Here is a 57,671-nt window from a genome sequence, read left to right on the forward strand (position 1 = left end):
GGGCTCCGGCCGGAACGCGCGTGGCCAGACGACGGCCGACGGCCGCGAACGGCGGCACCATCAGCGGGCCCGGTGCGATCGCCAGGCCGGCGACCAGGGTGGAGTAGCCGGCGGGACCCTGCAGCCACAGCACCACGGACGGGAAGACCGCGCCGAAGGCGGTGCAGAACAGCAATACCGTGATGTTGGCCCAGACGAAGGCCGGTGTCCGGAACAGGGCCGGATCCACGACCGGTGCCGGGTGACGCAGGATGCGCACCACGAACACCGCGATGGCGACGGCGGCGAGCGCGAAGGTGCCGACGGTGGCCGCTCCGGTCCACGCCCACTCCTGGCCCTTGACCAGGGCCAGTGAGACCGCGCCGAAGGCGACGATCAGCGCCGCCGTGCCGAGCGGGTCCGGCATGCGTACGGCCGAGGTGTCACGCAGGTCGGGGAGCACACGGTGGGCCGCCAGGAAGGCCGCCACGCCGACCGGGATGTTGATCAGGAACACCCAGCGCCAGGACAGTTCCACCAGGCCGCCGCCGACCACCGGGCCGACCGCGGCCGCGAACGAGCTGGTGGTGGCCCAGATCCGGACCGCTCCGGTCCGGCGCGCCGCCGGCAACACGGTGAGCAGCAGCCCGAGACCGGCCGGGGTGAGCACGGCCGCGCCGACCGCCTGCACCCCGCGGAAGAACACCAGCGACCACAACTCGGGTGCCAAGGCGCAGGCGGCGCTCGCCGCGGTGAACAACGCCAGTCCGGCGAGGAACGCCGGTTTGCGTCCGTACCGGTCGGCGAGGCGCCCGGCGGGGACCAGCAGCGCCGCGTAGACGATGGCATAGGCGTTGAGGACCCAGCTCAGGTCCGCGAGCGGGGCGCCGAACTCCTTCCCTATGTCGGTGAAGGCGACGTTGACCACGAACACGTCGAGCATCGCCATGAACGCCGCGGAGCACACGACGAATGTGATCGCCGACGGCCTCCCGGGGTCCTGTCGCACGCCCTCGGCGGGTGGTGCGGTCTGCGTGGTCATGGATTCCCCTCGCGATTCGTGCCGGATGTCCTGGCCGACCCGGTGTCCCGGCCGTCTCGGGTGTCCCGGCTGTGCCGGCCATCCCGGCCATCCCGGATGTCCGGTCAAGGGCAGCGCTCTTCCACCCATTGCGGGAGTGGGAGGCAGGACTCTAACTATCCTGGAGTATAGGTAGGGAGGTCTGGCTATACAAGGATCAAGTCGGAGCGGATATCATGGGGCCATGCCGGTTGTCATGGAGGGCGCGCTTGCCGACCTCGGCGCGTGGAAGACGGATCACTGCTCACTGGTCAAGGCGCTGGAGGTGGTCGGAACCCGCTCCGCGCTGCTGATCCTGCGCGAGGCCTGCTACGGCACGACGCGGTTCAGCGGCTTCGCCGGCCGAATCGGCATCACCGACCGCGCCGCCGCCCAGCAACTGCGGCGCCTGACCGAGGCCGGCCTGCTCGCCAAGCGCCCCTACCGGGAGGACGGCGGCCGCACCCGCGACGAATACGTGCTCACCGAGATGGGCCGCGACCTGTTCCCGGTGATCATGGCCCTGATGCAATGGGGCGACAAGCACCTGCAGGACGGCACGGCACCGCTGCACTACATCGACCACGAGACCGGCGTCCCGGTCCACGTCGAACTCCGCAGCGAAACCGGCGACATCCTCGAACTGGAACAGGTCGGCATCCGAAGGAACCCCGCCTGGCGGGCACCGCAGCCACCGCAGCAAACGCAGCAACCGGAACCCGCTTCCTGACCTCCCGCGATCGCGGCCGGTGTTCGCCGTCGCCCCGGGGTGTTTTCGTCGACCTGACGATCGGTTTCGACCCGGGGAACTACGACTCGGTCATGGTGGCGTCGCGCGGCGATCCGTCGCCTCGGCTTGCCGACCTTGTTGCGGCAGGGACCGGGCGGTACAAGGGCGCGTCCTCGTGATCGGTGGCTGCCGGTCCGCTCGAACGACGGGGCAACCCTTCCCGCTCACAGTGCTGTTGGGCTCCTGAGTCTCGCGCATGCCGACCGGGGGATCGACATCAGGCGCCAACGGGCTTTCGACGACGGCCACAGCCGGCGTCGCCGCGACGCGCCGAGCCCGTCGAGATACCGGTCCATCGAGCGCGGGCGGTTCGACCCGCCCAGGTCCGTCAGCACCCTCATGTCTCTCGCGTGCCCCGAACCGTGAACTCCACGCGCGCCGCACGCAGGCGGGCCGGGCAGGAGGGGCGGTCGATAGCGAAGGACACTAGCTCGGACGGATCGTGGCCTCGATGTGGGCGAGTTGAGCGGCGAGGATTTCTTCGAATGCGGCGCGGCGGTCCTCCCCGAGGGGACGGACGTCGCGGGCGAAGTGGGTCAGGGCCGGGAAGCGTTCGGGATCGGCGCCCAGTACCGCTACGCGGAACAGCTCCATGCCCTGTTCGTACTCTTCGGGGGTGACCGTGTCGATCCCGGCTTCGGCGGTGATCAACGCGGCGATGAGGACCGCGATCCGGTGGTAGCGCACCGGGATTTCCGCGTCGGGCAGTCCCGACGCGCGCAGGGCCTGGAGCACCTCTTCCATGACCAGCCGGGAACCAGTGCCGCTCGACGCGTAGCGTCGGCCTTCTACCGGGTGGCCATGGGCGGCGCCGGTGGGGAGTCCTCGCCGCAGGAGCGATGACCACCGGGGGCATGCAGCGCCGAACATGCGGGCTGCCGACGGGGCCGGTGTCCGCCCCGGTGGCCGCCCGGTGGTGCGCGCTTATCGACCGGCGGAATAGCGCACTTGGCGGTCTTGGCCGGCGCAGTATCCGGCGCCTGCCATGGCGACACCGAGGACGACAAGGGCCACGAGCGGGAGTGTCCAGCTGCCCGTGGTGTCGTGCAGGATGCCGAGGAGCAGGGGGCCCGCCGCCGCGACGAGGTAGCCGATCGACTGCGCCATGCCGGCCAGCGCGGCGGCTTCGCCGGAGCTGCCGGCGCGTTGGCTCTGGAACGTCAACGCGAGGACGAGGCACACGCCGCCGCCGAGGCCGAGCAGGGTGCATGCCAACACGGACAACGCGGGGGCGGACACCAGCACGGCGAAGCCGCCGGCCACGACGACCGAGGCCCCGGCCGCGGTCCATCGTTGGTCGTGACGGCCCCGGGTGAGCAGGGGCAGGAGACTGCCGGCTGCCAGGGCGATCAGCTGGTAGTAGAAAAGCATCCAACCGGCCGCGGTGCTGGTCGAGCCATGGTGGATCAGAATGCTGGGCAGCCACGCGACGGCGGTGTAGAAGGCCAGGGACTGTAGGCCCATGAACATGCTGACCTGCCACGCCAGTCGCGATCGCCAGGGGACGGGACTGCGGGTCACGCCGGTGGAGGCATGAGGCCTGTCGCCCCGCATCCGGGGCAGCCAGGCGAGGAACGCCGCGATGACGAAGGCGAGGCCCCAGGCGAGAGCGGTGTGCCAGGAACCCGGAAGGGTGTGGGAAAGCGGCGCGGAGATCCCGGAGGAGACCGCGGCGGTGGCACCCATGACGGTGACGTAGAGAGCGCTGATGCCCTGAATGCGGTGTGCGGGGACACTCCGCCTGATCAGAGCGGGCAGCAGCACATTGCCGAACGCGATGGCGGCGGAAAGGATCACGGTCCCGGTGAACAGGCAGATCACCGAAGGAATCGACCGGACCACGGTTCCGACGGCCAGCGCGCCGAGGGCCGCCACCAGCAGGCGTGCGCTGCCGAAGCGGTGAGAGGCCCGGGCCACCAGGGGCGACGTCGCGGCGAACGTCAGCAGCGGAAGGGTGGTCAGGAGGCCGCCCCAACTCGACGACAGGCCGCTGCCGTGCTCGATCTCCGGCAGGAGCGTACCGACGCCGGTGAGACCGGTACGCAGGTTCACCGCCACGAGGCAGATCGCGATGACGAGCCCGATCGACACGGCAGGTCGGGTGTTGTCCGCGGCCGGCACCTCGGGGGTGGGGTGCCGACGGGGTATCGAAGACGTCTGCGGATTCACTGTTCCTCCGCCGCTCGTGGTGCCAGGGCCTCCAGGTCGCGGGTGAGCCGGACGATCGCAGCCGCCGCGTCGCGGGCGCCGCTCTCGTCCCGGGCCTCGATCGCGTCGACGAGTCGCCTGTGCAGGTCGGCATGTTCCTCGGCGCCGTCGGAGTCCGGAGGCAGGCCGCCCAGGGCGGAGGTGAGAGCCGTACCGAGGTAGTCGTACACCTCGATCAGGAGGTCGTTTCCGCTCGCCCGGACGACGGCCCGGTGGAACAGTGCGTCGATACCCCTGGCCGCGGACAGGTCCCCACCGGCGCAGGCCGCGTCGGCATCGGCCAGCAGCTCTCTCAGTTGGTGCAGTTGGTCCTCGCTGCGACGCAGGGCGGCGGCGCCCGAGGCGTACTCCTCCAGGACGGTGCGCAGTTCGAGAACGTTGTCCCGCTGCGCGGAACTCGCCCGCCGCACCATGACCGACTGGAGCTCACTCGACGCGCGGACGTAGGTGCCGTCCCCGACCCGGGCCTCCAGCAGGCCCAGGTGCACGAGCGCGCCGAGTGCCTCCCGCAGCGTGCTGCGTCCGACCCCGAGTTCCTCGATCAGGACCTGCTCCGGCGGGATTCGCGTTCCCACCGGCCATCCACCTGTCTCGATGTGCGTGCGGAGGCTGTCCACGAGCTGCGCGGACAGGCTTGCCGTCCTGCGCGGTGTACTGATGCGCTTCATGGAGGCAGTCTATACAAACATCAGACATTTGAACATCACATGAGGGGGGCGTCGGTGACGGCATGGGGTGGGGCGGGCTGGGCCGGGGTGGGCGAGCGAGCGACGAGGTGGGCCGGCCGGGGTGCCGAACGGCGTCCCGGCCGGCCTGCCGAACCTGTCGCATGGCGAGGGCCGTGCGATCGGCCGGTTGTTTCAGGCGCGTTGTCCCCGACGTGCGTACGCCGTCGTCGTGACGACCCGGAATCCGGGCGGAGCGGCCGCACCCGCCGACCGCGTCGGTTCGGTCGGCGCCGCGCGGCGCGGTTGCCCGGGCGTAGGCGAGGTTCGCCACGATGGCCGGAGGCCCGGTCGGCGTTCCGGCGGCAGCCGACTCGTCTGCTCGATCCGCCGACCGGGCGCTCGGTCACGCCGGCGTGGCTTCGATGTCACGAGTTCACCGGGTCGGCAAGGTGAGGATCTCGGCTCCGTCGTCGGTGATGGCGATCGTGTGCTCGCTGTGGGCCGTGCGGCAGCCTGTTGCGCTTCGGAGCGTCCAGCCGTCGGCATCGGTGACGAGCTCGGCGGTGTCCGCCATGACCCACGGCTCCAGTGCCAGCAGAAGCCCGGGGCGCAGCTTGTACCCACGGCCGGGTCGCCCGGTGTTCGAGATGTGCGGGTCCTGGTGCATCGTCGATCCGATGCCGTGACCCCCGAACTCGGTGTTGATCGGGTAGCCCGCCGCACCGAGGACCGAGCCGATGGCATGGGAGATGTCGCCGACGCGGGCCCCGGGTCCGGCAGCGGCTATCCCTGCGCTCAACGCGCGTTCGGTCGCGCTGATCATCGCGACGCTCTCCGGGGGCTTCGAGTCGCCCACGATGAAGCTGATGGCGGAGTCCGCGGCGACTCCGCGCTTGGAGACGGCGAGGTCGAGGGTCAGCAGATCGCCGTCGGCGAGGGCGTAGTCGTACGGCAGTCCGTGCAGCACGGCGTCGTTGACGGCCGTGCAGATGTAGTGGCCGAACGGTCCGCGTCCGAAGGACGGTGCGTAGTCGACATAGCAGGACTCCGCTCCGGCCTCGACGATCATCGCCGCGGCCCACCGATCGATGTCCAGGAGGTTCGTGCCGACCGTGCTACGGCTCTTCAGGGTCTGCAGGATGCCGGCGACCAGGGCGCCCGTGTCCCTTGCTCGGGCCAGTTCGCTGGGGTTCAGGATCTCGATCATGGGGCGCCCTTCTCATGCATCCAATAACTATACCGGCCAAACTATACCGGTATTAGAATTGGGGTCATGGTCGGACTGCCGCTCACACCCCCGGCTTACGCGGGGCGGGGCGGAGTTCGAAACGGGCGCTCGACCCGGCGGGCCGGCCTCGGTCTCCTCCCTCGGGTCCGGGGACCACTTGGGTGTCGATGTGGTACCCGACGCCGGGTACCGTGGCGATGATCCAGGGTTCGCCGAGCCGTTTGCGCAGCGCCGAGACCGTGATGCGCACGGCGTTGGTGAACGGGTCTGCGTTCTCGTCCCATGCCTGCCCCAGGAGTTCTTCGGCGCTGACCACACCGCCTTCGGCGGCGACGAGGACTTCGAGCACCGCGAACTGCTTCCTGGTCAGCGCGACGTAGCGCCCGTCGCGGTAGACCTCCCGGCGGAACGGATCCAGCCGCAGACCTGCGATCTCCCGCACGGGCGGCCTGTTGTGCGCACGCCTGCGGTCGAGTGCCCTGAGCCTGAGCACGAGTTCTCGGAGCTCGAACGGTTTCGTGAGGTAGTCGTCCGCGCCGAGCTCGAACCCGGTGGCCTTGTCGTCGAGACGGTCGGCGGCGGTGAGCATGAGGATCGGCATGCCGCAGCCGGAGGCGATGATGCGCTTGGCGATCTCGTCACCGGAGGGTCCGGGAATGTCCCGGTCGAGGATGGCGATGTGGTAGGCGTTGATGCTCAGCAGTTCCAGAGCGGTGTCGCCGTCACCTGCGATGTCGGCCGCGATCGCTTCCAGGCGTAGGCCATCGCGGATGGCTTCCGCCATATAGGGTTCATCCTCCACGATCAACACACGCATGTGCCGATGCTACGAGCCGGCGCCTATCGTCGGCGTATCGAAAACCACATCCGCGCCCGGCATTACGACACCCCGCGGCCTTGACCGGTCGGCGGAACGAACCATGGGGGGCATGGCGTTCCGGCGGATACCCGGCGTCCACGCCGTCGTCGTCGGCCGCCGGGCCGGGACGTCCTGCGGTGCCTCCCGTGCCCACCGACCACCGGCAACCCGCGTCGAAGCTCCGGTGGTCGAGGGCGACTTGGCAAGGTCGCCCCGGACTGCCGGAGCCTCGACGCGCTCGCCGCCGCCTACCTCGATCGGCTCTCGGGCAGGACGCCTGCACCATCACGACGACTTCGATTCATCTCCGGCTCGACTACGCGATGGGAAAATCGAAGTAGGTGTCCGGATAAGGTTCGTCCTTCAGTGTGTAGTGCCACCACTCGCAATCGTAGGAGCTGAAACCGCAGTCCTCCATGATGGAACGAAGGTATTCGCGGTTCCTCGCTTCGATGTGCGTGATCCCTTCGGCCCCGTGATGTGAGATCGAATCCATCAGGTCGTGGTCGCCCCCCATGGGAGCAAGTTCACCGGTGGCCGAGTGATAGAGCGTCAGGTCGACGGTGCCGCCTCGACTGTGACCGGATTTGGCGGCCACGTATCCTTGTTCGAACATCTCGGCCCTGTCGATATTCGGATAATGCCGTGCCTTCGTCCGGCCGTCCTCCGGCTGTTCGGACCAGCGCAGAAAGCAATCCACGGCGCGTTGAGGACGATAGCCGTCCCAGAGCAGCAGGCCGAACCCACGGGAGGCGGCTTCTTCTCGCGCTCTTTCCAGGGCCGCGCACAATGCCCGCGTACCGACGATTCGATTTGCCAGATATCCGTCCACCGGTTTGCCGGTGAAATTGTCCCAGGTGGCGTACTTGGCATCCCAGAGTACTCCGGACACGAACTCGTCCACGAAGACGAAGTCGTCCTTCATCGGCTTTTCCTGCCCATGGCCGAGGACACCAGCCGGTCGATCACTTCGGAAAGCGGCAGCCCGGCGGCCGCCATCATTCTCGGATAGCGGCTGTACGAGGTCATGCCGGGCAGGGTGTTGACCTCGTTGAGGACCACCTCTCCATTTTCCTTGAGGAACATGTCCACTCGCGCCAGTCCACTGCATCCGAAGGCTCGATATACGGCCTTTGCCGTCTCCTGGACGAGCGAGCGCGCCTCCGTCGAAATATCGGCAGGGACGATGGGTGTCGAGTTGTCGGAACCGCCCTCGGGATCCCGCTCCTGATGGATTTTGAAGAAACCGTGGGAGAGGGCGATTCGGTCCACCTCGCCGGTGATCACATCCGGGTGGTTCCCCAATATGGCGCACCCGACCTCGCTCCCGACGACCGCCTCTTCGATCAACACCTTCGAGTCGTACCTTCTTGCGGCTTCCAACGCACTCGGGAGTTCTTCTTTCCGAGACACCTTGCCGACCCCGAAGGACGACCCCGAACGGGCCGGCTTCACAAAGACGGGGTAGTCGAGCCCGTCGGCATCGATGTCCTCGTTCGCCATGACGGTCCGGAAATTCGGCGTGGCAATTCCCGCGCTTCCGGCGACGGCGTAGGCGAGGGATTTGTCCATGCACAGAGCGGAGCTTTGGACATCGCAGCCGACGTACGGGATTCCGGAGAGCTCCAGCAGGCCCTGTATCGCACCATCCTCGCCGAGGGTGCCGTGCAGAACGGGCAACACGACGTCCAAGCCGATGGTGTCGTATCGTCCCTGCCCGCCCTGCTCCAGGACGAGCAATCCCTGGACGCCTCTGTCCGGTGACAGCACGACCGGACGGCAATTGCCTGCTTCCCAATCTTCGCCGGGGCCGTCGCAGAGCTTCCACATGCCGCTCTTCGTGATTCCGATGTAGAACGGCACGTACTTTTCGGTATCGAGGCTTCCGGCGACCCGCTGTGCGGATTTGATGGAGATGGGATGTTCTTCGGAACAGCCTCCGAATATGATTCCGACCCTCAGCTTATCCATGCTGATTCCTGCTTTCGAAGTCCAGGCAGTTGGTGATGGAATTCTCGACGGTGTCACGCAGGGCGTGGTCCGTGTAATACGCGGTGTGCGGACTGACGATTGCATTCGGTAGTCTTTGCAGTCGCATCAACGACTTGCTTTTGACGGGTTTGTTTCCGTGGTCGGCGTAGAATATTCCTTCCTCTCCTTCGAGGACATCCAAAGCCGCGCCGCCCAACCTGCCGCTTTCCAACGCGAAAACCAGGGCCTCGGTGTCGAGAAGCGAACCGCGTCCGGTATTGACAATGAGTGCGCCGTGCTTCATCTGCTCGATGCGTCGACGGTTCAGGAGATGATGTGTGTTCGCATCGAGCGGTGTATGGAGCGTTACGATGTCGCTCAGCCCCAGCAATTCGTCGAGGGAAACGTAGTCGACAGCGGGCGCGGCGGGACGATTGTCATGGGCCAGTATTCGACAGCCGAAACCCCGCAGCCTGTCCATGACGGCCGATCCGATGCGTCCCGTTCCGATCACCCCGACGGTCAGGTCGCGCAGCTCTTTCCCGCGCACGTCGTCCAACGTGTAGTCGTGGATATCTGTGCGGCGGATGATGGCTTTTGCATTCCGCACCGCCATCAGCATCAGCATGAGGGTGTAGTCGGCCACGCTGTCGGGTGAATAGGCGACGTTTTCGACGCGGATGCCGACGCTCTCCGCGTAATTCACATCGATGTGGTTGTATCCGATGCTTCTCGTGGAGAGGTAAGTTACCCCGACTCGGCGGAGTGCATGAAGAGTGGAATCCGTGACCCGATTTTTGTGACCGACGCTGATGCATCGATTGCCGGAGGCCAGATCGATATTGGCTTCGGATACCGCTGCCTCCGTGATGGTGGGCACCACGCCGAAGCGAGGCGTCATCTCTCGGAACAGCACGGCCTCGTCCGGCTCGCAGCCGTAAATCGTGATTCCCATCGATGCCGGCACCGTCGAGGAGGGCGAGGATTCCTGCGATCGGGTGCGGCGGGCGGCCGTTCGTGCCGGTTCGCTGTGCGTCATGCCCCCAGTCAAGAGAGCGTGGTGTTGCCGGCGCGTATGTGGTTTTCGATATGCCGACGCTATGTTACCGGCTGGTATTTTAGGCGGTGCGTTGTTTTGATCATCGTGGGCGGGCGATTGGTCCTCGCCGGCGACGAATACGCCGACCGGGCGGGCCCGGCCGACGTGGTGGCCGGGCCCGCCCGGCCGGCGAGGCCGCTCGGTCGATCGCCGACGCGGCGGGGGAGTGGCGGTGGCACCGGTCGACGACGACGCGGCTGTCGACCGGCTGCGCGGCCACCTCGCCGCCGGCGATGTGGTGCTCGTCAAGGTCTCCCGCGGGGCACGCTTCGACGAGGTCGCCGCGGCGTTCGCCGGCGGTCGCCGACCATGGCATTCGGGCTCAGCGGCCGCGACGCCTCATGTAGAGGTCGAAGGCCCGATAGACCACCGGTCGCAGCGGCAGGTCCCACTCGCCGACGTACCGCACCGCCTGCCCGCCGGTGCCGACCTTGAACTGGACCAACCCGACGTGCGGATCGTCCGCGTCGAGGGTGGGGGTGATGCCGCGCAGGTCGTAGACGTCGCAGCCGGCCGCCAGCGCGTCGCGGATCATCGCCCACTGGCAGGCGTTGGAGCCGCGCACCTCGCGCTTCTCGGTGGAGGAGGCGCCGTAGCAGTACCAGGCGTGGCCGCCGACGCGGACCAGGATGGTGGCGGCGACCGGATCGCCCCGATGGCGGGCCAGATAGAGCCTGATCCGCTCGGGGTCCTCGGCGCCCATCGCCGCGAACATGGTCTCGAAGTAGCGCAGCGGCCGGGGCGTGAAGCGGTCGCGCGCGGCGGTGTGGACGTAGAGGTCGTGGAACGCCTTCAGATCCGCACCGACCGTGACCTCGACGCCCTCCTTGGCCGCCTTCTTGATGTTGCGGCGCCAGAGCTGATTCATGCCTCCCAGCAGGTCTTCCTCGGTCCTGCCGGCCAGCGGAATCTCATAGGTGAACTGCGGTTGGCCGACCCCGAAGCCGTCCTCCGGGCTCTGCGGCAGCCAGCCGGCGTCCCCGAGTCGGCGGGCCACGCGGGTCCCGACCGGGTCGGACCGCGGGTCGGACATCTCGGTGAGCCGCCTGATGGCCGGGTCGGCGATACCCTCCTTGACCCGGGCCGCGCTCCAGGTGTTCGTGCGCACCGGCGGGCCGAGTCGGATCGCAAACGCGCCATGTGCCCTGAGGTAGGCCGCGAGCGGATCGAGCCACGCGTCGATTTCGCCGGTCCAGTCGATGGCCGGGCCCTGGGGCAGGTAGGCCAGCGTGAAGCGCTCGAGCCGCGGGACCGGCCGGTGCAGGACGAGCCCGGCGCCGACCAGTTGCCGGCCGTCGTACCAGCCGAGGGACTCGCTGCGCCACTCGGTCTTGACGCGACCCCATGCCGGGGTCTGCAGGAAGCTGACCGACCGCCGTGCCTGCACGAATGCCGAGTGCTCGGCGGGGCCGATCGGCCCGACGGTCAGACCCATGCCCACGACCCCGTTCCCTCGGCGGTGCGCGGTCGGGCGCACTGGTCCCCATCCGCACGACGGCGTTCTCGGCCAGGGCGCCGATGCGCCCCGAGTGCCGGTGGCATCGGGTCACTGCCCTGTTCGCGACCGACACCACGAGTACAGCGGTGCACATCGCCCTGCCCGAGGGCGCGCCCGGCGGACGAGGGGGACGAGGACGTCGGAGGCCGGACTGCTGTTCTTGCCGGTTCGCTGCGGGACATGCCCCCAGTCAAGGCAGCGTGCTGTTGCCGGCACGTATGTGGTTTTCGATATGCCGGCGATATGCTCCGGGCCGGCACGGCCGAGGTCTTGCGGTGGCCCCTCGGTGTGATGTCGGGCTGTGGCTACCGCTGTTCGCGGGGATTCTCGGGCCGGACGAGGCGGTTGCCGGACCATGCCCCGAGGTTGACGGCAGCGACGGATGCCAGGCCGGCCGCGTTCGCTTCCTCGGCGATCTCGCTCGGATCGACGTGGCCGGGCTTGCCGGTTCCCGGAGTGAGGACCCAGATCACACCCGTGTCGGACAGGGGCGCCACCACATCCGTGAGGTCGTTCGCCAGGTCGCCGTCGCCCAGCCGCCACCACAACTGGACGACGTCCACGACGTGGTCGGTTTCGTCGTCCACCATCCCGGTGCCGATCGTTTCCTCGACGTCGGCGCGGATTTCGTCATCGGTGTCGTTGTCCCAGCCCAGCTCCTGAACCACCATGGATCGAACGATGCCCATCCTCCGCGCGTAGTTCCGCGCATCCGCGGCAGCCACCATCACATCCTTCCTGCTCGAAACGTATGCCTGGGCTTGCAACGGCGGCCGGTCGGCAACTCGCAGTGCCCGTCGAGGATTCCGGCCCTTCGTCGACGCGGCGGCTTCGGTGTCGGCCCGGACGGCTCCCGAACAAGGACCGACTCCACGACGGCCACCCGAAACCGCCCGGCACCAGCGCCCTCCCTCACCAAGTCAACGCCCTTCGCGCGACCTTACGCGCGCACGCCGCCGGGGGCGCGTCGTCACCCATACCCCGACGCGCGGTCCCGGTCAGGCCGCTGCAAGCCGCGGCCTCGTACGTGACCGACGTCACATATTCGACCGGCTGTGTGCGGCCGGCCATCTTCGGGCTTCTTCGGTGTCCGATTGATGGTTGCATGACGACCAATCAGATGGTTCGCCATTGTCACTCGGCGTGTCGAAAATGTACATTCACCATTCCGCTTCAAATCGGACACTGTTGCTTCTCGTTTGACCGACTTAGGCTCGCCTGCGACGCGAAACGGCCTCGAGCCATGGGCTACGGGGATTTTTGCGAAATCGGGAACCTCCCATGCAGAGGGGAATATTCGCATGTCCATTGCCAAGTTCGCCGCACGATCCTTTCTCGCCACCGCGACCATCGCCGCGGTAGGTATCGCCGTACCGCAGGCCCAGGCCGCCCCCACGCCCGCAGTCAAGCTCTCCGACCGGGCCGACGCGGACACCCGAGCGTTTGCCGCAGCCCATCCGGGAGCCGTGCGGGCCGCGCTCGTGGTCTGCGGTGCGAATTACGTCCTCGAGAACGCCGAACGGCTCCCGAGCTCCGATAATCGCCTGGCGACGCTCTTCACCTACCGTATCCCGGGAAATATTCCCAACGACGAACCCACGTGCGCCATCCTCGACAACAACACCGCAAGCACCAAGTGGATGAAGCTCAAGTTGTGTTCGAACTGGATTGCCGACGGGTGTGCCGAGGACGTGGGTAATTTCACCTCGTACGCGGGGCCGGTATATCGCGCGCGGGGTGGTTGCGGAAAGGTCTACGCGATCATGAAGAACTCCGCCGGTTCCGGCTCGGCGCTCGTCGACGCGATCCGCAACGCGACGAACTGCGACTGAGTTCTCGGCCATCGGAGCAAAACCGGGGCGGCCCGCGCGTGGTCTCGACGCGGCTCGGGCGCGCCCCGACTCCGAGCGGTCACCCCGACAGGGGACGGATCCACCCACGTCCGCAGGCCGTTCGGATCGGCGCCCTGTCGACGTGGCCCACGTGACGACGTCGCCGGTGAGCCCGGCGCGGACGCGAGAGGAATTCATGCGCGCACCCACCGGGATCCGACGAAGCCGAAAACGAATCGATCGCCGCACCGCACTCGGGACGGCCGCCCTCCTGGCGTGCACATCCCTCGCGAGCGGCGCCTGGCACGCCGGCGCGGCCACCGCCGACCCGACCACCTCCACCGCGCCCGCGACAGCGACCGAGGCCGGCGCGTGGACGACGCTCGGTGACGCGGAGGGGTTCCACGTCCTGGTCGCGAACGCGGGCAACAGCAACGGCTGGCGTACTGCGGCGAGCCTGTCCGAACCGGGGTTCGACACGGACTCCTGGATCGGCAACGCCTGCGTGACCGGCTCCGGCAAGCGGGCGGTGGTCGCGTACGCGCCTCGCACGTTCACCAACAAGCCGAACCTGCTGGCGCGCGGGGCGTTCACCGCCGTGGTCGAGTTGGCCACCGGCAAGGTCACCAAGCTGCCGGTGCAGGCGTCGCTCGCCTACTTCTCGCCGGGCTGCGGCACCGGCGAGGAGGCAGTGCTGTCCCAGTTCACGGACGAAACCATGGCCGTGAACGCAACCCGGATCACGTCGGTCGACACGGTGACGGCGAAGCTCACCGCGCCGTTGGAACTGACCGGTCAGGTCACCTCGGCGGTGCCGTACGGCGACGAGGTCGTGGCCGCGGACGGCAATCGGTTGATCCGGATCGGCCGCAAGGGCGCGGCACTCGGGAAGCGGACCCCGATCGCCGTCACCACGAGCATTCCCTTTCAACTCAAGGCGGACCGCGACGGCGGAATCGTCTATCTGGACCGCGCGGCCGCCGCCGACAAGGCCGGGACCGCCGCCTCGGCACCGCAGGGCACCGTGATGCGCGTGGCGGCCGAGGGCGTGCGCAAGGGCACGGACCGCCCGCAGTTGGTGGCACGGGGCACGTTGTCGCGGATGGACCTCACCGCGTCCGCCGACGGCACGGTCGTCGTCACCGGCGAGACCGAAGCCGGTCCGGGGCGACTGCCGGCGTCCGTTCGCCGACCGGCGAACGCGCCGAAGGGCGCACTCGCCTCCATCGACGGCAAGGCACTCGTCACCGGCGCCGGCTGGGTCGGTGCCGGCGACCCGCGCGTCGCTCCCGACCAGGTGCCGGGCGAGCACACGGCACGCGTCGCCGTGCAGGACCTGACGTCGGGGCAGGGCGGCACCGTCGACGTGGCGCCGGGTCCACCGCCGGCGGCGGCCCAGGGGAACGATCAGTCCCCGGCCCTGCCCGCGCCGCAGACCGCCGCGCGGCTCACCGTCCCGGACCCGAACAACCCCGTGGAGGAGGAGCGGACCTGTGCGGTCCCGCGCGGCGACCCCAAGTTGCAGGCGTTCCAGCCCACTCCCCGACAGGTCGAGTGGGCGGTGGACCAGGTGGTCAGCGAGAACCTGAACAAGCACGTTACGCGCCCGGCCGACTGGAAGGGCACCGCGATCGGGGCCTACCAGCCGCAGACGCTCTTCCCCCTGGACTCGCTCGACGGCGGCGGCCGGATCCCGGCGCAGGTGATGCTCGGCATCACGGCCCAGGAGTCCAACATGTGGCAGGCCACCCGCTACGCGGTGCCGGGTGTCACGGCGAACCCGCTGATCGGCAACTACTACGGCACGGCCTACAACCCCAACGGCCAGATACCGGACCCGTGGGCGGTGAACTGGGCCACGGCCGACTGCGGCTACGGCATCACCCAGGTCACGGACGGCATGCGCAGGGGACAGCCCAAGTATTCCGAACAGATGCAGAAGGCGATCGCGGTCGACTACACCGCGAACATCGCGGCCGGGGTGAACATCCTGGTGGAGAAGTGGAACCAGACGCGCGGCGGCGGTCTCAAGATCGGCGGCGGCGACCCGAAGTACCTGGAGAGCTGGTTCTTCGCGCTGTGGGCGTACAACTCCGGTTTCCACCCGGAGTCCACCGCGGGTGCGAACCACGGCAAGTGGGGCGTCGGTTTCACCAACAACCCGGCCAACCCGCTGTGGAAGGCGAACCGCACCCCCTTCCTGGAGAACAGCTCCGGCGGCGACGACTACTCGCACGCCGCGCATCCGCAGGACTGGCCGTACCAGGAAAAGGTCCTCGGCTGGGCCGCGCATCCCATCTCGGGGCTGTTCAAGCCGGGTGACATGCAGCCCGGCTACCGTGCCGCGTGGTGGACGACGCCGGCGAACCGTACGGCGATGAAGCCGCCGGAGAGCCTGTTCTGTACCAGCGCCAACGAGTGCGACCCGGGCAAGATCGGCCCGAACGACTCCAACCAGCCGGGCCAGGGCGCGTGCACCCGCACCGACCTGTACTGCTGGTGGAACCAGCCGATCAGCGCGAACGCCTGGAAGGACTGCAGCATCGGCGTGTGCGGCAACGCCGTCCACCGGTTCAACGACACCTATCCCGAGCAGCCGGACGAGAACTCCTACCCGCCGCGGTGCACGGGCGGACTGCCCGCCGGGGCGCTCGTCGTCGACGATCTGCCCAACGGCACCCGCCCGGCCGGCTCCGATACGCGCGGCTGTGGGCCGGTGGCCTCGGCGGGCACCTTCCGGTTCACCTTCGCTCAGTCGAACGGTACGTACCCGGGCAAGATCGACACCCATCAGATCGGTGCCGGCTACGGGAACCACTTCTGGTTCACCCACACCCGAAAGATCGGCGATGCCAACGCGAATCGCCTCGACACCACCGGTACGTGGGAGCTCGGCCAACCGCTGAACACCTGGACCCGGGTGATGGTGCACATCCCCAACCACGGCGCGCAGACCCAACAGGCCAAGTACGAGGTGGACACCGGAACGGGTTCCTACACCCGGACGCGCTACCTCAATCAGAAGATCAAGGCCAACACCTGGGTCTCCCTCGGCGTCTACGAGATGACCGGTACGCCCAGGGTGAAGCTCGGCAGCCAGACCGAGGACGGCTCGGGCAGCGAGGACGTCGCTTGGGACGCGGTGGCCTTTCAACCGCTCGGCGCGAAGCCCCAGCACATCGTGGCGGTGCTCGGCGACTCGTACACCTCCGGCGAGGGTGCCGGTGACTACCTGCCCGAGTCCAACGCCGACCACGGCGAGAGCGGGTGGAACGCCTGCCGGCGCAGCAAGAACGCCTGGAGCCGAAAGGTGACGCTGCCCGGCAGTACGGCCTCGCTCGGTTCCCTGTCGGACAGTTGGAGCCCGACAGCCGAACTCGGCTTCGTCGCCTGTTCCGGGGCGAGGACCGGGAACGTCGAGGATGCGGCCTTCGACCCGAAAGAACAGGCTTTCGGCGAGGGGCAGTTCAAGGAGATGAACCAGATCCGATCCGGGGTGCTCACCCAGGATACGACCCTGGTCATGCTCACCCTCGGCGGCAACAACGGGGGTGGTTTCGCCGAGGCGATGCGGGCTTGCGCCGGGCCGGGCCAGAACTGCAATGAGGACTCGTCCTTCATGCCGACGTACAAAGGGATCATCGACAATCAGATGATCCCGAGCCTCAGAGGCATCCTGACGCAGATCAAGACCGCGGCACCCAACGCCCAGATCGTGCTCATGGGATATCCGGAACTGCTGAGCCGGACGGAGAAGTGCGCGGGGTCGTTCTATTACATGATGCCGGAGGTGCACGCGCTGGCCGAACTCGTCAACTACGCGAACGGAAAGCAGCAGGCGCTCGTCGACGACCTGAAGATCAATTCGCCGATGAAGATCGCCTACGCGAATCCGGTCGACGCGTTCGTCGGGCATTCCGGCTGCGACGACCCCGAGTGGATCAACAAGGTGGTCATCGGCCCCAACGGCGACGGCGACTTCCACCAGGGTGATCCGGTCACCAAGGACGCCAAACAATGCACCACCGACTGGCTTCCCGAAGCGTGCATCAGTCGGGAATCGTTCCACCCGAAGTCGGCCGGCACCACGGGATATGCTGCGGTGATGCGCGCGAAACTCGACGCCATCGGCTATCCCGGGACGTGATGTGAACCGTTCCGACGAACGGGACAACCGACGCTCCCCGACCGCCCGCCGCGTGATGCGGGCGGCGGGGTGCGTCGCCGTCGGTGTGGTTCTCGCCGTGGCCGTCGCGATCGGGGCGATGGTGTGGTGGCTCGAGGTGGAGCGGCCCGCCGGCCGCAAGAGGTTGCAGCGGTCCGCACAGGCGAACGAGGTCGAGAAGATCACGCGGGCGATTCGGACGGCCGCCGCGGACGGCTCGTTGACCGACGCCGAGATCACCGCGCTGGACGCGGGAGGGCAGTGGCACATCCGCCGCGACCTCGGTGATATTCGGATCACCCGATCCGTCCTGGCCGAGGGGGCGTATGCGTGCTGGGCCTTCGTCGTCGTACCGCCGCTGGGGCCGGCCGCGGCCGTGCGCAGCGAGAGAGTGGGCAACGGCCTTTGCGCCGGCGAGACTTACGACGGGCGTCCGGCCACGACGGCGGCGGGCCGAGCGATCGAAGCACCCGGCGGCACCGGGCGGAGCGGTGGAAGCACCCAGGCGGCGGTGGGCTGACGATGCCCCGATGCCCCGTGGGCAGGGCTGGGCGGTTCGATCCGATCCGCGGTCGGCCAGGGCTGTTCGGCTAGTCGGATCCGCGGTCGAGGAGGGTGGGCGGTTCGGTCCGGGTGGATGTGGTGACCATTGGCGTTCGCGGCCGGGACCTTCGGCACCGGCGGGGCGCCGTGGCAGCGACAACGCTGCACGTGCTCGGCCGGCGAAGTCCACTCGGGGCGCGCCCCTTCAGGTCGGGTCAGGCCACCAGGACAGGGACCGTCATGCTCGGGAAGAGAACGGCATCGCTCGACGCCGGAGGCAAGGAATCGGGTCCGCACGTGGCCGAAGCGGCCCACACCGCATCGCTCGACGCCAAAGGCAACACATCGGGTCCGCATGTGGTTGAAGCGGCCCACGCCGAAGCAACCTTCGGTCTGCCCACCGCCACCGCGTTGGTGGTGGGGAGCATCATCGGTACCGGCGTGTTCGCGCTACCGTCCGCGCTCGCCCCGTACGGGCCCATCTCCCTGGTGGCCTTCGCCATCGTCACCGTCGGCGCCCTGGCCCTGGCGGTCACGTTCGGCCGGCTGTCGCAGCGGGTGCCCGGCAGCGGCGGGCCCTACGTCTATGCCCGGGAGGCATTCGGGGAGTTCGCCGGCTTCCTCAATGCCTGGTCGTACTGGATCACCGCATGGGCCGGCAACGCGGCGATCGCGGTGGCCTGGGTCGGTTACGTCGAGGTCTTCGTCAACACCGGCCACAACACGTGGGGTTCGGCGACGATCGCGCTGGTGGGCCTGTGGATCCCGGCGGTGGTCAACCTGGCCGGCCTGCGCAGCATGGGCGCCTTCCAGATCGTCACCACCGTGCTCAAGTTCGTTCCGCTGATCCTGATGGGCACCGTCGGCCTGTTCTTCCTGGACACCGACAACCTCGGCACCTTCAACGCCGAGGGCGGATCACCGATGGGCGCGATCTCCGCCGCCGCGGCCATCGCGTTGTTCAGCTACATCGGGTTGGAGACCGTCTCGGTCGCCGCCGGCCGGGTCCGCGAGCCCGCCCGCAACGTGCCGCGCGCGACCGTGTACGGGACGCTGGCCTGCGCGGCGGTCTACCTGCTCGGCACCCTCGCCGTCTTCGGCGCCGTCCCGCACGCCGAACTCGTCTCCTCCACAGCCCCGTTCACCACTGCCGCCGACCACATGGCCGGCGGTTCCTGGGCCGGCAATGCGGTCGCGGTGGCCGCCATCGTCTCCGGGATCGGCGCTCTCGGCGGCTGGACGATGATCTGCGCCGAAATGCCGTACGCCGCCGCCCGCGAGGGCCTGTTCCCCAAGGCGTTCGCCCGCAAGCGCGGCGACACCCCGGTCTTCGGCATCCTGGCCGCGACGGTCCTGGCCTCGCTCATCACCGTGGCCGCCTACAGCAGCTTCGACCACGTCTTCACCACCATCGTGCTGCTCAGCGTCCTGACGGCGGCCATTCCCTACCTGTTCTCCGCCGCCGCGCAGCTGTACTGGCTGCTCACCCACGCCCGCCAGGCGAGCCGGGGCCGCTTCGTGCGCGACGTGCTGGTGGCCGGCACCGCGTTGGCGTTCTCCTACTGGTCGATCCAGGGCAGCGGCTACCAGACCGTCTACTACGGGCTGTTCGCCGTACTCCTCGGCATCCCGGTCTACATCTACCTCAAGCGCGATCGCGGCGAATACGGCGAACGGGCGGCGTCGGCGCCGGCAGCGGCCGAGGAGCCCGGTCCGTCCGCGGCCGCGCCGATGCCGCCGGGACGGGCCGCCTGACTCGTCGCCGCGGCGAAGCCGCCCATCGCTCATGGACCCGGGCGGGACCTTCGGCCCCGCCCGGGAGCCGCTCGGCCCTGGGCGCGGGCGACGGATCCCGATGGACTGGCCGCACAGCCGCCCCGGCGGACCGCACATTCTCGAAGGCGAGGCACTTCGTGATCACCATCGCGACGACTCCGGCCGGCTCCCGCCCCGGTATGGCACCCGCCGAGCGGGTCACCGTGAACGTGCGCGGCGAACTGGACATCGACAGCACGGCGACCATCGAGCCGACCCTCGCCGCCTTGGCCCGAGCCGGACTCGGTGAACTACGACTGGACCTGGGCGCGCTCGCCTTCTGCGACACCTCGGGCATCAACCTGTTCCTGCGCCTGCATCGCATCTGTGCCCGGTCGCACTCGGCACTCGTCCTGACCGGTGTGCGCGGGCAACCGGCCCGCGTCCTCCGCCTGGTGCGGCTGCACCACACGATCGACTGCCGCTTCGTGGACCCGGCTTCGGCCCGATTCGGCGCGCCGCACGGTGCCGGTGTCGCCGAACTCCCGCGTGTGTCGACGTGGACGGGGACCACCCGGCCCTGACGACCCCGGATCCTCCGGGCGTAGCCGGCAGGCTCGCACCTCCGCGGTTCTTCCCCCGAGAAGGGCGGGGAGAGGCAATTCCTGGGCGGGGGACGGCGATTCGGCGGGTACGCCTAGGCGACGGACACCATTCCGCCCGCGCCCCCGGGTGTGGTCAGGCGGCGGAGGCGGGGGCGGGAGGTCGGGCCAGAACCACGAAGCGTGGACTGCACAGTCCGGGCAGGGACAACAGCCGGAGGACGAACGGGCTCACGCAGATCAGGGACAGCGTGCCACCGCGGGCGAGGGCTCGTTCGCGTGCGCGCACCAGCAGGCCGATGCCGCAGGCCCCGATGAAGGTGACCGCGGTCAGGTCGATCAACAGGGACACTCGCCGAATCCGGGTGAGCCGATCCAGAAGGAATTCGATGTCGGGCGCGGACACGATGTCGATCTCGCCCCGCAACGCGACCACGACCGCGTCCCCGTCCCAGCGGGTCGAGAACAGTGGATGGTTCTCTGCGGGGGACATGGCAACTCCCGGCTGCGTCGATGTGCGAGGACATCGACAGAGTTCGGGTCGACACGCCGACGATATGCGCACCGAACACATTTCCCGCTTTTTATGGTGATCGCCCGTCGTTCGACCGGCGGATGGACGAGACTGGTCGGCCCATCGGGCCCGGCGCGGTCGGGTCGGCGCGGCGTCCGTGAGAGCCGAACCGAACCGTCGTGATGCCGAATCCTTCTTCGCCCGGTTTCATCTCGAACCGCGCACCGCCCGCATCTTCGCCCGCACCGTTGACCCGCACCTTCACGCACACCGAAGGGCGCCACATGCGCCACACCACCGCCCCGCGCCCTCCGGGCGGCTGCGCCGTCACGGTTACCGGGTGTCTTCGGTGAGCCACCGTCGTAGATCCGCGGCGTTGCGCAGTTCGCCCTCGACTCGCTGCCGCTCGTCCGCGGTGAGGCGAATCGCGCTCAGTTCAGTGGTCCATTCCTCGATGCCTTCGCGTTCATCCATGCCGATCGCGAGTTCGACGAGGGTCGCCAACGCCAGCGCCCGCTCGACGGCCGGTGCGGTAGCGCCGTGCTTGCGCAGGCCGGATTTGACGGCCCGGAATGCCGCACGATCGTCGTACTTGAAATCGCGGTAAATACGCGCGTTGTCAAGAACCCGGGCCAACCCTTGGAGTTTCTGCGAACCGCCGTACTCCAATTCCTTCGGCTCGTCGCACTGGATGAACGCGATCTGGTTGCCGGAGGGATCGATCAGCGTGAAACGACTCGCCCCCGCCCTGAAGCGCGTGATGCGCGGCCGACCCGTCGCCAGTACCTTGCCGTAGGTCTCGCGCATGGCCTGTGTGAAAGCGGCGTGGTAGGGCGCCACGGCGTCGACCCAGACCAGGCATCCTCCGCTGTTCTCCTCCGCGGGGTTCAGATCCTTGGGCGGCTTGCGGAAGTGCAACTCGAAGCCGCTCCATTCGAGCGAGAGATAGATGTAGGGCTTGGTCTGTTTGTAGGTGACCCTGAAACCGAGTGCCTGAAAGAATTCGGCCGTCTCCTCCACCGCCACGCAGGGCATCATCGGCACGGTTGTCTCGTTGGCCTGTATCGTCGAGGCTGTCACTGATTGGCACCTTTCCCTCGCGGGCGTCTGCCCAGGGGCTCGATTGTGACCGTCCCCGACGATTTCCGCACATGAGTCATCGCATAGCGCCCATATCGGATGCGGGAAGTCGTGCAGTGACGGAGGGCCGGCGCCGGGATGCCTCGCCATCAGGGCTGCGTGGGTGAGGAGTTCGCCCGTTGCGCCGGGCCCGGCCGGCTGCCGGCAGGAGCGTGGGGGGCGATAGCATCGCGCCTACACAACGTGAACGTGGGACGAGTGCCGCAGGCGCGATTTCTCGTTCGGTTTCAGGGCGGGGGCAGGTGCAGATGGATTCCGCGTTCGAGCGGTCGCCGGAGCAGGAGGCATTGATCGCCGAATGGGCTCCGCCGGAGGTCGACACCGGTAGGCCGCACTCGGCGCGCATCTACAACTACTTCCTGGGCGGCAAGTCCAACTTCCCGGTCGATCGGGAAGCCGCCGAAAAGACCCTGGCGGCGGTTCCCCAGGCGCGCACGGCCGCGCGGGCCAATCGGGCGTTCCTGCTGCGGGCGGTCGAGCACCTCGGCCGGCTCGGTATACGGCAGTTCCTCGACATCGGCACCGGCATCCCGGTCGAGGGGCGCAACACTCACGACGCGGCCCAGCGGATCGCGCCCGACTCACGAGTGGTCTACGTCGACAACGACCCCATCGTCCTTGCCCACGCCCGTGCGCTGCTGTCCAGCCATCCGGACGGCGCGACCGCCTACATCGACGCGGACGTGCACGACCCCGACGCCATCCTCGCCGACGCCGCGCTCACCGAGACCCTGGATCTCGAACGGCCGCTCGCCCTCCTGCTGATCGCGATCCTGCACTTCCTTCCGGACGAGGACAAGCCCACCGACATCCTGCGCCGGCTGACCGACCGGCTCCCGTCCGGCAGTTACCTGGTCATCTCGCACCTCACCGGCGACTTCGACCCGGTCTCGACGACCGGCGGGGTCGCGGCGTACCGCAACGCGGGCATCCCGATGCAGGTGCGCAGCCGCGCCGAGGTGGCCGCGCTCGTGCCCGACGGATGGGAACTGCTCGATCCCGGCGTCGATCCGGTTTCCCATTGGCGTCCGGACCCCGGGACCGAACTCCCCGATCCGGTCACCATCGGCTGCTACGGGATGCTGGCGCGCAAACGCTGAAGGGGCCCGGGGGGAGGCATCGGGCGACGGGGCGTTCGATCAGAAGCTTCCACCGCAACCGTGGCCGCCCGCGCCGTAGCTGGAGTGGTGCGACGTCCCGGTGTGGCGGGTGGCGTCCGGTCGCGTCGGGGGCGGGCGGAACAGGTCCGAGCGCGGGAAAAGGCAATCCCACCACGAGCTCAGGACCAGGTCGCACTCCTGCTCCAGCGCCGCCCGGGCGGCGCTCTCCCAGGTGACCGACACGCCCTCGTCGCGCAGTTCGCGCAGCGCGGCTTCCAGGGCGTGGGCGGTGAGCGGCTCGTCGGCCGTGCGGGCGTGCGGTCGGGCGGCCGCCGGGAGCGGATGGTCGGGCGCGACGTCGTACCGGTACACGAGCACGTCGCCGGCAGCCGGGCCGGAGTCTGCTCCCGAGCCGGAGTCTGCTCCCGCGGCGGCCGGGTCGTCGGCGGTAACGGGCGGGTCGGCCTGCTCGCCGACCAGGACCAGCCCCCACATCGGTCGTTCCGCCGACGCCCGGGCCCTGTGCCGCCGTTCCTCGTCGGCCGCACGCCGCGCGGCCTCCGTGCGCTCGTCGTTGGCACGTGTGGCGCCCACGGCTTCGGCCACCGCCTCGCGCGTGGGTCGGTACGCCGCCTCGGCCGCGGCGACAGCCGTCCGGTAGGTCTCCAGCGCCTGCTCCCACGTGCGCAACGCGGCCCGGCGCCGCCGGCGCAGTACTCGCGTGGTCGGCTTGTCGAGGTCGGCGAGTACCTGTGCGCGCACGGGGATCGCCGCCACGATCGCGGCGTCGATCGCCTCCACGTACGCGTGCCCGGCGGCAAGCCATTCGGCGTGTGTCTCGGCGGACGTCCGGACCCGGTCCAGGTTGCCGGAGAGACCGATCCCGATCACCGAGAAGACCTCGGACTCCTTCCACGCCGACGGCGCGCGCCACTCGTGCGCGCTCACCCGGAGCGGCATTCCGTCGAAGAACCCCGCGTCACGGTCCAGTTGCGCGTGCAGGCCCTCGACGCGCCGGCGGTACGACTCGACCGCACGGCGTTCCTCGTACGCGAAGGCGACCACGGGTCCTCCCTCTTCGCATCGTCCGTGTCCCACGTCCACTGTCGACCTCCCCGCCCGCCGTCACAAGCCGGAAGACCCTCCGAGGAGTCGCGCGGGCGACCGAGGCCCATGAGGGGCCGCGCCTCGCGTCTCGCGGCGCGCCGCGTCGTACCTCACCGGTGCGGACGTTCCCGTCGATGGCGGTTTCACGGCCGGTCCGCCGTTCGGCGCAGCGGCCCGGGACGCCGGTGACGTTCCGCCGACGCCGGGCGCCGCCGTCGCCCGCTGTGGGTGCGTACCCTGGACTTCGCAGACGGTCGGCGCCGGCGGGGCGCGGCGAAAGGGAAACGCATGGTTCAGTCGTCGACGGACGCGCCCTCGCGGGGCCGGGGTCGGCCGGCGCGGCTCTCGCGTGGGCAGATCGTGGACGCCGCAGTGGGTCTGGTGTACCAGGACCCGAGTGAGCCGTTGACCGTCAAGCGCGTGGCGGAGGCCGCAGGGTCGGCGCCGATGGCCCTGTACCGCTATTTTCCCGATCGCGACGACCTTTTGTTCGCGGTCGCGGACCGGGTGGCGAGCGACATGGAGTTCGATCGCCCCGCCGGTTCGACGTGGCAGGAGGAACTGCGCAACTGGATGTGGATGAGCCTGGAGTATCTGCGGCCCTACACCCAGCTGCTGCCGTACATCGCGTCGACGCGGCAGCCCGCGTGGTTGCCGGCGTTCGTCCTGCTGACCGAGATCCTGGAGCCGCTGGAACTGGGAGACGAGGACCTGGCGTTGGCCGTCGCGTTGGTGAGTACGACCATCGTCGGTCAGGCCACGTTGGCGGCCCGGCGCGTTCCGGCTCCGGAAATGGTCTCGGCCATGCGGGACGCGTTGGAGGCGGCGGATCCGGCGGATCGGGCCAGGGTGGGCCCGGTGCTGGAACAACTGCCCGGGGCGTTCGAGCGTCTGTACGACCGGGTCATCGATGCCACGCTCGCCGCACTGGCGTCGATGGGCGAGGGCACCGAGCCGGCCGCCCCCGCGACGCCGCCGCGAAAGCGGGCCGTCCCGACGGCGCCGCTGTTCAGCAACCCCTCGCCCTGGTGACTCCGGGCCGGGGCGCACGGAACCGGTTGTGCGGGGTGGTGGCACGACCGGGGGAGGTGGACGTACCGAAGCGGTCCGTCCGGGGTCGGGACGCACCGCTCGGATGGCGCTCGGGTGCGGGCGCGGTGATCCGGCATGTCGCCGCGACGGCATGTCGTCGTACGGCCTGTCGTGGTACGGCCTGTCGCCGTACGGCCGATTCGGTCGAATCCTGACGCTCGACTGCCGTGCCGCCGCTCTTGCCTTTTTTGTGTAACGCGTATTTTATTTGCGGAGGTCGGGTCGCCGGCGCTCCGCAGAAGCGCCGCACGTCGCGTTGTGCCGGGTAGGCGCACGCGCGTACACCTCGGGTACGACGCGGCACCGCGTTTCTCCGGGCCACGACCGGTTGTGGTCGGCGGTCGAGGGCTTGGGCGCGTTCGCCGTTTGCCCGTCGGCCTGGCCGGTGCCGCATTCGACCCGGGTACGCGAACCGCGCCGGCCCGACGGACCACCATCGAGGAGAACGACATGCACGAGACGATCGCCGTCCACGAACTGCTGCACCGCTGGTGGTTCGCCTACGACGAGGGGGAATTCGACGCGTGGGAGGAGATGTTCACCGAGGACGTGTGGTTCACCTCGCGCACGGACACCGGTGACCACCCGTTCGAGGAGTTCATCGCGTCGGACAGCCGAGGCCGTGCCGACGTGCTCGACTGGCAGCGGCGGCACCGGCTCGCCTGCCCGTACCCGCTGCGGCACAACGGCACGAACATCCACGTGACCGGCCACACGGACACCGAGGTGTCGTTGTCGTCGTACATCCACGTGACGTCGGTGGAGAACCGCGTACCCTCACCCGTCGCCAGTGGCATCGTCCGGGCGACCGCACGGCGCGAAGGCGGCGTGTACCGGCTCGCGGAAGTCCATGTCGTGCTCGACACCATGAAGGCCGTGCCGTTCGGGGAGCGGTGACCCGGCCCGGCGGTGGCGACCTCGCCGGCCCTGCCGCGCATCTCCCACGAGCCGCGAACGAGCGGCGGGCGTCTGGGATCCTGTGATCCTGCGATCCTGTGATTCGAATAGTCGAAACCACAGCCTGCTATTTCGAACAGAACCTCTTGTGATCGCGACCGTGCGGCCATAACCTCACACCCACTCGCCTTCCCGACCCCTCAGTCGAAGGAATGCTCATGGTCGACTCCGCAACGGTCGGATCCGCCCCCGCCGGGGGCACCGACACGCATGCCCTGCCCGACGATCTGCCCGAGACCGTGTACGCGTGGCTGGAGGAACGCGGGTGGGGGGACGGCCTGCCGATCGTGGCCCCCACCGAGGAACGGGTGGCCGCGATGGTGGCCGGCTACGCCGGTGATCCCGACGAGGTCGTCGGCGTGCTGCCGCCGCGTCTGGGCGAGGCCACGCCCAGGGTGCTCGCCGTCAACGCGGTGATGGCCGGATGCACGCCCGGGATGTTGCCCCTGCTCGTCGCCGCGACCCGAGGGATGTGCGCACCCGAGTTCAATCTCCGCGGCGTGAACTCCACGACCCACCCGGTGTCGGTGATGGTCGTCGTCCACGGACACGCGGTCTCCGCCCACGGGTTCAACTCCGGTACCGGGACGCTGGGTCCGGGCAATCGCGCGAACGCCACGCTGGGACGCGCGGTGCGGCTGGCGCTGCTGCACATCGGCGGTGGGACGGCCAAGGGCACCGGGGACGCGGGCCTGGCGGACGCGGCGACGCACGGACAACCCTCGAAGTACACGTTCTGCTTCGCGGAGAACGCCGAGGCCAGCCCCTGGGCGGCCTATCCGCGTTCGCTGGGGCTGGAGAGCCGCAGCGCGGTCACCGTGGCCGGGATGGAGAATCCGCACAACATCCACGACATGGAGACCCGGGGTGAGCCGGGGCCGATCCTGGACAAGATGGCGACGGTGATGGCCACGTTCGGGACGAACAACGCGGTCGTCTCCAGTGCCGAGTACTTCATCGTCTTGGGGCCGGAGCACGCGGCCACGATCGCCGCGGCGGGGTGGGCGCGGCAGGACGTCCGGGCGTACCTGTTCGAGAAGGCGCGACGCCGGGCGGGCGACTTCCGCGAGAACTTCCGGGCCGCGTTGTGGCGTCCGTGGATGCGCGCGCTGGCCGACGACGACCTACAGCCGATGACCGACAGCGCGGACAACATCCGGATCCTGGTCGCGGGCGGCCCGGGCAAGCACTCGCTGGTGGTTCCGAGTTGGGGACTCACGCGCAGCGTCACCGTCCCCGTCGACTAGGCCGCAATGCCGGCGGTGCCGGCGGTGCCGCAGTGCCGCCGTGTTGCCCTGTTGCCTGTTGCCTGTTGCCCCACCCGAACACGTTGAGGAGAACGTCGTGACCGTCCACCTGCTCGACCCGTGCGGACGGGTCGGCGAGCCGGCCAAGCAACTCGCGCCCGGACTGGCGGTGTTGACCGGAGCGCGCATCGCCGTCCTGGACAATCTCAAGCCGCACGCGGGCTACATCCAAGGAGCCGTCGCCCGGCTGCTCGCCGAACGTACCGGCGCGGTGGTCTCGCTGGAGATCCCCAAGTTCAGCGCTGCCGCACCCGCCGAACCCGACGTGATCGAGCGGCTGCGCGCATCGGCGGATCTGATCATCACCGGCTCGGCGGACTGTGGTTCGTGCACCTCGTGGAGTTGCCACGACACCGTCGCCCTCGAACAGGCGGGCATTCCCACCCTGCTCCTGGCCACCGCCGGCTTCACCGAGATCGCCCGCCAGGTCTCCTCGCTGTACGGCATGCCCCAGGCGCGCGTCCTCACCGTGCGCGGCCCGCTCGGCGGCTCGTCCGACACCGAACTCGACGCCATGGCACTCGAAGCCCTCGAGGACGCCCTCGTCCTCGCGACGACCACCCCGTCGGCCCACGACGCCCCCTGACCCCGGCCCCGGCCTGCCCGAGCACCCCGAGCACCCGCCGGTCCGGGACGGCGACACGAACGCACGCCCGACCCGGGACCACGACACGAACGCCCGCACCACACGAAGCGGAGAAACCGACTGTGACGGACCCGACGAACCTCACCGGCCGCGCCGCCCTGGTCACGGGCGGTGGCGCCGGACTGGGACGGGCGATCGCCCTCACGCTCGCGCGGGCGGGGGCGAACGTCGCCGTCACCGACATCGTCCCCGAGGCCGCGCACGAGACCTGCGAACTCGTGCGTGCTCATGGGCAGTCGGCCTTCGCGCTGATCGGCGACATGCGCGACCCGCACCGGGTGGACGACCTCGTCGACGAGGCCACGCGAACCCTCGGTCCACTGCGCATCGCCGTCAACAACGTCGGCATGATGGGGGAGCACTCCGCCGCCCCGTTCGTCGAGTGGACACCCCGAGCCATGTCGGATGTGGTCGCCGGCAACCTGCTCACCGCGATGTACTCGTGCCGCGCCGAGGCGGCAGCCATGATCCGCGACCGCGTCGACGGCGTGATCATCAACGTCAGCTCGGGCGAAACCACCCGCCCCGCACCCCGGTTGGCCCCCTACGGGGCCGCCAAGGCAGCGGTCAACCACCTCACCCGGACCCTCGCGGTGGAACTCGCGCCGCACCGCATCCGCGTCAACGCCGTCGCCCCGGGAACCACCCTCACCCGCGAGGTGGAGGCCGCGCTCACCGCCGACTACGTCCGGGCACTGCGTGCCTCGATTCCGCTGGGCGGCGAACTGTCCGCCCCCGAGGACCTCGCCGACCTCGTCCTGTTCCTCGCCAGTGATCTCTCCGCCCACACCACCGGACAGTTCCTCCTGTCCGACAACGGCGCCTTCCTCTCCCGCAGCCGCCCCCCACTCGACACCCACTGATCCGGCTTCGCCTCGCGCCCGGACAGGGTGCGCGACATCCGGTGCGCAAACGCCGAACCCGAGACCGGGGGTGCGGCGTGCCGGCGGCGGCTTGCGGCTTGCGGCCTGCGGCCTGCGGTCTCGGTCTCGGTCTCGTCTCATCGGTCTCGTTCTCGTTCAGGCCGATGTCGATCGGAGAACCGTCCAGGACGGAACAAGCGGTCGAGGTGCCACGAGCCCGGGGTGACGGTGGTCGCGGTGCCGCGTCGCCGGGTCGTCGGGTCGTCGGGTCGGTTTCGCAGCGCGGACGGTGGGCGCCGAGAGGCTGTCCGGAATGCTCGGTCGGCCCTCGCCACGTGTCGTCCGTGTGGGTGCGGGGGAGGTGTGGTCGGCCCCGTGTCGGGCCACGATGCTGTTCATGATCGATTGGACGAGGCTGACTCCGCTCGACGCGGGCGGGGTCACCGTGGGCCGCGCCGAGGCGCATCCCGGTTTCGCGGACCCGGACTACGTCCGTCGCAGGAATCTGATCGCCGACCGGGCCCGAGGCCATCGGGTGGGCGAACCGTCGCCCCGGGTGCGCTACACCGAGGCCGAGCACGCCACCTGGCGTCGCGTGCACGGCGCGCTGTGGCGGACCCAGGACGGCCGGGTCTGTCCGGAACTGCTGCGCGCCCGCGCGGTGGCGCCGATTCCCGCCGACGGTGTCCCGCAGCACGAGGAGGTCTCCGATGGGCTCCAGGCCCTGACCGGGTTCCGGTTCACCCTGGCGGGTGGGATCGTGCCGAACAAGCGTTTCCTCGGGGCGATGGCCGAGGGCTACTTTCACGCCGTGCAGTACGTGCGGCATCCCGCGATGCCGCTGTACACGCCCGAGCCGGACGTCCTGCACGACGTGTTCGGGCACGGCATCCATCTCGCCGACCCGTTCTTCGCCGACCTGTACCGCACGGTGGGCCGGGCCGCGTCCCGCGTGGACAGCGCCGACGCGCTCGATCTGATCAGCCGCGTGTACTGGTTCACCCTCGAATACGGCGTCGTCCTCGAACGCCGCCGACAACCCGAGGCGTACGGGGCGGCTCTGTTGTCGTCCTACGGCGAACTCGCCCGCTTCACCCGCGCCGATCTGCGGCCGTTCGATCTCACCGAAATGGCCCGCATGCCGTACCAGGTCGCCGGCTACCAACCGGTCCTGTTCACCGTCGAATCCCCGACCCACCTCGCCGACCTCCTCCACGCCTTCCTCGACGACTTCGACGAGAACACCCGCCACCGCCTCCGCCTCCCCGCCCCGGCCGAACGCGGCTTCGTGTCCCACCCACCCCAGCGGTGAGGGCGCCGAATCGCGCCCCCCCGCGGGACCGGCCCGCGCGCTTTCGGCACCGACGCCACCACCGACGCCCCCGCGACGGCCACGCGACGACGGGCGGCCCTTGGTGCGGCAGGCGGAAGCAGTGCCGGGGGCGCAGCGGAGGCGAACGACGGTGCGGGCGGGCCCGTGGGTGTGTTCAGTCGAGAGTGGGCATCAGTGGTGGGCCGCCCGACTCCGCGTTCAGGGTGATCTTTCGCAGCAGGGCCACGAGTTGCTCCCGTTCCGCTTCGCACAGCGGGGCCAGGAGCGCCTGTTCGGTCGCCATCTGATCGCCGATCGTGGACGACCACGCCTCGTGGCCCTCCTCGGTCAGCGTCACGAGCAGGCTCCGGCGGTCCTCCGGGGTGTGCTCCCGGGTCACGTAGCCGGACTTCGCCATGCGGTCCAGCCGGCTCGTGAGGGTCGCCGGATGGATGTCCAGGCCCTCGGCGAGCCGTGTCGGCGTCATCCGGTACGGCTCGCCGGCGGAGCGCAGCCGCCAGAGGATCTCGTATTCCCACATCTTCAACCTGCGTCGGCCGAGCCCTGCTTCCTTGCGACGCTGGAGATGGCGCACCAGCATCTGCATCCGGGTGACGACACCCTCGACCATCGGGTCCAGATCGGGAACCTCGTGCTTCCAATGAGCGATGTGCCGGTCGACCGAGTCGGCAGACGGGCCCTGGTCGTGCGTCGTGTCCATCGCGCCAGCATACCGGCAAGTATTACCGATTCATATAATTTGAAATCGTAGTAACGTCGAGGCTTCCCTTCCGAGGAGGTATCGATGGCCCCATGGCCCACCGTGCTCGCAGGCCGCATCGACGAGCACGTCATCGACAGCGTCCTGTTGCGCGACAATCCCCTGGGCGACGCGGCGAAGAGGCCGTTGTGGGTCTACACCCCACCCGGCTACGACACCGATCCCGGGCGCCGCTATCCCGTCACCTATCTGCTGCTCGGCTACGCCGGGACCCTCCCGGTCTGGCGCAACCACACCCCTTACCGCCGGCCGGTGCCCGAACTCGTCGACGGGATCTTCGCCCGCGGCGAGGCACCGCCCATGATTCTGGTGTTCGTGGACGCGTGGACCACGTACGGCGGCAGCCAATACGTCGACTCGCCGGGGACCGGCCGCTACCACTCGTATCTCTGCGAGGAGATCGTGCCGTGGGTCGACGCCCACTACCGGTCGCTCGCCGACCGCGATCACCGGGCGCTGGCAGGCAAGTCGAGCGGCGGGCTCGGCGCGATGATCACACCGATGCTCCGTCCCGACCTGTTCGGCGCGTTCGCGACGCACTCGGGTGATTCGTTGTCGGAGGCCCAGTACATCCCTCATTTCCTCATGGCGGCACGCCACTTGCGGGCCTACGACGGCGACATCTTCCGCTGGTGGGACGACTTCCGCTCCCGAGTGGCCTTCACCCGGGACGAGGATCTTCGGCTGCTCGAACTGCTCGGCGTCTCGGCCTGCTTCTCGCCCGCTCCGGACGGCACGCCACAGTTGCCCTTCGACCCGCGCACGGGTGCGCTCCGGCCGGAGATCTGGCAGCGCTGGCTGGACCGGGATCCGGTCAGGATGGCGCCACTGCACGCCGAGGCACTGCGATCCCAGCGGGCGATCTGGATCGACGCGGGCACCCGCGACGAATGGTTCCTCGACCTGGGGGCACAGGCGTTCCGCGATGCCCTCGTCGAGGCCGGAGTGGATGAGGGCGTCGTCCGCTTCGAGTTGTTCGACGGAGGACACCACGCCGTGGAATACCGGATGCCGCCCGCACTCGCGTGGCTCGCCCATCGGATCGCGCAACCGCGGTAGTCGTCGCGGGCGTTCCACGTCCCCGGGCCACGTCGCGACGAGGGTCCGCGTCGATGTCGACGGCGCATGGCGCCGTTCGGCCTGGCGGGCCTCGTCGCAAGCGTCGACGAGTGGCGGTGACCGACGCATGCCATGACCGACGCATACGATCCATGTCCTGGCGTGTCGTGCTCGGGCCGTCGTCGCGGCTCGGTCGTCAGGGGGCCGGGACGGGGCCCGGGGTGCGGCCCCGGATGCCGGTGAAGTGAACCGTGATCGCGCGGCGGGCGCGTTCGGCGTCGCGGGCGGCGACCGCGTCGTAGACCTCGCGGTGCTGGGCGGCGACGTCCCGGGCGGACTCGCCGATCGGCGGCAGGTCGGCGGCGAGTCGATCGTAGGCGTCCCAGAACGCGGCGAGCAGGCGCAGCATCAGGTCGTTGCCCAACGGGCGATACAGCGTCTCGTGGAACTGCCGGTCGGTCAGCGGTGACACCTCGCCCTCGGCTGCCTCGGCGGCCATGCGATCGGCCATCGCGCGCAGATCCGCCAGGTCGGCGTCGTCGGCGATCTCGACGACCTGTCCGATCAGGCCCGCCTCCAGGGCCTCGCGCACCGCGACCAGTTCGGTGATGCTGCGCGCGCCCGAGGCTTGGGAGAGGCGGCCGTGGAAGGACAGTTCGTCGACGAGGGCGCCGAGGGACATGCGGCCCACGTAGGTGCCGAAGCCGTGCCGGATCTCCACGATGCCCACGGCTTGGAGCGCCTTGAGCGCCTCACGTACGGAGTTTCGGCTGACGCCGAGGAGATCCATGAGATCGGTCTCGGTGGGCATCGGATCGCCCGCGCCCAGGCCGCGCTCCAGGATCAACTCCTTGATCCGCTCCTGTACGCCGTACTTGCGCCGGTCGCTCACCGTCATCGCGTCCCCCCTCGCCGAATGTCTCCGGACGTCACCCTACTCATCGACGCGTCCACGCCCGTCGCACAGCGTGGTCGTCGCATCGGTTCGCCTCGCCCTCTTGACCGGGTCACGGATGGCCTCCTAATCTCACCCGAGTCTAGACGTAGGACGTCCCTCGTTCCACATCCGATGTCTGATGTTCAGCAATTGTCCCCGTAGGTTTTTCCTCGCAGTCCTCGCATTACCGGACAAGACAGGAGGCGTCGTGTTCGAGTCGCGTTCGCCCGCCCAGGCGCTGGGCCGCCGACAGTTCCTCGGATTCATCGGCGCGCTCGGCGCCGCCACCGCCATCGGTGGCTCCCTCGCCGCGTGCGGCCCCGCGTCGACGAACATCGGCAACGGGGACTCGGGCGGCAAGAGCAGGGGCAAGAAGACCATCAACGCCGGTCTCTCCTACACGCTGAGCACCGGCTTCGACCCGATGACCGCCTCCGGCGCGCTCCCCGTCGCGGCCAACCTGCACGTCTTCGAGGGTCTGGTCGACCTCGATCCGGTCACCCGAAGCCCGTACGCCGCGCTGGCGGCGGCGATGCCCCAGCAGGTGGACGCCACCACGTGGCGGGCCAAGGTGCGCTCGGGCGCCACCTTCCACGACGGCTCACCGGTCACCGCCGAGGACGTCGCCTTCAGTTTCCAGCGTGTCCTGGATCCGGCGAACAACTCGCTGATCAGCCAGTTCCTGCCGTTCCTGCGCGAGGTGCGGGCAATCGACGCGAACACCGTCGAGTTCGGCCTCACCTTCGCGTTCGCACTGTTCGGCGAGCGGATATCCGTGGTCAAAATCGTCCCCAAGGCCGTGGTGACCAAGGGTCAGCAGCAGTTCGACGCGCTGCCGGTGGGATCGGGTCCGTACCGGATGGTGTCCGCGACCAAGGACGACCGGATCGTCTTCGCCGAGCACGCCGCCTACAACGGCCCCAAACCGGCGCGCGCCGCGACGATGAACTGGCTCCTGCTCGCCGACGCATCCGCCCGGGTCACCGCGCTCGACTCCGACCGGGTCCAGGTGGTCGAGGACGTTCCGTACATCAACTACGCCCAGGTCAAGAAGGCGCATCGGGCCGACTCCGTGCAGAGCTTCGGCCTGCTGTTCCTGATGTTCAACCTGCGCCGCAAGCCCTTCGACGACGTGCGGGTGCGCCAGGCGCTGCACTGGGGCCTGGACAAGGAAAAGCTGATCGCCACCGGCCTGCTCGGCAACGCCGTCCCGGCGAGCAGCTTCCTCCAGGAGACCCACCCCGACTACCGCCGCGCGGCCACCGTCTACGGCTACGACCCGGCCAGGGCCAAGAGCCTGCTGGCCGAGGCGGGCGTGAGCGGGCTCGACGTCACCCTGGTGCTCACCGACACCGCATGGGTCAAGGACATCGCGCCGCTGATCAAGGAGAGCTGGGACGGGATCGGCGTGCGCACCACGCTCGACATCGGCCAGTCCGGCGGCCAGTACAAGAACAAGATCGACAACGGCGAGTACCAGGTGATGGCCGCCCCCGGCGACCCGTCGGTGTTCGGCAACGACGTCGACCTGCTGATGCGCTGGTGGTACGTGGGCCTGTGGGCCGACAAGCGCCACATGTGGTCACAGACTCCCGAGGGCAAGCAGGCCCGGACGCTCCTGGACGCCGCGGCCGCCGAGGCCGACACGGTCAAGCGCAAGGAATTGTGGGGGCAGGCGATCGACCTGGCCGCCGCACAGGTCCCGCTCTACCCGGTCTTCCACCGCAAGCTCGCCACCGCCTGGAACGACAAGGCGCTCACCGGCTTTCGGCCGCTGCCCACCACCGGCCTGTCCTTCCTGGACGCCGGCCCCGCGTAGGCCACCCCGGCCCCCCCCCCCCCCCCCGCAACCCCCGCGCCCCCCCCCCCCCCCCCGGGGGGGGGGCGCCCCCCCCCCCCCCCCCCCCCCCCCCCCCCCCGGCCCCCCCCCCCCCCCCGCGGGGGGGGGCGGCCCGCCTCCCGCCCTCCGAGAGCCCCATGACCACGATCCTGCGCATGGCCGGCAGACGGCTGCTCACGCTCCCACCCCTCCTCCTGGGGATCACGTTGTTCGTCTTCGTGGTCCTGCGTTTCTCGCCCACCGACCCCGCGTACAACGCGCTCGGCGAAGGCGCGTCCGAGGCCGCGCGCGACGCGTACTCCGCCGACCACGGGCTCGACGACCCGATCGTGGTGCGCTACCTCGCCTTCCTGGGCGACCTGCTGCACGGCGACCTCGGCGTCACCACCCCGCCCAGCAAGCCGGTCTCGGACGCGATCTTCACCGCCCTGCCACTGACCCTGCAACTGACCTTCCTGGGCATGCTGCTCGCGTCACTGGGCGCGTTGCTGCTCGGCGTGACCGCGGCGATCTTCCGCGACCGCCGGCCCGATCAGGTCATCCGCGTGTTGTCGATGGCCGGCGTGGCCACGCCCTCGTTCTGGCTCGGCATCCTGCTCATCCAGCAGTTCGCGCTGCGCCTGGGCTGGTTTCCCACCGGCGGCTACGTCAACCCGGTCGACGGCGTGGGCGCCTGGCTGCGGAGCCTGTTCCTGCCCGCCGTCGCGATCGCCGTGCCGGTCGGCGCTTCCCTGACCCGCATCGTGCGCACCTCGATGGTCGAGGAACTCGACCGCGACTACGTGCGCACCGCCGCCGGAAACGGTCTGCCGCCCCTGGTGATCGTGGGCCGCAACGTGTTGCGCAACGCCTTGGTGACCCCGCTGACCGTGCTCGGCCTGCGCGCCGGATACGCGCTCGGCGGCGCGGTGGTGATCGAGACCATCTTCGGCCTCCCGGGCCTGGGCACGCTCATCCTCAACGGCGTCACCTCCGGCGACGTGGCCGTCGTACAGGGCACCGTCCTCGTGATCGCCGTCGTGTTCGTGCTCGTCAACCTGGTCGTCGACCTCGCCTGCCTGTTCGCCAACCCCCGTACCAGGGAGGCCTGAAGATGATGCGCCCCGAACTGGTCGCCCGACTCTCGCGCCCCGGCATCCGGTGGAGCCGGCTGTCGGTGCCCGCCCGCGTGTGCGTGAGTGCGCTCGCCCTGCTGTGCCTGGCGGCGCTGCTGGGGCCGTGGATCGCCCCGCACGACCCGCTCGCCACCGGCATCCCCGCCCAAAGCCCTTCCGGCGAACACTGGTTCGGTACCGACCGGGCCGGGCGCGACGTGTTCTCCCGGCTCCTGGTCGGCGCGCGCTGGTCGCTCGCCATCGGACTGGGCGCCACCATCCTGGCGCTCGTGCTCGGAGGTCTGCTCGGCGCCCTCGCCGCCACCTCGCGGCGTCTGGTCGACGAGGGCGTCATGCGTGTGCTCGACGTGGTCATGGCCTTTCCCAACGTGGCCCTGGCCGCCGTGTTCGTCGCCGTCTTCGGCAGCTCGCTGAGCGTGCTGGTCTGCTCCATCGCGTTCCTGTACACCCCCTCGCTGGCCCGCGTCGTGCGCGCCAACGTGCTCGCGCAGTACGGCGAGGACTACGTCGCGGCCGAACGCGTGATCGGCGCCCGGCGCCCGCACATCCTCATCCGACACGTCGCGGTCAACTGCGCCGCGCCGATCCTGGTCTTCGCCACCGTCCTGGTCGCGGATGCCATCGTCTTCGAGGCGAGCCTGTCCTTCATCGGCGCGGGCGTGCCCGACCCCGACCCCTCCTGGGGGTCGGTGATCGCCTACGGCCGCACCCTCGTGCTCACCGGCGGCTGGTGGGCCACCTTCTTCCCGGGCCTGATGATCCTGCTCACCGTGCTCGCGCTGAACGTACTCGCCGAAGGCATCTCCGACGCGTGGGCCGCGCCCGCCGGACACACCGCCAAGGACCCGATCAAGGCCGAGCGCGAAGCCGCCCGCGTCGCGCCGCTCGATGCGGCCGCGCACGCCGCCCTGGACGCACGCCTGGCCGAGGCCGCCGACCGGTTGCCGATCCGCGAGGTCCCCGACGCGCCGGCGCTGCTGTCCGTGCGCGGGCTGTCCGTACGCTTTCCCGACCGGCACGGCGGCGTACGCATCGTCGACGACGTCTCCTTCGACGTACGCCCGGGGGAGACCGTGGGCCTGGTCGGGGAGAGCGGCTGCGGCAAGAGCCTGACCAGCCTGGCCGTGATGGGCCTGCTGCCCAAGGGTGCCGAGACCGCGGGAGAGGTGCACTTCGCCGGCCGCGATCTGCTCGCGATGACCCCGCGCGAACGTCGCCCGCTCCTGGGACACGAGATCGCGATGATCTACCAGGACGCGCTCAGCTCGCTCAATCCCGGCCTGCTCATCGAGACCCAGATGCGCCAGCTCACCAGGCGCGGCGGCACCCGCACGCCCGCCGAACTGCTCGAACTGGTCGGCCTGGATGCCGCCCGTACCCTGCGCAGCCACCCGCACCAGCTCTCCGGCGGTCAGCGCCAGCGCGTGCTGATCGCGATGGCCCTCTCGCGCGGCCCCCGGCTGATCCTGGCCGACGAACCCACCACCGCGCTGGACGTGACCGTGCAGGCCCAGGTCGTGGACCTGCTGACCCGGCTGCGCGACGAACTGGGCTTCGCCCTGGTCCTGATCTCGCACGACCTGGCCCTGGTGTCCTCGCTCGCCGACCGGATCGTGGTCATGTACGGCGGCCATGTGATCGAGACCGGCCGCACCGCGCAGCTCCTGCGCGCTCCCCGGCACCACTACGCCCGCGGCCTGCTGGGCTCGGTGTTGTCCCTGGAAGCCGGCGAGGAGCGCCTGCACCAGATCCCGGGTGTGGTGCCGCCGCCGGCCGACTTCGGCCCCGGCTGCCGGTTCGCCGAACGTTGTCCCGCGGCGAGCGAGCGGTGCCTCGACGTCCGACCGGCCCTGACCGGTGACGTGCGCGCGCACGCCGCCGCCTGCCACCACCCGGCCCAGACCCTGACCGGAGGCGTTCGATGAACCGGACCCGGACCGCGCCCACACCCGCTACCGGACCCGAACCCGGGAGGTCGGCCGGACCCACCGTGCTCTCGGTGCACGACGTGGACGTCACCCACACCGTGGCCGGCGCCGGACTCTTCGCCAGGGCACACCTGCACGCCCTCACCGGCGCGCGGATCGCCGTCCGCCGCGGCGAAGTGCTGGGCATCGTCGGCGAATCGGGCTGCGGCAAGTCCACCCTGGCCCGGGTACTGGTGGGACTGCAAAAGCCCACCGCGGGCGTCGTGCGCTTTCACGACCAGGACCTGTGGCAGATGCCCGCCAAGCGCCGCGAGAGAGAATTCGGCAGCGCCCTGGGCATGGTCTTCCAGGACGCCTCCACCGCCTTGAACCGACGCCTGACCGTACGCCGCGTCCTGCGCGACCCCCTCGACGTGCACGGACGCGGCACCAGGGAGGGACGCGAGGCGCGCGTGCGCGAGGTGATGGACCTGGTCGGCCTGCCGCCGAGCGCGGCCGAGGCACTGCCCGGACAGTTGTCCGGCGGACAACGCCAGCGCGTGGCGATCGCCCGCGCACTGGTCCTGGAACCCGAGGTGATCGTCGCCGACGAACCCACCTCGGCGCTCGACGTGTCCGTGCGCGCGCAGATCCTCAACCTGCTCCGCGATCTCAAGGACCGGCTCGGCCTGGGCCTGGTGTTCATCTCCCACGACATCCAGACCGTGCGTTACCTGGCGGACCGGATCGCCGTCATGTATCTGGGCCGGGTCGTCGAGGAGGGCCCGACCGCGCGGGTCACCGCCGCCCCGCGGCACCCCTACACGGTCGCCCTGTTCTCGGCCACGCCCAGCCTGCTCGACTCCGCGGAGCGGATCACCCTGACCGGACCCCTGCCCTCCGCCGTCGATCCGCCCAGCGGATGCCCGTTTCGGACCCGGTGCCACAAGGCGACGGACTCCTGCGCCGAGGAGTTGCCCGAGCCGCGCGAGGCGGAATCGGGTCACCTCTTCCGCTGTCACCACCCCATGTGACCCTCGCGGCGCCCTGTCGCGGCCCGCCGTCGTTCGTTTCCGCGGTCCTCCGTCGTCCGTGCGACCTCTCGGCCCGCTCGGTTTTCCGTCCCCCTTCCGCTTTTCCGCCACTTTCTTTCACCGCCAGGAGCTCTGAACCGCATGACCCCGTCGCCGACCGCACTTCGCGGCGTCGTACCCCCCGTCTGCACCCCGCTGACCCCCGAGTCGGAGGTCGACGCCCCCTCGCTGGAGCGACTGATCGCGCACCTGCTCGACGCCGGCGTGGACGGCCTGTTCGTCCTCGGCTCCACCAGCGAGGTCGCGTTCCTGCCGGATGCGCACCGGGCCCGGGTCCTGGAGATCGCGGTGGGTGCCGTCGCCGGCCGGGTGCCCGTGGTCGCCGGCGTGATCGACACCGCCACACTGCGGGTTGCCGAGCACATCCGCACCGCCGAGAAGTACGGCGCGGACGGAGTGGTGGCCACCGCCCCCTTCTACACCCGCACCCACCCGGCCGAGATCGACGCGCACTTTCGCATGTTGCGTGCCGTCACCGACCTGCCCGTGGTCGCCTACGACCTGCCGGTATCGGTGCACACCAAGCTCGGCGTCGCGCAACTGGCGACCATGGCCCGCGATGGGGTGATCCAGGCGGTCAAGGACTCCAGCGGCGACGAGGGCGGATTCCGCCGATTGCTCCTGGAGACCGCCGACGTCGCGGACTTCGCGGTGCTCACCGGCTCGGAGCTGACCGTGGACACCGCCTTCCGGATGGGCGCGCACGGCGTGGTCCCGGGGCTGGGCAACGTCGACCCGCACGGCTACGTCCGGCTGCGGGACCTGGCCGCGGCGGGCGAGTGGGATGCCGCCAAGGCCGAACAGGAACGTCTGATCGCGCTGTTCGGCCTGGTCGACGCCGGCGCGCCGGCGCGCATGGGGCGAGGATCGTCGGCGCTGGGTGCGTTCAAGGCCGCGCTGCACCTGCTCGGCGTGATCGACTGCCCCGCGACCGCCGCGCCGCAGATCCCGCTGAACGCGGCCGAGGTCGCCGACGTGCGTGCCCACCTGGTCCGGGCCGGCCTGCTCGCGGCATGACCATCCCGGGATGGCCCCGGATCGGGGTCGACATCGGCGGAACGAAGATCGCCGCCGGGTTGGTGTGGCGCGACGGGAGCGTCACCGGCCGCCGCGTGCGGGCGACCCCGGCCGCGGCGGGCGCGGACCGGGTGCTGGCGGCGGTGATCGACCTGGTGCGCGAACTCGCCCCGGACGCGGCCTGCGTGGGCATCGGAGCGCCCGGTGCCGTGGACACCCGAACCGGGACCGTGCGCTTCGCGACCGACCTGCTCCCCGGCTGGGCGGGCACCCCCGTGGGCGACGCGGTCGAGTCCGCGTCCGGCTTGCGGACCCTGGTGGACAACGACGTCAACGTGCTGGCCCTGGGCGAACTGCGCCGCGGTGCGGCGATCGGCAACGACGCGGTGTTGTACGTGTCGGTCGGTACCGGCGTGGGCGGCGCGCTCGCCCTCGGCGGCCGGATCGTGCGCGGCGCACGCGCAGTCGCGGGCGAACTGGGCCACCTGAGCGTGGCCGGGCCGGTACGGGCACGGCCGTGCGCATGCGGACGCACCGGGCATCTGGAGGCGGTCGCGTCCGGGCCCGCGATCGAGGCGGCGTACGGCGCGCCCGGGGTGGACCTGCGTGAGATCGCCCGCCGCGCGCACGCGGGGGAGTCCCGCGCCGGCGCGGTGATCGAGGAGGCCGCGGTCGCCCTCGGACGCACCCTCGCCGGACTCGTGAGCGCGCTGGACCCCCAGGCGCTGGTCGTGGGCGGCGGGGTGGCGGGCATCGGGCCGCGCTTCACCGATCCGCTGGCCGACGCGCTGCGCGCCGAGGTCCTGCCGCCCCTGCGCACGATCCCGGTGCTGACGGCGGCACTGGGGCTGGACGCGCCCCTGGTGGGTGCGGCCCTGCTGCCCGAGGACCTGACGATCGCCGTCGACGGGAACGACTCGACCGTTTCGGCGGGTTCGGGCCAGTCGACGGCTCTCGTGGATCCGGACGAAACCGACAACTCCTCTGCAACGAAACGGATGTGACCATGCATCACCTACTCGAGCCGTTGCGCGGCGGCCTGATCGTGTCGGTCCAGGTCCACCGCGCGGACGACCCGCTGCGCGACCCGGCGATCATGGCGGCGATCGCACGCGCCGCCGTGGAGGGCGGCGCGGCCGCGATCCGCTGCGGTGGCATCGGCGGAATCCCCGACGTCGAGGCGGTGTGTGCGGCCGTGGACGTGCCGGTGATCGGGTTGTGGAAGGACGGCGACGCGGACGTGTACATCACGCCGACCGCCGCCCACGCCGTGGCGGTGACAGCGGCGGGGGCGCGGATCGTCGCGATCGACGGCACCACCCGTGCCCGGCCCGACGGCAGTACCTTCGCCGACGCGGTGCGCGCGGTGCACGCCGTCGGGGCGCTGGTGCTCGCGGACGTGTCCACCGAGGACGAGGCGTCGGCCGCCGAGGCGGCCGGCGCGGACGCGGTGGCGACGACACTGGCCGGCTACACCGGGGGCAGGGCCCGAACGCCCGGCCCCGACCTGGCCCTGGTGGAGACGTTGGCCGCACGGATGGAGGTCCCGGTGATCGCCGAGGGGCGCTACCACCGCCCGGCCGACGCGGCGGCGGCGATCGCGGCCGGCGCGCACGCGGTGGTGGTCGGCACCGCGATCACGGTACCGGCGTGGATCACCACGAGCTTCCGCGAGGCGCTGCCGGACCGGGACCGATAGGGGATCGTTCGCGCCGAACTCCGCTTCCGAGCCGACCACTTCGAGCAGCGCGAGATCGGCCGCGCCCGAACTCGGCTCCGGGGTCGTTGACTTCGAGCAGCGCGAGACCGGCCGCACCGGTCGCTACGCATGTGGGGCCGCCGGGCCCTTGCGTTGTCGCGGCGGCGCGGGCACCCGCCGTGGTGTGTGCTCGCCCGTGCGGTCCCGTTCCGAGCCGGGCCGGCGACGGGCCGGGGACGGGACGGGACGGGACGGGACGAGGCCGAACGTGTCGTTCGGGGTGGTTAGGTTTGGCGGTATGAGTCTTTCCCTGAGCATTTTTGTCGTCGATCCCGAGGTCACGCGTGCGGTGGTGGGATCGCGGGACGTACGCGTGCGGCGGGCCATCGGCGGGCGGTTCAAGCAGGAGATGGCGCAGGACGACGACTACTTCGCGAGCGAGATCGAGGCCGGGGCGCCGACGCGGTACGAGGCGCTGACCGCAGTGGTCGACGGCGGACCGTTCAACGAGACGCACACGTTCCAGTACGGCTACGCGTACCGGATGATCTGCGCCTTTCACGGGCGGCGGCAGTGGGGCAACAGCTACTCGCCGTTCAGGTTCGCGTGGCTGGGACACGTGGACGAGGCACTCCGGTCCCTCGGGATCACAGCGGTGCAGGTCTCGGAGTTCGGCTACGGGCTGCCCGCCCCGCTGCCACGCACCGACCTGCCGGGCCACGGAGTCTGGTCCCCGGCGGACTGCGTCACCGCGCTCACGCAGTTCGAAGCGGTGACCGAGGCGCAACTGGCCGCTCTGGACGACGACGTACGCGAAGCGGTCGAGGAGTGCGCGGGCTGGCTGCGCGCGGCACGAGCGAGCGAGGGGCGAGGGGTGGTGGGCTTCATGTCCTGAGGCCGAGCCCTCGGACGCCGACCCGACCCGGCGGGCCCGACCCGACCCGGCCGACCGGGCGAGTCCGGTCCGCCGAGGGTGACGCGTCCGGCACGCGACGGGGGCGGTGCTCGGAAGTCGGAAAAGATCTTCCCGGTGTCACCGGCGCGCAGTACGGTGCAGGGCCGATGATCTCGGAGGTGAACCCCATGTGGGTCATCCGTGAATGGCGCGACGGCGACGGTCACAGAGTCAAGGTGGTACTGGACCCGCTCCGGGCCGCGCGGTCGGACGCCGAACTCCGGGAACGCCACCGCCACATCCTCGATCACGTCACCGGGCCCGAACCGGCCGTGACCGACCGCGCCGAGCCCACCGACGTCGGCGCGTTCACCCCGGCACTCCGGGCGGCCCCCCGCACCCGCCGCCACCTCGTCGGGCTCGACGACCTGGTGCCCGGCCTGCTGCACCTCGACCCGGACCTGGACCTGGACCTGGGTCTGCGGCCGTCGGCCTGAGCGGCCGAAGGTCGACTGCCCCTCGCCGTGCCGTCACCGCCATGTCGGCTCGCCTTCTTCTCGCGAACATCCGGTCGTTCGGGCGTAGGACGGGCTCCGTCGGGACAAGGATCGATCCGACCGTTGTCCCAGTGACCCTGTGGAGGTCCACTGTGCGCAAGAGGCTGATCGTCTCTGCCACTTCCGGCGCGCTCGCCCTGCTCCTGTCCGTCCCCGCTTCCGCCGCCCCGGTCGGCCCGGGAGCGCCGGGCATCGGCGACCCCTATTACCCGACCGCCGGCAACGGCGGCTATGACGTCTCGCACTACGACATCCGGCTCAAGTACCAGCCCACCACCGACGAGTTAGAGGGCACCACCACGATCCTGGCCACCGCCACCCAGGACCTCACCCGCTTCAACCTCGACTTCGTGCTCAAGGTGAAGGAGGTGCTGGTCAACGGCCGCACCGCCGAGTTCGCCGGCACCGGTGAGCACGAGCTGGAGATCACCCCGGCCCGGGAGATCACCAAGGGCAGCCGGATCACCGTCGTCGTGCGCTACGCCGACAAGCCCGGCGAGGTCGAGCGCGGCGGCCAGTCCGCCTGGCTGCGCACCCCCGACGGCGGCGTCGCCGCCAACGAGCCGGAAAGTGCGGCCTGGTGGTACCCGAGCAACGACCACCCGACCGACAAGGCCACCTTCGACGTCTCCGTACAGGTGCCCGACGGCACCCAGGTGATCAGCAACGGCACCTCGACCCAGAGCTCGCGGGCCGGCTGGACCCGCTACAACTACCGGCAGACCAAGCCGCAGGCCACCTACCTGGCCACGCTGGCGATCGGCAGGTTCGACATCCGTACCGACACCACCCCGGGCGGGCTGCCCGTCATCACCGCGTACAGCAAGGACCTGGGCGACAACGCCGGCGCGGCGCAGGCCAGTGTGGAGCGGACCGGCGAACTGGTCGACTGGCTGAGCGGCTACTTCGGCGCGTACCCGTTCGGCACGGTCGGCGGCTACGTGCCCAACGTGCCCACCGGGTACGCGCTGGAGACCCAGGGGCAGATCTTCTACAGCCCCGCGCAGTTCGCCCGAGGCTCCAACACCTCCGTCGTGGTGCACGAGTTGGCCCACCAGTGGTACGGGGACAGCGTGTCCGTGCAGCGCTGGAGCGAAATCTGGCTGAACGAGGGCTTCGCCCGGTACTCGCAGTGGCTGTGGTCCGAGCACGAGAACGAGGGCACGGCCCAGGAGCTGGCCGACTACGTCTACAACCTCTACCCGGCCGACCATGCGTTCTGGACCATCAAGCCGGGCGACCCGGGCGCGGACCATCAGTTCGCCGGTGCGGTCTACGACCGCGGCGCGGTGGCCGTGCAGGCGCTGCGCAACGCCGTCGGGGACGAGAAGTTCTTCCGGATCCTGAAGGGGTGGCCCACCGAGCGCAAGTACGGCAACGCCACCATCGAGCAGTTCCGGGCGTACGCGGAGCGGATCTCCGGCAAGCCGCTGGGCGAGCTGTTCGACACCTGGCTGTTCACGGCGGCGAAGCCCGCGGCGGGGTCGGCCGGTGTGGCCACGCCCGGCCCGGCGAAGCGGGGTCCGGCGCCGAATGGCACGGCGAACGTGTTGCCGGAGCCGAGGTCCTGGAAGAAGATCCAGGAGACCAACACGGTGCACGAGCACAAGGGTTGACGACTCGTCCGACCCGAACTCCCGAACGGCCCGGCCCTCCGCAGACGAGCGGAGGGCCGGGCCGCGACGTCGTCACGTCCCGACATCGCCCTGCGTGCGCGACGAGATGTCGCACGTGCCGGTGGGTCGGATGCGGGTCCGGTTCCGCCACGGGCGCGGCACCGGGCCACGCGCGAAACGGGCGGCCCATCGGTCGGCATGTGATCTCGAACTGCGGGCAGCAGCGGGTTACTTGCGATCGGATGTGACCGATGTGGGAGATAAAATGAGCATGAGTGTGAATACCCGGACCCGTGGTCTGGCGGTAGCCTCCGTCGCGGGACTTCTGCTGCTCGCCGGCTGTGGTGACGACTCGAAGGACGACAAGGAGACCGCCCCGGCGGGTGATACGGCCGCACCGTTGCCCGGCACGTCGAGCACCGATCCCGGGAAGAACCCGGGCTCGGGCGAGGGCGACAACACCAAGCTCGACGACGCGGCGCTGCGTACGAAGGTCCAGGAGTCGGCAGCCGCGACCAAGACGGTGCACACCGTGGGTACCGTGCGCAGCAAGAACGGCGAGACCCGGTTGGACCTGCGGGTGGACAACGCCACGAAGAACTACTCCGGGACATTGACCGCCTCGGGTCAGACCGTCGAAGTGATGCGACTGGGCCCGGACATGTACCTCAAGGCCGGCGCGGACTTCTGGACCAAGAGCGCGAAGATGACCAACCCGAACGTGGTCGCCCTGCTCCAGGACAAGCACGTCAAGCTCAAGGCCGACGACCCCAGGTTCAAGGACATCACCGCGATCGCGGACCTGGGCGACATCAGCTCGGCCGTGAGCGATTGGGGCCCCACCGTCCAACGCCGTCCGGAAGCGGACGTGAACGGCAAGCGCATGATCGTTTTTGCGGACAGTGATCCGCAGGGCGGCGAGACTCTTCTGTACGTACCGGCGAAGGGCGATCCCGCCCCGGTTCGCATGGAGAACAACAGCCCCACTGACGGCGGCACGATCGACTGGAGCGAACACAACAAGCCGGTGACCGTCACCGCTCCCGGCCCGGAAACCACGGTCAACCTGCCGACCCTGACCGGCGAGACCCCCGCCGCGGGCTGAACCCCGTCTGCGCCCGAACCGATCCTCGCGGTGGCGGAAGGCGACACACGACCCGCGATCCGCGACCGGCGTCCGCACCCGCGACCCGCCCGAGGCCGACAGGCCGAGGACGGGTCGCGTCTCGCGTCGGAACCTTGCGTACCCTGGAATCCAGGGGCCGGACCGGTGGAGTCTCCGCCGCGTGAAGGCCTGCACGAGGACCCGGATGGGCGTCGGTGTCCGTCGGTAGCATCTGCGTCCATGACGATCAGACTGACTGACGCCGAGATCAAGGATCTGGTCTCCCGGTTCCACGCCTTGGACATGGGCGAGTGGGACCGGAGCGCGGTCGAGCGCGCGACCGCCGGACTGGGGTGGGTGCTTCGTTCCGACGACGGTGGCGGGCTGAGGTTCGACGGGCCGCTGCCGGACGGGTGGAATTTCGCCAACCAAGGGCATGTCCACGGGTCGCCGCGCGAAGGCTGCTTCACCTCGCTGGAGTGCGAGCTGGCGAACACCGAGGACGAGGCCGTTCTGGGAGCGGTCTTCAAGGCGGCCAGGGAGGCGGCCGAGACCTGGAACGGGCCCGCTCCGATCCGGCGCGGGCCCGGACCGGTCCTGCGTTGGCGCCGCGCTGACACTCTCCTGGAGATCGAGTGGACGACAGACGCGGTGCAGTTGCAGCTGCTGTCGGCGGCAGTGGTCGAGAACCATGAGTACCAGCTCTCGAAGTGGAGCGAACGCGACGACTCCGTCGCGGAATTGGGGGTGTGGCAGGCTTTCGGGAACGGCCACGCGGGGATGGAAGGCGCGTTCATACCCGGTGGTCATCGGGCCCGGACCTGGGAGGAGTTCGGCGAGTGGTTGAGGCAGACGCTCGCGGAGATGGTGACGGACATGGGCCGGCTGGACGAGGAGCTGGTCCTGGTGATGCGGCCGGCCGCGGACGAGGACGACCCACGGGTGGTGCAGTTGATCTGTAACGCTCGGCTGTTGCACATGGAGGCGAGCATCGGGACGCTCGACCCGCAAACGCTCGCGGGACTGGGCTGGCAGGTCGGCCCCGAGGACGGTTTCCTGGAATCCGATGTCCCACACCCCCAGCGCCGGGACGCCGAACCCGCGGCCCGGATGGTGGTGGACACGTTGCGCGCGCACGACGTACGCCTGGATGATCTGCGCCACACGGCGTGGCTGAACAGGAGCGACTGCATGCTGAACCTGTACGGGCTGGGCCTGCCGAGAGAGTGAGCGACCCGGGCGGGGCCCGGAACGCCGACGGACGCCGCAGCTTGCCCCGAGCGGAGACACGGTGAACGCTCCCGTACGAACCCGCCTGCGCTGCCGCGCCGTCGACGTGGCGGCCGGGATCCCCGGCCCGAGCCGGGCGGCGCCGCCCTCGGGCGAGGGCGGCGGCCTGCGGCATGGCACGGTCAGCCGGGCTGACCGGTGGGCATGACGGTGACCTGCTGCAGATTGACCCGGGGCAGCAGGGGTGGCGATGAAGCCGACCGTCCGGGCGACGTCCTGGGGCGTGAGCCACTCCGCCGTCTCCTTGGAGCCGGCCGGCCACTCCGGCGCGGCACCGATGCCGCTGGAGGCGCCGGTGACGACTGCGATGCGGCCGGCCAGGGGCTTGGAGGAAGTCTGCGTGGTCATGGCGCTCACCTTTCAAGGGGCTCGTCCGCCAGGTCCTGACCGACTTCGACGCGCTGCCTCCTTCCAACTCCTCACGAACCGGACGGCACCACAGCCGGACATGCTCCCCCGACCCGAGCCCACCATCCCGCCCGCAGCATCCCGCTGACGATTTCGCTCGACTCGCCCGCGACCGTCGCGGACGCCCTGGACGGCTTCCTCGCAACCGTACGCAGCCGAGGACGCGGTGATTCCTACCGGTGAAACGCGCGTACCTCCTGTGCTGTGGGAGGGTCGGCACCCGGACGGGCGCAGGTGAGCGCGGATACCACGGAGGCCTCGGCGAGGATGTCCGCCAGCAGTTCGGGGCTCGCGACGCTGCCCGACTCCCGCACGCCCAGGAGGCCACGGCGGTAGAGCGCGTCGAGCAGTCCCGAGGTGTACGCGTCGCCCGCGCCGACCGTGTCGGCGACGGTGACCGCAACCGCCGGAACGGACGTCGAGCCCGCGGCACAGACGCCGTAAGCGCCTGCTGCGCCGAGCGTCACCACCACCATGGCGGGGCCCCGGGCCAGCCAGTCCTGTGCAGCATCGGCGACGTCGCGGGAGGGGTACAGCCATTCGAGATCCGCGCTGCTCACCTTGACGATGTCGGCGAGCGCGACCAGCGACTCGATCCGTATCCGGGCCGATTCGGGGTCGCCCATCAGGGACGGGCGGCAGTTCGGGTCGTACGATACGGTCATTCGCCCCCGTGCCCGTTCCAGGAGCGACCGCACCACCGACGCCCCGGGTGCGAGCGTCGCCGCGATCGAACCGGTGTGCAGACACAGGGAGCCGGTCGCGGAGGCCGTCGGGGCCGGTTCCCACGTGACGTCGAAGTCGTACGAGGCCACCCCGGAGGCGTCCACCCGGGCGCGGGCGACACTCGTCGCGCCGTCGTGCACGGAGCCCAGGGCGACCGCGACGGAGCCCGCCGCGAGATGGTCGGCGAGCAAGGCGCCGTACGGGTCGCGTCCGAACGCCGTGATCAGCCGGACCGGCGCGCCGAGCCGCCCCAGTCCCACGGCGACGTTGGCCGGGCTCCCGCCCGGATGTGCCACCGGGACACGGCCGCCCGCGTACACGAGGTCGACGAGCGCCTCGCCCACCACGGTGATCACGGGCGTACCTCTCCGGAACCGCGCGGGATGAGCCCGGTCCGTATGTGGATGATGTGCTGCACCGGTGTCTTGTCGCCTTCCAGTCGTCGGAACAGGAGTCGGGCCGCCGGCTCACCGAGCCCGAACGCGTCCTGCGTCACCATCGTCACCGCGGGCGTCGGCGTCGGCGGTCCGGTCGAGGAGTCCGCGCCGGAGCGCCTCGGCGGCCGACGGCGCGGCCGGCAATCGGGGCAGGAGCGTCGCCTGCACGGCGTGGTAGGCGTCGGGCTTGCCGGACCACACCGTGGCCGAGGGCCGGTTGCCCGGGTCGAGTTCGTGGTGCCAACTGCCGCGGGCCCGGTCCAGGAAGTAGGTCTCCGCGTGACTCCACCAGGTTCGATACCAGTCGTCGTAGCAACGGTCGCCGGTGGCATCGCGCAGGGCCGCGGCCGCCGCGACGGCCTCGGCGACCACCCAGTGCATGCGGGTGCGGACGACCGGCTTCCCGTCCCAGTCGACGGTGTAGACGAAGCCCGCGCGGCCGTCGACGTGCCAGCCCTCGCGGACCGCGGCGGCGAACAGTGCGGCGGCGTCGTCGAGGAGCCAGGTCGGGGAGCCGGGCAGCGCGGCGGCCGACTGGATTAGGAGGCGGGACCACTCGAACCAGTGACCGACGGTTGCGGCATACGGCCGGAACGGGTCGTCGGGCCGAGCCCGGTTGTACCCGTACGTCGGTCGCCACGACGGGTCGAAGTGCTCGACGAGCCGCCAGTCGTTGCCGCGGGCATGCTCGTGGACGACCTTCTCGACGATGCGCAGTGCTCGGCCACGCCACACGTCCTCGCCTGTGGCGTCGGCCGCTGCCAGGAAGCACTCCACGGCATGCATGTTGCTGTTCGCGCCGCGATACGCCTCGCAGGTCGTCCAGGTCCGGTCCCACGACTCGACGCACGCACCCTCGGTCTCGCTCCAGAACCGGCGCTCGACGATCTCCGACGCCTCGGCGAGGAGTTCCGCGGCTTCCGGGCGCCCGGCCACGGCCGCACTCGACGCGGCGAGGACGACGAAGGCGTGGTCATAGGCGCGCTTCTCGGTCGCGAGCGGACGGCCGTCGCGGTCGACGGCCGGGTACCAACCGCCGTGTTCGCCGTCGCGCAGCAGGCCGGACAGCGCGGCCACCCCGTGATCGACCAAGGGACCGGTGTCGGGCACTCCGGCCAGATGGGCGAGGGCGAACACATGCGTCATTCGGGCGGTGATCCAGGTGTGCACGGCGCCGTCCGGCGCGGGCACGCCGGCATCGTCGAGCCACCCGAACCCCCCGCCGGCCAGTCGCGCGCCCCGCGCGAACCCCACGAGGCGGCGCAACTCGGCGTCGAGTCGGCCCGGTTGGCCGGGTGTGCTCGGCGATTCAACCTTCATGTCGTGTCCGCTCTCATTCCCGTCGGCGCATCACTTCAGGTCTGTGCAAGGGCGCGTGCGTGCGGGCGCGTTCGGAGGGCCGTCGACGATCGGTCCCACACGCTTTCCGGCGCGGTGGGCGACGACCCTCGGAAACCGCCGTGAGTCGGCGGCCTTTCGCGCTTGCGGTGGATCACCGGTGGCGCGAAGCGTCCTCAGGGTTTCCTCGGCGGCGTGGTCTTCACCCGGTAGGTGATCCTGGCGTCGGGGATGCCTCCTCCGTTGCGGGCGGTGATGGTGAACTTGCCGATGCCGGGAGAGGCGGGCACGCCGGTGATGCCGCCGGTGTCCTTGTTGAGGGTGAGTCCGCGCGGAAGGCTGCCGGAGGTGACTTCGTAGCGGATGGTCTGTGGCGTGCTGGAGGTCACCTTGAACGCGTACAGGACACCGACCCGGGCATCGGGTGGCTCGGGTGTGATGAAGCCGGGCGTCGGCGCCTTGACCTGCTGTGGCTCGCCGATGGGTCGACCGGACGAGTCCACCTGTTGCAGCGACCATTCCTGATGTGGGGTCACCTCGCTCAAGTGCCAGTACGTGTTCGGGTCGCCCAACTGCCTCTTCTGGTCCGCCGTGAAGGCGCCGGCCCCGCGTGCGGACTCCCACGTCTTGACCGCTTGAAGCAGGACGGCGGTGTTGGTTCCGGACGCGAGGCTCTGCACGCTGGTCTCGAAGTTGATGCCGGCGTTCAGGGACGCTGCGCGCGCCATGGTGACTTCGATCTTCTGCAGGCTGTCACTGCCGGAGAACCCCTGCTGTCCCATCATTCCGGGCAGGTGGTTGGCGCGGTAGAACGTGTTGCTGCGGAGGATCTGGGCGTAGTCCGTCCTGCCGATCTCGCCCCAACTGGCCCGGGACTGGGCATCCCAGGTGTTGGACGAGAGGTTGCTGCATTCGGTGACGAACTCCTCGTTGTCGAGCTGCCGGTGGACGCCGTTGACCAGGCGCGCGAAGCCGTAACCGCCCCAGCCCGTGTAGCCCGCCGATTCCAACCCGTCGTAGGACGTGGCCCGGATGCCGGTGTCGTTGTACGCGCCGGCCAGCCGCGTCGCTATCTCGTCGATGATCGGGAGCCCGCCCATCGCGCCGCCGTAGCCGTTCTGGATGAGCCGGGTGGCACGGGTACCGGCCGGATAGGACTGCGCGGCCGATCCCCACTGCGCCCGCCGCAGGTTGCTCACCTGCCACTCGGTGCCACCGACCTTGGTGACGGCGCCATAGGTGATGAACTCGTCGCCGATCCGCAGCCGTTGGCCGTCGACGCCGGGTCCCAGCGGGCGGTCGGCGTCCACGTACAGCGTGGTGTCCGACGAGCCGAGTGCTCGGGTCAGTCGGACGCTTCCTCCCACCGACAGTCGCGGGTCGGCCGGGGCCTGCACGTACGGGTCGTGGGCGTCGATGAAGTCGGACAGGGTGTGCACGCCGACCTCGATGCCCTCCTGCCCCGCGGTGGCGACCAACTGGGCCGCTGCCGCGTCGGATCCGCCGAATGCGCCGTTGAATTGGTAGTGCCCGTGCGACGCCCAGGGACCGTCGCCGGCGATGGCGTAGATGTTCCTGATCCCGGCCTGCCGGGCGAACCGGGCGGCAGCGGTGACGTTGCTCGTATTGAGATCGTGGACCCAGAAGTGGGACTGCGACGTGCGCTGGGCCACCTTTTGCCACTGGCCGTCGAGGGTCGGGTATGCCTGGCCGTGCTCCTGGGCGATCCGACTCAGCACGGTGAGCGACAGATCCGGCGCACTGCCGAACAGCGCGATCTTCGACCCGACGATCCGACCTTCCGGACCGGGCAGCGGTCCGAGCGGGATCTCGTAGCCATTGGTGCGCTGCCGGACCCGTTCTCGGCTGTAATCGTAGGTGGTGGCGCGCAGCACGCTGCCCCACTTCGTCTTGGCTGCGACATTGCTCGCCAGCCACTCGTCCTTCTCGCCGGTCTGCAGGCCGTACGGATTCCAGACGAGATCCGGGCCGAACCCGTAGGCGAGGTGCTCGTTCGGCCACCCGCCCACGGTTTTGTCGTTGAGCGGGCGCATCCCCACGGCGATGGCGTCGTCGCAGACCATCCCGACCGTCTCCCCGATCGTCCGGGTGATCTTCGTCGGCAGCGGCCCCCACAACAATGTCTGTACATCCACACCCGGGGCCGCGGTCAGGCCGGTCACCTCGAGGGTGGAGTACGTCGGAAATCCGACGACCTTCACTTCGATCGTCACCCTGTCGCCGGTGAACACCAGCACTCGCCGGTCGCGCGGCGAGACCCTCACCCCGGTGGGAACCTCTTGTCGGCCATCGGCCACCACGCTGACCAGCGGCACCGAAATGCCCGCCGCCAGATGGTCGGTGCCGCTGCGCAGATCCAACAGGCTGCGCACCCGACCACCGCTGTCGACGCCCACCGACAGGAAGCCCGCAGTGATCCGATGTTGCCGGGACGCCCCTTCGGTGGACACCGCATCATCGGTGGTTGCCTGCTCCGCCTGAGCGGGGAAGGCCGTGAGTCCCATCGTCCCCACCGTCGCGAACGAAGTCAGGCCACTGGCAATCAGGAATTGGCGTCTGTCCATATTTGCCCCTCGGTAAGGAGTTCTCGACGAAGCGGGTACGTGCTGATCCGTTCGTGGTGCAGCTGCATGGGGTCGGGAGTCCCGCGTGGGGACGACGGATGGCATCCCCCGGATAGTTCGTACTCTTGAAGGAGTTCGAGCAGAGGCGCGGGCGAGAGATGTCGAGCCGACGCTCCCGCAGCTACGTGAAATGCCTGCCTTTTCCGGGAGGATGCCCGGCGCAAGTGCGATCCAGGGTGCAGCCGACCGACGAGCCAGTCAAGACTTAGTTCGGATCTATCCGGGTTCGAGCGCCGGCACTTCGCTGAGGTCGAGCCCGGCCGGCCGTCGGCAATGAGCGCCACATCCACCCGGCCGGTGGAGATGTGCGACGCCGCACGGCAGTCGGAGCGCGCTGCCGGATGCGACGACGCGGCGTTGGCGCGGGCTGACGAGGCGCTCCGTCAACCGTCGCCCCCGTGGCCGGACACGCTGCCGGAGCGGACCCTCGGGTCCATCGGGGGGTCCGCACCTGCGTGTCGGTTCCCTCGATGCCGACCCCGGCGCCGCCGGCCGAACCTCGGCTAACCCCGATGTATCGCATCTATAAGGCAGGCGAGGCGGCATAGTTGGGTCTTATCTCTTGACACTTCCGTCGGAGGACTTCGATACTCGAAGGCCTTCGGGCTCAGGGCGCATTCGGTCGGTCGCCGACGAGCGCACGAGGACTCTCGGAAGAGTCCGAACCATGGGACGGATGTGACGGACGGTTGGGATCGGGCCCCATCTCGTCATCGTAACGACACAGGCACCGACACACCACCGCCTCCGACATCGACGGGCAGGGGAAGAGACACATGACAAGCAATGCGAAACTCCTGGGGGCCGTCGCCCTCGTCGGTGCGCTCGCACTGACCGGATGCACGGCGGGCAGCACCAGCGGGAATGCGTCGTCAGGTGACAAGCGCACCCTGACCTTCCTCACCTTCGAAACACCCAACCTCGATGCGAAGTATTGGGATGCGGCGATAGCGCGTGCCTCGGCGAAGGTGCCCGGGGTCACCATCAAGAAGCTCGTGGCACCCAGCTCCGACCGCACCGGATACGCGAAGCAGTTGGACAGTACGGGCCAGTTCCCGGACATCATGATCGGCCTGAATCCCGCCGGATTCGCCCAGGCGGGCAAGTTGGCGGAATGGTCGGACACCGACCTCGCAAAGTACGCCCAGCCCCGCGCCAACACGTACGGCGGGAAGGTCTACCAACTGCCCTATGCCACCCAGACGACGCTCGTCTACTACAACAAGAGCGATTTCGCCGAGGCCGGTATCGATGCCCCGCCGCGCACCTACGCCGAGCTGCTCGACGACAGTGCCAAGTTGAAGGCGAAGGGAATCAATCCGTTCGTCGTCGGCGGTGGCGGCAAGGACTCGTGGGCCGACATGTTCCCGTTGATCTGCACCGTGGCCGGTGAGGTCTACCGGGAGACGCCGGACTGGCTTGCACAACGCACCGCGGGCAAGGTCAAGTTCACCGACAAGGCTTTCGTGACGGCCGCCCAGAAGGTCGCCGACCTGGCCGGCAAGGGCTACATCGACCGGGCGGGGCTGTCACGCTCCTACTCGGACACCGAGCAGGCCTTCCGTGACGGCAAGGGCGCGATGTACCCGATGGGCAGCTGGTTCTCCGCCTCCGCCGACGCAAAGAAGCCGAGCTTCGACACGGGTGTGTTCGCGTGGCCCACCGACCAGGGAACGCCGGCGCTTCCGAGCGCCACGGGCGGCGGGATGACGGTGAGCTCCAAGGCGCCGGACGTGGAACTCGCCAAGACCTGGGCGAAGGCCTTCATGGAAGACGAGGACAACCTCAACGCCGGCGTCAAGGCCGACGGGCTCATCATCGACATCAAGGGCTACACGGCCCCGGCCGACATGGGACCCGTCTACAAGGAGACCGTGGCGGCATATCGGCAGGCCCAGAGCGCCGGCGGCATCGTCAACTCGTTCTCCCAGGAGACCGGCGACGGCTCCTTGCCGCCGGGCGTGGCCGACAAGGCCGCGGCGGGCGTCCAGGACCTCCTCAGCGGTCGCATGACAGCCTCGCAATTCGGCACCTACATGGATGAGCAATGGGACAAGGCCACCCGGTAATGCGCATCCGTACCCTCACCCGACCGGCACGCTTTCCCGCCACGCTCGAAGATTCGGGCGTAGCGGGTGAGGGGCCGCCGACCACCGTGCCGAAGCGGTCGCCGCATCGGTCCCGAGGGGCGCGCTCGCGGGACAAACTGAGCCGCTTCACCCTCTTCGCGGCGCCGGGCCTGCTCGTCTACCTGGCCCTGGTGCTCGTGCCCATCTGCATCACGATCGGCTACAGCCTCACCAACAAGAACCCCTTCAATCCGCCGACCCGGTGGGTGGGGGCGGACAACCTGACGAGCCTTGCCTCGGACGACGAATTCCTCACGGCGCTGGGGAACACCGTCCTGGTCACGGTGATCGTGACCATCGCCACCAACGCGGGCGGGCTCGCCATCGCCCTGCTCCTGGATCGACGCGGCCGGCTGTACAACGTGCTCCGCAGCGTGTTCTTCGTCCCGGTCGTCCTCAGCGCCGTGGTGGTCAGCGTGATCTGGCAGGCGATCCTCGTCGACGACGGCCTGCTCAATTCCATGTTGCGTCGGCTGGGGACGAGTCATCCGCCGGGATGGCTCTCCGACCCGAACCTCGCCCTCTACACGGTCTCGTGGGTCATCGCCTGGCAAGGGCTCGGGTTCTGTGTGGTCATCTATCTGGCGGGGCTTCAGGGAATCCCGCAGGAGTTGCAGGAGGCGGCATCGATCGACGGCTGCGGACCGGTGCTGCGGTTTCGTCATGTGACCTGGCCGATGCTGGCGCCCGCCGTCACCATCAATACGGTCATGTCGCTGATCGGCGGGTTCAAGGCGTACGACCAGGTCCAGGTCCTCACCAACGGCGGCCCCGGCCCGGGCACCACATCCACCCTCGCCTTCGAGGTGGTACGGACCGCGTTCAACGGCAACCACATCGGCTACGCCTCTGCGATGGCCGTGGCGATGCTGGTCATGGTCGCGGTGGTGTCGGTGATCGCGCTCGGCCTGTTGCAAAAACGCGAGGTGTCTTCCTGATCATGAACAAACCCAGGGCTTGGCTCCGTCCGGCTGCCGCGCTGCTCGCTGGCATCCTGTTCTTCCTGCCCATCTACCTCGTGCTGGTCAACGTCTTCAAGGACGGTTCGGACATCGTGTCGAACCCGGTGGGCCTCCCCGCCCCGCCGACCCTGGACAACATCCGGAGCGTGCTGTCCCGACCGGACCACCTCTTCTGGTACGGGTTGATGAACAGCACGGAGGTCACCGTGATCTCCATCCTCATCGTCACCGCGATCTCCGCCATGCTCGGCCACTACCTGGCCCGGTCGACCGGCGTCCTGGCCAAGGTCGCCATGGTTGCGCTGCTGTGCGGCCTCATGGTGCCGCCGGCGGTCATCCTCACCCCGATCACCGAAGTGCTCAGGACGCTCGGCCTCATGAGCACCGTGCCCGGGCTGATCCTGGCGTACGTCGGCTACTACATGCCGTTCGGAGTCTTCGTCTTCGCCGGATTCGCCAAGACGATCCCCCGTGAAATCGAGGAGGCGGCGGCCATCGACGGGGCCGGTGCCTTCCGTGCCTTCTGGCAGGTGGTCTTTCCGCTGATGCGACCGGCATCGTCCAGCGTGTTGATCTTCCTCGGCGTCTGGATCTGGAACGACTTCCTCAACCCGCTGATCATCCTGGGCCCGGCCGCCGGGACCACGGTGACCGTCGGCATCTATCGCTCCATCGGCGAACACCAGGCGGACTACGGCTCGGTCTTCGCCCTCATGTTCCTGGCGACGCTGCCCATCCTGGTGTTCTTCCTGGCCTTCCAGAAACAGTTCGTCAAGGGCCTCACCGGCGGAGCAACGAAGGGCTGACCGGTGGAGCGGCACAACGGGCGGGGGCTTCCACGGCCCCCGCCCCGTTGTGCCGTCTCACCATCGCGCACGGTCACGCGGTGGGTGACGGTCGCGCCGCCGGCGACCGGGCAGAGCCTGTGCCGTGCCGGCCTGCCGCAGCCCGATCTCCAAGCACCCGGCCCGGCCGCGGGGACGACGGTTCCGAGAAGTGCGGCCGAGGCCCTCGAGCGAGAGGCAGATCCGAACTCATGCGCAGCACAGAACTCGGGCGCTCGGCCCCGGCGATCGGCGAACTGTCGCTGGGCGCCGCTCCGCTGGGGAACCTGTTCCACGCGATCGGCGACGAGGACGCGGCCGCCACCGTCGAAGCCGCCTGGGCCTGTGGGATTCGCAGCTTCGACACCGCCCCGCACTACGGTCTGGGCCTGTCGGAGCGCCGCCTCGGAGCGGCCCTGCGCACCCGGCCGCGTGACCGCTACACGCTCTCCACCAAGGTCGGTCGTCTGCTGCGCCCACTCACCGGACCGCACGCCGACGACCGGGCGAACGGCTTCGCCGTCCCGGCCACCCACCAACGGGTATGGGACTTCACCGCTCGCGGCATGCGCGTCGGCATAGAGGAGAGCCTCACCCGGCTCGGCCTCGAACGGGTGGACATCGTCTATCTGCACGACCCCGACGACCATGAGCGGGAGGCCCTCGACCACGCCTACCCCGAACTGGAGCGGATGCGCGCGGAGGGCACCGTGGGCGCGATCGGCGTCGGCACGAACCAGGTCGAGATGCCTGCGCGGTTCATCCGTGACACCGACGTGGATGTGGTCCTGTTGGCCGGCCGCTACTCCCTGCTCGATCAGAGCGGGCTGGCCACGCTCCTGCCGCAGGCCGAGCGCCGGGGGGTGTCCGTCGTGGTGGGCGGCGTGTTCAACTCGGGCCTGCTGGCCGATCCCAAGCCGGGCGCGACCTTCGATTACGCCCCCGCCTCCGCACGCATGTTGGAACAGGCCCTGGCGCTGAGGAGTGTGTGCGAG

Annotated in this window: 48 protein-coding genes and 2 pseudogenes (2 of these 50 running past the window's edge); 30 read left to right on the forward strand and 20 right to left on the reverse strand. The window is 69.7% G+C overall.

From position 1 onward, the window contains the following. On the reverse strand, window positions 1-1,021 hold the 5' portion of the coding sequence (locus tag ACIBM5_RS18040) for an MFS transporter (RefSeq protein ID WP_396007761.1). The gene continues 383 nt to the left of window position 1, outside the view; only the first 1,021 of its 1,404 coding nucleotides appear in the window; its start codon is at window positions 1,019-1,021; its stop codon lies beyond the left edge, outside the window. 223 nt (window positions 1,022-1,244) lie between these two features. Here ACIBM5_RS18040 and ACIBM5_RS18045 point away from each other — a divergent pair, with 223 nt between their 5' ends. Beyond that, window positions 1,245-1,769, forward strand: a complete 525-nt coding sequence (locus tag ACIBM5_RS18045) for a winged helix-turn-helix transcriptional regulator (protein ID WP_396007762.1) — start codon at window positions 1,245-1,247, stop codon at window positions 1,767-1,769. Between the two features lie 486 nt (window positions 1,770-2,255). Here ACIBM5_RS18045 and ACIBM5_RS18050 read toward each other — a convergent pair. The 10 genes and pseudogenes from ACIBM5_RS18050 to ACIBM5_RS18095 form a co-directional block, all read right to left on the reverse strand. Further along, a pseudogene (locus ACIBM5_RS18050) lies at window positions 2,256-2,609 on the reverse strand (TetR/AcrR family transcriptional regulator); the annotation flags it as partial. A 144-nt stretch (window positions 2,610-2,753) separates the two neighbouring features. Continuing rightward, window positions 2,754-3,920, reverse strand: a complete 1,167-nt coding sequence (locus ACIBM5_RS18055) for a CynX/NimT family MFS transporter (protein ID WP_396007763.1) — start codon at window positions 3,918-3,920, stop codon at window positions 2,754-2,756. Window positions 3,921-3,994: 74 nt separating this feature from the next. Next, entirely contained in the window at window positions 3,995-4,705 is a 711-nt protein-coding gene (locus ACIBM5_RS18060) for a FadR/GntR family transcriptional regulator (RefSeq protein ID WP_396007764.1), read from the reverse strand. A 433-nt stretch (window positions 4,706-5,138) separates the two neighbouring features. Then, the gene (map, locus tag ACIBM5_RS18065) at window positions 5,139-5,912 is read right to left on the reverse strand and encodes a type I methionyl aminopeptidase (protein WP_396007765.1); all 774 of its coding nucleotides are present in this window, start codon (window positions 5,910-5,912) and stop codon (window positions 5,139-5,141) included. Window positions 5,913-6,057: 145 nt separating this feature from the next. Beyond that, a pseudogene (locus ACIBM5_RS18070) lies at window positions 6,058-6,750 on the reverse strand (response regulator transcription factor); the annotation flags it as partial. Between the two features lie 358 nt (window positions 6,751-7,108). Further along, complete coding sequence (gene vanX / locus ACIBM5_RS18075) at window positions 7,109-7,717, reverse strand: D-Ala-D-Ala dipeptidase VanX (protein WP_396007766.1); 609 nt, start codon at window positions 7,715-7,717, stop codon at window positions 7,109-7,111. Then, window positions 7,714-8,763: a D-alanine--(R)-lactate ligase gene (gene vanA / locus ACIBM5_RS18080; RefSeq protein ID WP_396007767.1), complete on the reverse strand. Its 1,050-nt coding sequence runs from the start codon at window positions 8,761-8,763 to the stop codon at window positions 7,714-7,716. The genes vanX and vanA overlap by 4 nt, the downstream gene beginning before the upstream one ends. Next, window positions 8,756-9,718 (reverse strand): D-isomer specific 2-hydroxyacid dehydrogenase family protein, encoded by a 963-nt coding sequence (locus ACIBM5_RS18085; RefSeq protein ID WP_396007944.1) that lies wholly within the window; start codon window positions 9,716-9,718, stop codon window positions 8,756-8,758. The genes vanA and ACIBM5_RS18085 overlap by 8 nt, the downstream gene beginning before the upstream one ends. A 466-nt stretch (window positions 9,719-10,184) precedes the next feature. Next, the gene (locus ACIBM5_RS18090) at window positions 10,185-11,297 is read right to left on the reverse strand and encodes a lipid II:glycine glycyltransferase FemX (protein WP_396007945.1); all 1,113 of its coding nucleotides are present in this window, start codon (window positions 11,295-11,297) and stop codon (window positions 10,185-10,187) included. A gap of 368 nt (window positions 11,298-11,665) precedes the next feature. Continuing rightward, entirely contained in the window at window positions 11,666-12,088 is a 423-nt protein-coding gene (locus tag ACIBM5_RS18095) for a DUF3052 domain-containing protein (protein WP_396007768.1), read from the reverse strand. A 573-nt stretch (window positions 12,089-12,661) separates the two neighbouring features. Here ACIBM5_RS18095 and ACIBM5_RS18100 point away from each other — a divergent pair. From ACIBM5_RS18100 to ACIBM5_RS18120, 5 genes are all read left to right on the forward strand, one after another. Then, window positions 12,662-13,192 carry a hypothetical protein gene (locus tag ACIBM5_RS18100; protein ID WP_396007769.1) on the forward strand — a complete coding sequence of 177 codons (531 nt, stop codon included), beginning with the start codon at window positions 12,662-12,664 and terminating at the stop codon, window positions 13,190-13,192. A gap of 196 nt (window positions 13,193-13,388) precedes the next feature. After that, on the forward strand, window positions 13,389-17,339 hold the full coding sequence (locus tag ACIBM5_RS18105; RefSeq protein WP_396007770.1) for a hypothetical protein: 3,951 nt from the start codon (window positions 13,389-13,391) through the stop codon (window positions 17,337-17,339). A 1-nt stretch (window position 17,340) separates the two neighbouring features. Then, window positions 17,341-17,877 carry a hypothetical protein gene (locus ACIBM5_RS18110; RefSeq protein ID WP_396007771.1) on the forward strand — a complete coding sequence of 179 codons (537 nt, stop codon included), beginning with the start codon at window positions 17,341-17,343 and terminating at the stop codon, window positions 17,875-17,877. A 263-nt stretch (window positions 17,878-18,140) separates the two neighbouring features. Continuing rightward, window positions 18,141-19,655 (forward strand): amino acid permease, encoded by a 1,515-nt coding sequence (locus tag ACIBM5_RS18115; RefSeq protein ID WP_396007772.1) that lies wholly within the window; start codon window positions 18,141-18,143, stop codon window positions 19,653-19,655. Between the two features lie 158 nt (window positions 19,656-19,813). Then, complete coding sequence (locus ACIBM5_RS18120; protein WP_396007773.1) at window positions 19,814-20,239, forward strand: STAS domain-containing protein; 426 nt, start codon at window positions 19,814-19,816, stop codon at window positions 20,237-20,239. 154 nt (window positions 20,240-20,393) lie between these two features. Here ACIBM5_RS18120 and ACIBM5_RS18125 read toward each other — a convergent pair whose 3' ends face one another. Together ACIBM5_RS18125 and ACIBM5_RS18130 are read right to left on the reverse strand one after the other, a co-directional pair. Next, window positions 20,394-20,750: an STAS domain-containing protein gene (locus ACIBM5_RS18125; protein ID WP_396007774.1), complete on the reverse strand. Its 357-nt coding sequence runs from the start codon at window positions 20,748-20,750 to the stop codon at window positions 20,394-20,396. Between the two features lie 354 nt (window positions 20,751-21,104). Continuing rightward, the gene (locus tag ACIBM5_RS18130; protein ID WP_396007775.1) at window positions 21,105-21,851 is read right to left on the reverse strand and encodes a glyoxalase; all 747 of its coding nucleotides are present in this window, start codon (window positions 21,849-21,851) and stop codon (window positions 21,105-21,107) included. Window positions 21,852-22,159: 308 nt separating this feature from the next. Between ACIBM5_RS18130 and ACIBM5_RS18135 the strand changes: the two genes are divergently transcribed. Further along, complete coding sequence (locus ACIBM5_RS18135) at window positions 22,160-23,011, forward strand: SAM-dependent methyltransferase (RefSeq protein ID WP_396007776.1); 852 nt, start codon at window positions 22,160-22,162, stop codon at window positions 23,009-23,011. Window positions 23,012-23,050: 39 nt separating this feature from the next. On the opposite strand, the gene ACIBM5_RS18140 is transcribed toward ACIBM5_RS18135, so the two are convergent. Continuing rightward, window positions 23,051-24,076, reverse strand: coding sequence for a hypothetical protein (locus tag ACIBM5_RS18140; RefSeq protein ID WP_396007777.1), 1,026 nt, complete (start codon window positions 24,074-24,076; stop codon window positions 23,051-23,053). Window positions 24,077-24,406: 330 nt separating this feature from the next. Between ACIBM5_RS18140 and ACIBM5_RS18145 the strand changes: the two genes are divergently transcribed. The 6 genes from ACIBM5_RS18145 to ACIBM5_RS18170 all read left to right on the forward strand — a co-directional run bounded on the left by ACIBM5_RS18145 (window position 24,407) and on the right by ACIBM5_RS18170 (window position 30,295). Beyond that, a complete protein-coding gene (locus ACIBM5_RS18145) occupies window positions 24,407-25,150 on the forward strand; it encodes a TetR/AcrR family transcriptional regulator (RefSeq protein ID WP_396007778.1) in 744 nt (247 codons plus the stop codon). 510 nt (window positions 25,151-25,660) lie between these two features. Continuing rightward, window positions 25,661-26,107 carry a nuclear transport factor 2 family protein gene (locus ACIBM5_RS18150; protein WP_396007779.1) on the forward strand — a complete coding sequence of 149 codons (447 nt, stop codon included), beginning with the start codon at window positions 25,661-25,663 and terminating at the stop codon, window positions 26,105-26,107. A gap of 218 nt (window positions 26,108-26,325) precedes the next feature. Continuing rightward, window positions 26,326-27,414: a hypothetical protein gene (locus ACIBM5_RS18155; RefSeq protein ID WP_396007780.1), complete on the forward strand. Its 1,089-nt coding sequence runs from the start codon at window positions 26,326-26,328 to the stop codon at window positions 27,412-27,414. A 97-nt stretch (window positions 27,415-27,511) separates the two neighbouring features. Continuing rightward, window positions 27,512-28,060, forward strand: a complete 549-nt coding sequence (locus tag ACIBM5_RS18160) for a hypothetical protein (protein WP_391583203.1) — start codon at window positions 27,512-27,514, stop codon at window positions 28,058-28,060. A gap of 122 nt (window positions 28,061-28,182) precedes the next feature. Continuing rightward, complete coding sequence (locus ACIBM5_RS18165; RefSeq protein ID WP_396007781.1) at window positions 28,183-28,983, forward strand: SDR family NAD(P)-dependent oxidoreductase; 801 nt, start codon at window positions 28,183-28,185, stop codon at window positions 28,981-28,983. 397 nt (window positions 28,984-29,380) lie between these two features. Continuing rightward, window positions 29,381-30,295 carry a phenylalanine 4-monooxygenase gene (locus ACIBM5_RS18170; protein ID WP_396007782.1) on the forward strand — a complete coding sequence of 305 codons (915 nt, stop codon included), beginning with the start codon at window positions 29,381-29,383 and terminating at the stop codon, window positions 30,293-30,295. Between the two features lie 175 nt (window positions 30,296-30,470). On the opposite strand, the gene ACIBM5_RS18175 is transcribed toward ACIBM5_RS18170, so the two are convergent. Continuing rightward, window positions 30,471-31,016 carry a MarR family winged helix-turn-helix transcriptional regulator gene (locus ACIBM5_RS18175; RefSeq protein WP_396007783.1) on the reverse strand — a complete coding sequence of 182 codons (546 nt, stop codon included), beginning with the start codon at window positions 31,014-31,016 and terminating at the stop codon, window positions 30,471-30,473. Between the two features lie 84 nt (window positions 31,017-31,100). Here ACIBM5_RS18175 and ACIBM5_RS18180 point away from each other — a divergent pair, with 84 nt between their 5' ends. Continuing rightward, a complete protein-coding gene (locus ACIBM5_RS18180; RefSeq protein ID WP_396007784.1) occupies window positions 31,101-32,135 on the forward strand; it encodes an alpha/beta hydrolase in 1,035 nt (344 codons plus the stop codon). Window positions 32,136-32,331: 196 nt separating this feature from the next. Here ACIBM5_RS18180 and ACIBM5_RS18185 read toward each other — a convergent pair whose 3' ends face one another. Next, window positions 32,332-33,033 carry a FadR/GntR family transcriptional regulator gene (locus ACIBM5_RS18185; RefSeq protein WP_396007785.1) on the reverse strand — a complete coding sequence of 234 codons (702 nt, stop codon included), beginning with the start codon at window positions 33,031-33,033 and terminating at the stop codon, window positions 32,332-32,334. 247 nt (window positions 33,034-33,280) lie between these two features. On the opposite strand from ACIBM5_RS18185, the gene ACIBM5_RS18190 reads away from it, so the two are divergent. The 12 genes from ACIBM5_RS18190 to ACIBM5_RS18245 all read left to right on the forward strand — a co-directional run bounded on the left by ACIBM5_RS18190 (window position 33,281) and on the right by ACIBM5_RS18245 (window position 47,147). Then, window positions 33,281-34,891: an ABC transporter substrate-binding protein gene (locus ACIBM5_RS18190; protein ID WP_396007786.1), complete on the forward strand. Its 1,611-nt coding sequence runs from the start codon at window positions 33,281-33,283 to the stop codon at window positions 34,889-34,891. Between the two features lie 158 nt (window positions 34,892-35,049). Continuing rightward, entirely contained in the window at window positions 35,050-36,003 is a 954-nt protein-coding gene (locus ACIBM5_RS18195; protein WP_396007787.1) for an ABC transporter permease, read from the forward strand. 2 nt (window positions 36,004-36,005) lie between these two features. Further along, window positions 36,006-37,952 carry a dipeptide/oligopeptide/nickel ABC transporter permease/ATP-binding protein gene (locus tag ACIBM5_RS18200; protein WP_396007788.1) on the forward strand — a complete coding sequence of 649 codons (1,947 nt, stop codon included), beginning with the start codon at window positions 36,006-36,008 and terminating at the stop codon, window positions 37,950-37,952. Window positions 37,953-38,017: 65 nt separating this feature from the next. After that, entirely contained in the window at window positions 38,018-38,968 is a 951-nt protein-coding gene (locus ACIBM5_RS18205; RefSeq protein ID WP_396007946.1) for an oligopeptide/dipeptide ABC transporter ATP-binding protein, read from the forward strand. 141 nt (window positions 38,969-39,109) lie between these two features. Then, window positions 39,110-40,045: a dihydrodipicolinate synthase family protein gene (locus tag ACIBM5_RS18210; protein WP_396007789.1), complete on the forward strand. Its 936-nt coding sequence runs from the start codon at window positions 39,110-39,112 to the stop codon at window positions 40,043-40,045. Then, a complete protein-coding gene (locus ACIBM5_RS18215; RefSeq protein WP_396007790.1) occupies window positions 40,042-41,049 on the forward strand; it encodes an ROK family protein in 1,008 nt (335 codons plus the stop codon). The genes ACIBM5_RS18210 and ACIBM5_RS18215 overlap by 4 nt, the downstream gene beginning before the upstream one ends. 2 nt (window positions 41,050-41,051) lie before the next feature. Next, window positions 41,052-41,744, forward strand: a complete 693-nt coding sequence (locus tag ACIBM5_RS18220) for an N-acetylmannosamine-6-phosphate 2-epimerase (protein WP_396007791.1) — start codon at window positions 41,052-41,054, stop codon at window positions 41,742-41,744. Window positions 41,745-42,042: 298 nt separating this feature from the next. Further along, entirely contained in the window at window positions 42,043-42,639 is a 597-nt protein-coding gene (locus ACIBM5_RS18225) for a hypothetical protein (RefSeq protein ID WP_396007792.1), read from the forward strand. Between the two features lie 188 nt (window positions 42,640-42,827). Beyond that, window positions 42,828-43,136, forward strand: a complete 309-nt coding sequence (locus ACIBM5_RS18230) for a hypothetical protein (RefSeq protein WP_396007793.1) — start codon at window positions 42,828-42,830, stop codon at window positions 43,134-43,136. Between the two features lie 152 nt (window positions 43,137-43,288). Beyond that, complete coding sequence (locus tag ACIBM5_RS18235) at window positions 43,289-44,812, forward strand: M1 family metallopeptidase (protein ID WP_396007794.1); 1,524 nt, start codon at window positions 43,289-43,291, stop codon at window positions 44,810-44,812. A gap of 271 nt (window positions 44,813-45,083) precedes the next feature. Beyond that, a complete protein-coding gene (locus ACIBM5_RS18240) occupies window positions 45,084-45,917 on the forward strand; it encodes a hypothetical protein (RefSeq protein WP_396007795.1) in 834 nt (277 codons plus the stop codon). 240 nt (window positions 45,918-46,157) lie between these two features. Continuing rightward, window positions 46,158-47,147 carry a DUF6301 family protein gene (locus tag ACIBM5_RS18245; protein WP_396007796.1) on the forward strand — a complete coding sequence of 330 codons (990 nt, stop codon included), beginning with the start codon at window positions 46,158-46,160 and terminating at the stop codon, window positions 47,145-47,147. Between the two features lie 641 nt (window positions 47,148-47,788). Here the strand turns inward: ACIBM5_RS18245 and ACIBM5_RS18250 are convergent. The 4 genes from ACIBM5_RS18250 to ACIBM5_RS18265 form a co-directional block, all read right to left on the reverse strand. After that, window positions 47,789-48,697, reverse strand: coding sequence for a carbohydrate kinase (locus ACIBM5_RS18250; protein ID WP_396007797.1), 909 nt, complete (start codon window positions 48,695-48,697; stop codon window positions 47,789-47,791). Then, window positions 48,694-48,840, reverse strand: coding sequence for a hypothetical protein (locus ACIBM5_RS18255; RefSeq protein WP_396007798.1), 147 nt, complete (start codon window positions 48,838-48,840; stop codon window positions 48,694-48,696). Before ACIBM5_RS18255 ends, ACIBM5_RS18250 begins: the two co-directional genes overlap by 4 nt. Then, on the reverse strand, window positions 48,809-50,098 hold the full coding sequence (locus tag ACIBM5_RS18260; protein WP_396007799.1) for an AGE family epimerase/isomerase: 1,290 nt from the start codon (window positions 50,096-50,098) through the stop codon (window positions 48,809-48,811). Before ACIBM5_RS18260 ends, ACIBM5_RS18255 begins: the two co-directional genes overlap by 32 nt. A 194-nt stretch (window positions 50,099-50,292) precedes the next feature. Further along, complete coding sequence (locus ACIBM5_RS18265) at window positions 50,293-52,641, reverse strand: Ig domain-containing protein (protein WP_396007800.1); 2,349 nt, start codon at window positions 52,639-52,641, stop codon at window positions 50,293-50,295. Between the two features lie 896 nt (window positions 52,642-53,537). Here ACIBM5_RS18265 and ACIBM5_RS18270 point away from each other — a divergent pair. The 4 genes from ACIBM5_RS18270 to ACIBM5_RS18285 all read left to right on the forward strand — a co-directional run. Continuing rightward, window positions 53,538-54,830: an ABC transporter substrate-binding protein gene (locus tag ACIBM5_RS18270; RefSeq protein ID WP_396007801.1), complete on the forward strand. Its 1,293-nt coding sequence runs from the start codon at window positions 53,538-53,540 to the stop codon at window positions 54,828-54,830. Then, on the forward strand, window positions 54,830-55,828 hold the full coding sequence (locus tag ACIBM5_RS18275) for a carbohydrate ABC transporter permease (protein WP_396007802.1): 999 nt from the start codon (window positions 54,830-54,832) through the stop codon (window positions 55,826-55,828). Before ACIBM5_RS18270 ends, ACIBM5_RS18275 begins: the two co-directional genes overlap by 1 nt. A 2-nt stretch (window positions 55,829-55,830) precedes the next feature. Beyond that, on the forward strand, window positions 55,831-56,658 hold the full coding sequence (locus tag ACIBM5_RS18280) for a carbohydrate ABC transporter permease (protein ID WP_396007803.1): 828 nt from the start codon (window positions 55,831-55,833) through the stop codon (window positions 56,656-56,658). A 230-nt stretch (window positions 56,659-56,888) separates the two neighbouring features. Continuing rightward, window positions 56,889-57,671, forward strand: the 5' portion of a protein-coding gene (locus ACIBM5_RS18285; RefSeq protein ID WP_396007804.1) for an aldo/keto reductase. 225 nt of this gene lie beyond the right edge of the window; the window shows 783 of its 1,008 coding nt (coding positions 1-783); it begins with the start codon at window positions 56,889-56,891; its stop codon lies beyond the right edge, outside the window.

Source organism: Embleya sp. NPDC050493, assembly GCF_044458105.1.
GTDB lineage: Bacteria > Actinomycetota > Actinomycetes > Streptomycetales > Streptomycetaceae > Embleya.

Excerpts from the sequence above, each read along its gene's own strand:
- ACIBM5_RS18185 (WP_396007785.1), bottom strand. The coding sequence starts at position 33,033 with ATGACGGTGAGCGACCGGCGCAAGTACGGCGTACAGGAGCGGATCAAG.
- ACIBM5_RS18240 (WP_396007795.1), top strand. The coding sequence starts at position 45,084 with ATGAGTGTGAATACCCGGACCCGTGGTCTGGCGGTAGCCTCCGTCGCG.
- ACIBM5_RS18260 (WP_396007799.1), bottom strand. The coding sequence starts at position 50,098 with ATGAAGGTTGAATCGCCGAGCACACCCGGCCAACCGGGCCGACTCGAC.
- ACIBM5_RS18105 (WP_396007770.1), top strand. The coding sequence starts at position 13,389 with ATGCGCGCACCCACCGGGATCCGACGAAGCCGAAAACGAATCGATCGC.
- ACIBM5_RS18085 (WP_396007944.1), bottom strand. The coding sequence starts at position 9,718 with ATGGGAATCACGATTTACGGCTGCGAGCCGGACGAGGCCGTGCTGTTC.
- ACIBM5_RS18180 (WP_396007784.1), top strand. The coding sequence starts at position 31,101 with ATGGCCCCATGGCCCACCGTGCTCGCAGGCCGCATCGACGAGCACGTC.
- ACIBM5_RS18125 (WP_396007774.1), bottom strand. The coding sequence starts at position 20,750 with ATGTCCCCCGCAGAGAACCATCCACTGTTCTCGACCCGCTGGGACGGG.
- ACIBM5_RS18230 (WP_396007793.1), top strand. The coding sequence starts at position 42,828 with ATGTGGGTCATCCGTGAATGGCGCGACGGCGACGGTCACAGAGTCAAG.
- ACIBM5_RS18225 (WP_396007792.1), top strand. The coding sequence starts at position 42,043 with ATGAGTCTTTCCCTGAGCATTTTTGTCGTCGATCCCGAGGTCACGCGT.
- ACIBM5_RS18135 (WP_396007776.1), top strand. The coding sequence starts at position 22,160 with ATGGATTCCGCGTTCGAGCGGTCGCCGGAGCAGGAGGCATTGATCGCC.
- ACIBM5_RS18145 (WP_396007778.1), top strand. The coding sequence starts at position 24,407 with ATGGTTCAGTCGTCGACGGACGCGCCCTCGCGGGGCCGGGGTCGGCCG.
- ACIBM5_RS18210 (WP_396007789.1), top strand. The coding sequence starts at position 39,110 with ATGACCCCGTCGCCGACCGCACTTCGCGGCGTCGTACCCCCCGTCTGC.
- ACIBM5_RS18045 (WP_396007762.1), top strand. The coding sequence starts at position 1,245 with ATGCCGGTTGTCATGGAGGGCGCGCTTGCCGACCTCGGCGCGTGGAAG.
- vanX (WP_396007766.1), bottom strand. The coding sequence starts at position 7,717 with ATGAAGGACGACTTCGTCTTCGTGGACGAGTTCGTGTCCGGAGTACTC.
- map (WP_396007765.1), bottom strand. The coding sequence starts at position 5,912 with ATGATCGAGATCCTGAACCCCAGCGAACTGGCCCGAGCAAGGGACACG.
- ACIBM5_RS18270 (WP_396007801.1), top strand. The coding sequence starts at position 53,538 with ATGACAAGCAATGCGAAACTCCTGGGGGCCGTCGCCCTCGTCGGTGCG.
- vanA (WP_396007767.1), bottom strand. The coding sequence starts at position 8,763 with ATGGATAAGCTGAGGGTCGGAATCATATTCGGAGGCTGTTCCGAAGAA.
- ACIBM5_RS18200 (WP_396007788.1), top strand. The coding sequence starts at position 36,006 with ATGATGCGCCCCGAACTGGTCGCCCGACTCTCGCGCCCCGGCATCCGG.
- ACIBM5_RS18220 (WP_396007791.1), top strand. The coding sequence starts at position 41,052 with ATGCATCACCTACTCGAGCCGTTGCGCGGCGGCCTGATCGTGTCGGTC.
- ACIBM5_RS18155 (WP_396007780.1), top strand. The coding sequence starts at position 26,326 with ATGGTCGACTCCGCAACGGTCGGATCCGCCCCCGCCGGGGGCACCGAC.
- ACIBM5_RS18100 (WP_396007769.1), top strand. The coding sequence starts at position 12,662 with ATGTCCATTGCCAAGTTCGCCGCACGATCCTTTCTCGCCACCGCGACC.
- ACIBM5_RS18095 (WP_396007768.1), bottom strand. The coding sequence starts at position 12,088 with ATGGTGGCTGCCGCGGATGCGCGGAACTACGCGCGGAGGATGGGCATC.
- ACIBM5_RS18280 (WP_396007803.1), top strand. The coding sequence starts at position 55,831 with ATGAACAAACCCAGGGCTTGGCTCCGTCCGGCTGCCGCGCTGCTCGCT.
- ACIBM5_RS18170 (WP_396007782.1), top strand. The coding sequence starts at position 29,381 with ATGATCGATTGGACGAGGCTGACTCCGCTCGACGCGGGCGGGGTCACC.
- ACIBM5_RS18215 (WP_396007790.1), top strand. The coding sequence starts at position 40,042 with ATGACCATCCCGGGATGGCCCCGGATCGGGGTCGACATCGGCGGAACG.
- ACIBM5_RS18115 (WP_396007772.1), top strand. The coding sequence starts at position 18,141 with ATGCTCGGGAAGAGAACGGCATCGCTCGACGCCGGAGGCAAGGAATCG.
- ACIBM5_RS18090 (WP_396007945.1), bottom strand. The coding sequence starts at position 11,297 with ATGGGTCTGACCGTCGGGCCGATCGGCCCCGCCGAGCACTCGGCATTC.
- ACIBM5_RS18255 (WP_396007798.1), bottom strand. The coding sequence starts at position 48,840 with ATGGTGACGCAGGACGCGTTCGGGCTCGGTGAGCCGGCGGCCCGACTC.
- ACIBM5_RS18060 (WP_396007764.1), bottom strand. The coding sequence starts at position 4,705 with ATGAAGCGCATCAGTACACCGCGCAGGACGGCAAGCCTGTCCGCGCAG.
- ACIBM5_RS18275 (WP_396007802.1), top strand. The coding sequence starts at position 54,830 with ATGCGCATCCGTACCCTCACCCGACCGGCACGCTTTCCCGCCACGCTC.
- ACIBM5_RS18175 (WP_396007783.1), bottom strand. The coding sequence starts at position 31,016 with ATGGACACGACGCACGACCAGGGCCCGTCTGCCGACTCGGTCGACCGG.
- ACIBM5_RS18195 (WP_396007787.1), top strand. The coding sequence starts at position 35,050 with ATGACCACGATCCTGCGCATGGCCGGCAGACGGCTGCTCACGCTCCCA.
- ACIBM5_RS18150 (WP_396007779.1), top strand. The coding sequence starts at position 25,661 with ATGCACGAGACGATCGCCGTCCACGAACTGCTGCACCGCTGGTGGTTC.
- ACIBM5_RS18265 (WP_396007800.1), bottom strand. The coding sequence starts at position 52,641 with ATGGGACTCACGGCCTTCCCCGCTCAGGCGGAGCAGGCAACCACCGAT.
- ACIBM5_RS18245 (WP_396007796.1), top strand. The coding sequence starts at position 46,158 with ATGACGATCAGACTGACTGACGCCGAGATCAAGGATCTGGTCTCCCGG.